Genomic DNA, 51723 nt, shown 5'->3' with positions numbered 1-51723 from the left:
TGCCTGATGACCATAGCGAGTCGGTCCCACCCCTTCCCATCCCGAACAGGACCGTGAAACGACTCTACGCCGATGATAGTGCGGATTCCCGTGTGAAAGTAGGTAATCGTCAGGCTCCCTAAGCCAGGAACCCCCGCCCGAAAGGCGGGGGTTTTTGCATTTGCGCGGCGGAAATGTGCGTGCGTCTGGTGAGCGTCGCAGCTCGTGCTGAAAGGCTACACGGCAGCGGACCTGAGTGACTGGCTCGCTGCAGTTTCAGAACGATCGTCGCTTGTCACAGTTACTAACGGTATGGAGCATCGGGTACCGAGCTTCCAGACGGATAGTGACCGCGACGCTCACCATCGACAATGCGCTGATCACATCGGCGTGATGTTGTCCTCGACAGTAATCCGGACGCGTTCTCCAGCCTCGAATCCCGCGTCCTCAAGCCATACTCCCGCGATTTTGATCCACGGGAAATACGTCGTGTTCAGCTTCCGGTGCGCTCTGATGGCACGGAGAACCCTAGACAAGGAATGATGGCGCGCTGACTCTTGAACAGTGACGAAGCGTTCCGTTGCGACGGGGCGTGACTTATGATTGGCCTTAGCCATTTCCGACTCCTTTGCTGAGTTGGCGGTGGTCAGCGGGTCGTATGGGTGGCAGCCCATGCGGCCCGCGCTTTTTTGCGGTGACGCCGTTTCAGTCTACCTAACTGGGCATCTCGAAATATGGAAAATTCGAGGGATGGCCAAACGGGATAGGTATGGAACGACCCAGTCCGCATTTTTTGTGGGCGCGGAGTTGAACAAACCGCTATCTGCACGCCTAGGCGCTCGCCGGCCAGAATTGCAAACTGATTCACGGCAGCTATCCAGTCGAAGGTGGCGCGCACGGGCTTGGCCAGCACCTGATGGTCGCTTCGTCATTCGGGAAGTGGCGCGAGCCTTGGTGATCTTGCGCAACTGTATGCTCAAGCTTTCGATGGCGTTTGTCGTCTAAACGATCTGCTGGATTTTTGACTGCAACACCAGTAACGGGACGACATGCACCAAGCGTGCTACATCGATTACACGATGGTCGGGTATTTCTCGCTCCAGAGGCGGTCTCACAGCGCCTGTCTCGCCACGTCATAGCATGGCCTCGCATATCGTTCGAAGTGCCTGCGCAACCGCCTTGCGGTTCTTCCATCTGGCATATTCCAGACTGCTGCGGATTCAGGGTACTTGGGGTGCGCCATTCTTGGTCGCGTGCGATCCACGCAGTTCGTAAGGACAAGGGCCCGCCACGTTTCGGTGCATGAATCAACGGTTGTCGCGGGGTGCTTTTTACTGTATATATGAACAGTATTTCTTGGGGGCGCCTACCATTCTGGCGGCTAGCATCGGCTAGGAGCAACCATGTAAAATCAGCGGCCTGTGTCAAATATGGTTTCGTTTCCGGATGGCCCTATCAGGACAACATGACCCCTTTGTTGGCAACCTTGGAGATGCTGAGCAGGTATGCCGTACAGTCTAAAGTCAGGGAAAACCATCCAAGATATGCCCAAGTACAAATTCGTTGACCTCTTCTCGGGCTGTGGTGGCCTATCGCTAGGGCTGTCCATGGCAGGTCTCCAGGGGCGCTTCGTCGCGGAGCGTGACCCCATGGCATTCGAGACCTTCGCCGAGAATTTTCTTGGTGACAGGAAAGTCCCCATAAGTAAGTTTGCATGGCCGTCCTGGTTAGAGCAGCGAGCCTGGGGAATAGACGATCTGTTAGGCAAGCACTACGCGAACCTTGTCAAACTGCAAGGAGACATCCAAGTCCTTGCCGGAGGTCCGCCATGCCAGGGATTCAGCTTTGCCGGTCGGCGGCAAGAGGACGACCCACGCAATCAGCTCTTCGAAAAATACGTACAGACCGTGGGCGCCATCAAGCCGAACATCTTGATTCTCGAGAATGTACCCGGAATGATGGTTGCACACTCGAGCAAGAAGGGAAGCGATGGCGCAAGGGAACAGGCGGCCGAATCGTTTTATGACAAGTTAAAGAAAAGTCTTGAAGATATTGACTACACTGTCTACGGTAAGATTGTCGATGCATCTCTTTTTGGCGTCCCTCAACGTCGTTCCAGGCTAATAGTTTTTGGAATTAAGAAGGATCTAGCATCCCAGCTTGAACGGGAGGGTACGCATGTTTTCGATGTGCTCGAATCCATGCGTGTTGAAATGCTGGTCAAACATGGTTTGCCAAAAACCAAGCTGATTTCCGTAGAAGACGCGATTTCCGACCTGTTAGTTTGCCACACGGTCAAGCAATCATGTACGGATCCCGCTTCTCCTAAGGGATTCGAGGAGGCAGTGTATTGTGGGCCGAAGACAAATTACCAGCGGCTGATGCACAAACATTGCCGAGGCGATACCATGGATAGTATGCGTCTTGCGCGACACCGGGACGACGTAAAGGCGCGCTTCAAGAAGATCATCAAAGAGTGCGCACAAGGCGTTCGGATGAACGAAAAAAGCCGGGCGAAATTCGGACTCAAGAAGCATAGGATCTTTCCGATGTCTCCTTGGGAACCGGCCCCGACGATTACGACATTGCCGGATGACGTGCTTCACTATTTTGAGCCTAGGATATTAACCGTCCGGGAAAGCGCCAGACTTCAAAGCTTCCCAGACTGGTTCCACTTTCGAGGCAAGTTCACGACCGGGGGGAAACGGCGCACAAAAGAATGCCCTCGGTATACGCAGGTAGGCAACGCGGTTCCACCCTTGCTCGCCGAGGCAATTGGTCTCGCAGTCGTTTATATTCTTGACAGGCTAGAACAAGCGTCAACACAAAGTAGTCGATCCTGCGTGGCAAGCCAACAAGAACCGGCGGTCGCTGCTGTATAGGAGTAAGCGGGAATGATTGAGCGACCAGCAATCATTCTTCCATACTCGTGAGTCCCAGAAGGTTTCTGCGAGGGTGACTGGCCTCGCCGAGGAAGCAATGCACAAATATCCTGAAGGATTGTTAGATTGGTCGGGGGACAAGGCAGGTGGCGTCAAAAAGCTCTTCTACGTCGGGAGTGGTCGCCCATCTGGCAGGGTGATCAAAACCCGATTGCTCGAGCGGTTGTCTGACTGGGCGCAAGATATTGCCAGCGGCAGGGAGGGGACGCCAAAGGCCGTGCTCCTAATCGGTGGACCTGGTAACGGTAAGACGGAAGCTATTGAGTACACCATCGAAGAGCTTGATGCTGCGATGCAGCTTGGTGGTGCCTTGCGAGCAGAGTTTGCTGCCAGTTATTCAGGGAAAAACGGATTGCCCGGGCGGCTTGTTCGGGCGAGCAGGACCAACTTTCCGGGGCACTGTAAAATTTCGGAAATAGCCATTGTCCAGGATGGCTCGGAGGGCGAGCGCGATGATAGAACCACTCCTGCCGAACATCTTTGCAATGACATTCGCCGACTCCTAGAAGGTCGCCCAGACTATGTATACATGGCCTGCGTAAACCGTGGGGTGTTGGACGACGCCTTGATCCTGTCCACTGAGCGGGGCGAGTCGGGTGTAGGTGAATTGATCAAGCAAGTGGTCCAATCCGTTTCCCTCGGAGCCAAAGGAATAGATTGCTGGCCGCTGGACGCGTACCCGGGCTTCGCGGTTTGGCCGATGGACGTGGAGTCGCTGGTCGATGAGGTAGACGTCTCAGCATCCGCTGCACGCCAAATTCTAGACGTAGCCATCAACGAGCAGGACTGGCCAGAGTTCGGGCACTGCGAGGCGGGCATCCACTGCCCATTCTGTACAAACAGGAAGCTACTCGCGGGCGAGCCGCACCGCTCTTCGTACATTCGAGTGCTGCGCTGGTTCGAGCTGGCTAGCGGGAAGCGATGGAATTTTCGTGATCTATTTTCTTTGACCGCTTTCCTGCTTGCAGGAAATACTCAATCGACTGCCAGTGGAGGCTACAGGCCATGCAGTTGGGCAGCGTCGTTGTTGTCTCCCAAGGAACGAGACCCGAAAAAGGCGCAAACGAAGCGGATTCGCGGCCTATTCAAACTGGTTGTCATGCAATATCAACATGCGCTTTTCGGGACGTGGCCCGTGGAGAAGGCCACAGCACTCAGAAATGACATCAAGGAGCTGAAACTGGAGGGGCACCCAACGTTTGCCGGATTACTACAGTTCCTGACGCTCGACAAACGGAAGGAGTCCATCTCCACCTTACGCACGCAATTGGTAGGGATGAGCAGCTATCTTGATCCTGCCTTTGCTAGTCCTAATTTAGAAGTCGCCGTTAGTGGCAATACGACGATCAAGTTTGAGGAGATGGACCGCCGATTCAGCCTGTCCGTCAAAGAGGCACGGATTTATCTCCAGAAGTATCAAAGCCTGTCTGCCCTTGAGGTTGATTTGCTCAAGGTGCTTGAGGAAGCGGACAGTCACCTCTCGGATGAATCCATTCGACGGCGAAAATCAGCCGTGGCCGAGCGTATCCAGGCATTTATCAGGCTTATTGCCTGCCGGATCGCACGCCGGTCTATAGGGGTAAGATCTGGCATAACTAAGGACTCGGATGTTCTTGGTGAATTCAGTCAGATTCTCAATGGCAGTATTTCTTCCCTCCAGTTGGCAACACAACAGGTAGAGGGGCTGCTAAACAAGGATCGGCGTTTCCTCGTTAGCTTGAATACGACCTTTGGCGAACCGCTTCCTCCTCCAGAACGTAGAGTGATGTTGACGACCGATATACAAAAAGTCCGACCCATGCCTATGCCACCTGACGGAAATAGGCCAAGATCTCCAGTTCGGTTTTTGAGTGTTGGCACTGGCGCGGCAGCACAACCTATCGCTCTCACCTATGAGCTGTTCAAAGCAACGAAGTCATTGAGAAAGGGAATGGTGCCAGCGTCATTGCCTCGGTCAGTCGTGGCGCTTTTGGATACTACACGTGCAAAGTTGGCTGGCGCTGTTGTGCGTAACGAAGAGACGCTCGAGGGAAGTGAGATTCGCCTCGGAATTCGGGACGACGTTATCGTGCGTAATTTTGGAACGTTCGTCGTTCAAAAGGAGAAGGCTTGATGTCGGCGCAGGAATTCATCGATGCCCCGTGGCAGGAGTCGCACCGTGTATTCGAAAATTCCGTGTTCAATATCCGCCCGGCACCTGAATTTTCGACAGGCGAAGTAGTACTGTCTTCGCTTTACCGGGCATCTGGCTTTAAAGATGTCACGGAGAAACAGGTGAAAGGCCTGGGGGACGAGCTAAGGAAAGCTGCCGACAAGGCGAGTAAGAAGGAAGGCAAGGACGGTGCTATCCAACCAGATACTTGGCGCACTGTCCTGGATCGCCTGGTCCAAAGCCCGAAGGTGTCACAGCAATCTTCGAAACGCTTCATGTCGTTATCCCCCGTGGTGCCGGATACGGCGTTGTATTCGGGTGCTCCGAGGTTGAGTGGCAACCCCTGGAACCCAGGGCAACTCGTCAAGCGAATCATCCAGATAGGCGCATCGTCCAATGAGGCTGCAACGAAGGTGTGGCAGCGTCTTCACGAGGCGCTGTGCGTGGACACCAATGACGATGTTTGGGCATGCTGGCTCCAAGAAGAATTTGAGCTTCGTCGAATTGGCAGTTCCGGTTGGCAATCCAATGCATTGCCTTTTCTCGAGGGATTGCCATCCACGGATCGTACTTTGTTTCAATATCCAGCCAAGCAATTCGTGGCTGATTTGGGCGGCATTATCAGCGCGAAGGCTGCGATGACCCGTCGCCAATGGATTAGTTTGTTGGAGGCGGTGTTAAGGATAGGCACTGTTAGTCACGTACTTTGGCTTTGTGATGTAAGTGACCGAATCTGGAGGGTTGTTCGCGGAGTTATGGAAGGGACCGCTACCAATGTGCCAACCTCCGAGGCGGACGTTGTCTCGCAGATGCTTGCAGTGAAAAGGCGGATGCTTTCGTTTGGTCATCCAGCACACCCGACGCTTAGAGACTATGCGTCCAAGTATCTATCCGCCCGCCTTGGCCTTAATCGGGTACTTTGGGCACTTGAGGACATGGGGGTACCTGTCACCAACCTAAACTCTGTGGCGGAAATCCTTGCATTCCTTGGGACGATCAGGGCGCAAAGGGAGAGACTTACGAATGCAGGGATCATGGACTCATACCATGAACTACATGACCGAGAAATTCGCACTATCGCCTGCAAGAAAGGTGTTGGCGCCAATTTAATGGAATTCGCTCTATACACGCTTGGTCAGCGCCAGACGATGGACGAGACACTTCGCGGATACGATCAGGGGTATTTCCTAAGAAAGCGCGGGCGAGCTCGGAATGCTCCTTGGTTTCTAACGCTCGGACCGGCATCGGTTCTGGCTATGGCTCATTGTTGTTTGCACGAGGTAAATGGGCCTCGCTCAGTGCAGCGACTCGCTATGCATTTGGCTTCGTATGGTATCGAATTCGACCTTCATGGCCTGAACGATAGTGAACTTGGGCGCCAATTAAGAATGCTGAGTTTGGTCCTGGATAGCCCGGACGCAGAAAGCGGCATGTTGTTGGTTCCCCCTTTTGCTAACTGAAATTGGTGGTGTCTTGAGCAAGCTCGCACATGCAATGGCCGCGTGGGTCAAGGAGCGGATGGCCGCGGAAATCATGTCCCTCAGTGGTGCACATAGGGAGTGTCGCGCTGTGTTTTGCGCACCGCCGCCGGCCATGCTCAGGGATATGTTTGAGTTGCTTGCCGGTGATGGCAGGCTACTTACCGCAAAAACCGCTGATGGTACGGAAATTTCTTATCCGGTCGTGCTTCAGGTCGAGAATGTGCCAGAAGACGCCATTGTGGCAAGGGTCAATCGATCAGGACTGAGCTCGTTCCACGAATTGGCAAGCATCCGTAACGCCCATAACTGTGGCGTCTTCCTGACACTGGTCGCCCCGGGTGGGCAGGCCAGCGACACTCATGAATCCACCCGCAAGGCATTTGGCGTCGCCTCGGCTAGTAACGAAGGCGGCAGTCTAATTTCTAACTGGTGGAATGACCCTTTCATCCAAGAAATGGTGAGGGACGGACTGGGTGTTGGCGATCCAGCGCAACTTGAGCACGCAATCCAACTAATCTATGAAGCTGTGTTGGCAGCGGACGCTGTCGACCAGCATGACGTAAGCAAGGCCAGCGCATGGTGTGTCATCGAGCGGCTTTGGGAACTGCGTGACTCGGGCATGTCATTGGACGCCCGCGTCAGTTTGGCAGCGGGATTTCCTCCGTCAGAGGACGAGAAGGTAGATTTCGAGCGTAAAGTCTCCATTATTAAGGCGTTGGTTGACAAATTCGAAAGCGCCGATTTACGCAGTGCCATTCAGCAGCTTAAGGATCGTGCACAGAACGAAGCGGAAGTTAATTATTTAGATGCCTTCCTAAGGCATATGCGCCACAAATGTGAGGTTGTCACCTCGCTAAAGTACTCGATGCCATTTTTCTATGCGCCGGACGAAATCAACCCGGCGCCAGACTGGTGGCGGACGCTGACGCTTCAAAGATGGGAGTCCCTGCTGGAAGAGGCGGTGGCTACCACCGAGATAGAAGTTTCCTGTGTGAACCCGCTGGCGTTTCAGATGAAAGGCTTCGTGCCTGTGGTGCGCGATGTCGCTTGTATTCAGATCCGAGTGCAGGTGCCAGAGGGCACGGGAGACGTGCGAGTCCGCGTAGTCAGAGATGCGCCAGGCGGCGCTGCAAACAGAAAGGAATGGATTCTGGTTGGAAGGGACGTGTTGGAGCTTGCGGACGACGCAATCCCCTCGCACAAGACCCCCGTGAAGTATGTTGTAGAGGCAATTGGCCACGGCGGGGGAAAAACCACTGCCAAGCTGATTTCATTGGCCTCTTGGGAGCCGGGGCTGGTTGTTTGTTCACGTACGGCAAACAAGGCGAAGGTGCCGAAACTTGCCTCTGGAAAGCCCATCGAGACGACGTTGGAGATGTCTGGGGTTGGGCGCCACTATCTGGATATCTATACCCGTCCAGGTGTAGAGATTGTTTCCGAGGAAGCTCAAGGCATCAATGGCGATGACAATATCGAGCCTGCGCGGATTGGGCGTGTGGCCGACGGCGAGTATGGTATGGAGGTGGAGGCCGGCGGCGAGCGAATCTATGAATTCGAGGTACAACGCCCGGGCGTATCCAAGACGGAAAAATTCCGCATCTGCCTGCTAGCCGATGAATCCGACGCGGAGGAGTGCAACAGTTACTTTGAGTTCCATTTGGCGCGCAATTCCAGACGTGATGGTGGGCGTGTACCGCGAGCGGTGCATGCGAACAGTCAGGCGCGCAGCGCGCAATTACAGGGATGGATGCTGGACGAGGCCCGCGTTGGGCGCTCTTACTATCCTTTCGTACTTGCACCAGACTATGCGTCCGAATGGCGTCGGCGCGAATGGTCTTCACCCGAGGACACGATCTTTTCTGCAGGCAGGTTCTTAAACGATCCCCGGCCAGTGCCAGCTGAGATGCAGCCGCCAGAGGCCTTCGTCGCTGCGAGGAAGTTGATTGCCGCCAAGGTACGCGGGAAGGACGGAAATGATCTGGTCGAATCTGCCAACCTCGGTGAATTGCTAGTGACCGATAAGCAGTTTGAGTCTGCGGTAGATGCTTATATCCGGTCCTACCTTGATTGGCTCTCGTCGTCACCAACGGAAGCGTGCTGGTGCGACATCGGCCTAGTGATGCGACTGGAAAGCGATCGTGTAACGCTGGAGCAAATCCCGACCGCGATTATTGTTTCGCCCCTCCACCCGATCCGGTTCGCCTGGCAATGCCTCGCGCAACGTGCGATGTATTTGGCATCTAGAAAGCTGCCCTGCCCGGCGGCCACCATCATGGACTCGGACTGCGTGCCGGACGCCATCGTGCTGCCGCTGCGTGACGCCACCGGGGGTATGCATGATGTCGTGTATTTCTCGGTGGAGTGCAGCTCCGATTACTGGGGAATTCTCTGGAACACGAGCCGATTGGATCGATTGGCCAGGTCGGGAGCATCAGCCCCACTTGACCGCGAGATGGGGCTGTTGGTTGGTGGCATCTCAAGCGGTTTTAGTGTTTCACAGGTTCATCGTGCGATGGATGATATCTGCGAGATGCTGGTTGCCAAGCCGGTCATAGGTGTGTTGGTTTCCAGTGCGGCTGGCCAAAACAACGCTTGTAATGAAGGCATCTTGTCTTGGGGGCGTGCGCATTTTTCAGACGAGAGTAGCAGCCGTCGCAGCGTGCTAAGTATTAGCGCGAGTGAAGTCCATGTGTTCGACGAAAGGGGCGAGGACGCGCGCCCGGACGATGCAGAGGTCGCGAATCTGGCAGAGGACACCTCCAATGCCTTTCAATGGTATTCGGCCCCTGAGTCGACCGATTCGCACGATCTCGCCATCATTGCGCAACTGGAGACCTCGAATGCCGCTGCCTTGCCAACAAAGCTGTCGTCTCCGCTTGGTGTGGGCGGTTTGGTTCGGGCAAGGATCAGAGAACAACAAAAAACCGGTGGTGGCCAATTCCTCTGTGAATCACGCGTCGCAGGCCCGGCATGTATATCCGGCGATGGCATCGCAGACAATACGGCAAAGGCAATTGCTAGGCTAGAAGGCTGGGCATCGAGTCCGATGGGCTATGTCTTTGCGCCCAGCATCAATGCAGTCAAGAAGTCGTTGGAAAAGGCGGAATTTGTGGCTGTTTCCTCCTCGGCGGTGGATCCTGCCTGCTTCCTTGGCAATTGGCTTAAAGGTACTTACCTTTGGGACTATGAGCTGCCGTCGTATTCTGGTAGGTCTGGCGATAGCAACGGCTATTACCTGCTCTCGAGTATCAGTGATTTGGATATCGAGACGATGCGGATAGTGCTAAAGCGCTTGCCAGAATGTGGTGATCTCTCGCGTGAGCAATTGTCAGCCATCGTTCAGGAAGTCGCACGCCGTGGCATCCCAACCGTGCGTGGACTATCAGCTGGCAATTCCGGAGCCGCTGGGGAACTAGGCCTGTTTGTTGCAACCCGATTGTTACAGGATAGCTTCAGGGCGTCCGGCGGGATCGATGGCTTGTTGCATCCATGGGTAGAAAACGATGGTGAGCACCAGATCACCCTGGTGATCCCGGTCGACCCATTCCAGCGCTATCTAGATGATCTTGGGAGGGCCATCAAGAAACCAAGCATGCAGCGACCGGATCTGTTCGTGGTTGGCCTGGTGATCAGCGATTCGTCTGTCAGATGTAAGTTAACCCCGATAGAAGTGAAGAATCGTGGTGGCGATGAGCAGATGACTGTTGGACTGCGCCAGGAAGCGTTAGGACAGGCAAGGTCTCTGTCCAACTTGTTGCATGCATTGCGGCAAGTTTATTCCGATGATCAGGAAATGTTGCTTTGGCGGTTGGCATACCAGAACTTGATTGTTTCGATGATTGGATATGGTTTCCGCGTATACAGCCAGCATTTGGCGGAAAGTGGTCGTGCTAGCGAATGGTCTGGCTTGCAATCCAAGGTCATGGAGGCAATTCTCTCTTCTGAGATGGCTGTGGAAATAGATGACCATGGGCGATTGATCGTAATCGACGGGACCGCTAATAGTGGTCCACGCGACACCGATAACGATGGCTTCTCCGAGACGATTGAGCTGTCGCAGAAAGACGCGAGCCTTATTGTTCGTAGTCGGGCGAGTGCTTTATACCAGTTGATGAGGGACACCTTGTCCGATTGGAGTCTGCTGCCGTCAACGGTGAGTGCTGATGCCGCCACGCTTACACAACGGCCTCCGACGGTAGAGCCCACGAAAGCAGACCTTGCGCCGGAAGATGCGCCGACGATGACACCTGTGACAAGACGTGATGGCGTCACAGGCCAACAGCAGAAATTCAGTGCCACCGAATTGGAAAAGCCTCAGGCGCTTGTACCCAAGGAAATGTCTGTGGCAGCAGCTCAGGACGTAACTGATGGTTCCAGCCAAACGGGGCTGGACTTGATAGTCGGGGCCACTCTAGATGGCTTTCGGCCTCAAGTCCGTCACCTCAATCTAGGTAACACAGCGCTCAACCAAATGAACATGGGCGTCGTAGGCGATCTTGGTACGGGCAAGACCCAGCTGCTGAAGTCACTTGTATATCAAATCGCCAATGGCGAGGGTGGGAATAGGGGCGTTAGACCCAATGTCCTCATTTTCGACTACAAGAAGGACTATAGTGCCAAGGATTTCGTTGTGGCCACTGGCGCACGCGTGATCAAGCCGCATAACTTACCATTAAACTTGTTTGACCTATCTGCGTCATCACAAGCAGTTAGCCCTTGGCTTGAGCGCTATCGTTTCTTTGCAGATGTGTTGGACAAAATCTATCCCGGAATTGGGCCAGTGCAACGCGACAGGCTGAAGAACGCGATCAAGGATGCTTACAAGACGTACGCGGACGGAACGTATCCAACAATCCACGATGTTCATCGTAACTATGTGGCGGCTCTGAAAGGTGGCGTTGATTCTCTTTCAGGCATCCTTGGCGACATCATCGACATGGAGCTGTTCGCCGAGGACCGAGCCACGATTACCAAATCAGACGAATTCCTGAGGGGGGTCGTGGTCATTGCGTTGAACGACCTTGGTCAGGATGATCGTACCAAGAATATGTTGGTTGCAATCATGCTCAACGTCTTCTATGAGCGCATGCTAAAGGTCCCGAAGCGTCCGTTTCTTGGGATGAACGGGGACATGCGAGTTGTGGATTCAATGCTTCTCGTGGACGAAGCGGACAACATCATGCAATACGAGTTTGATGTCTTGCGGAAAGTGTTGCTGCAGGGGCGTGAATTCGGCATGGGCGTTATCCTTGCATCCCAGTACCTTAGTCATTTCAAGGCCGGGGCCACGGACTACCGTGAGATGTTGCTCACATGGTTTCTGCACAAGGTACCGAACCTATCCGGGAAGGATCTCGGGCCGCTTGGTCTGAGCGATACGGCCGCCTTGCAACAGGCTGCTGAGCGTATCAAGGCGCTGGGTCTGCACGAGTGTCTTTATAAGACGCATGACGTCGCTGGGGAATTCATTAGGGGGACGCCATTCTACGAACTGTCGAAGGTTGCCCCCACGAATACATAAGACAATACGATGGTCGATTTCCTTTCTCCCAGAGAGCGCTCGAAAAGGATGTCCCTGATCCGAGGGAGGGACACCCAGCCCGAGCTGGCACTGAGGAGGGCCCTGCACCGACTAGGGTTACGCTTCCGCCTTCACGGTGCCGGTCTTCCAGGAAAACCTGACTTAGTATTTCCACGTTACAAGACTGTTGTATTTGTCCATGGTTGTTTCTGGCATCAACATACTGGGTGCAGTATTGCCACCATTCCCAAGAGCAACACGCAATTCTGGATGGAGAAATTCAAGAAAAATATCGATAGAGACAAGCGTGTTTCTGCACAACTTAACGAGCTAGGGTGGAAGGTTCTCGTTGCGTGGGAGTGTGAACTCTCAACAAGGCAGAAAATCGAGTTAACTGGGAAAAGGATTGCAATCGAAATTAAATCTCAAATTTTACAAATTGATTAGTAGGGTGAATCATCGGTTAAAATTTCCAGGTTGTCACGCTCACGCCATGTTGTGTTCCGAAAAATCTGGCGAAAGTCCGTATTCGATTTTCAACCAGTGCTCATAGGTCGATTTCATGCCGGATTTGAATTCCTCGATCTTAAGGTCTACTTCTTCCAGTGGCGAAGTATCGCAACCAGCGAAACGATAAGCTGCTCTCAGCCGAATATTAAAGCACGTGAGGCAGTCCGAAATAAGACGCATCAAATGCACTGTATGCGCTAAATCACGTCGCTCGGGGGGGCGCACTTCACGATCCATTGCGATAGAGACGCCCACATAGTCAGCGTGATGTATGTGGCTAGCCACCGCATAGGAATAGGATAATCCTCCAGAGAATCCTTGATAGAAAGGATCCCCACTCCTACTTAGGGAATCTAAAAGTCCAGCGTATCCCCAACGGGTATCCATCGCACGGCGAGTGGCTTTGTCGTATCGCATTCGCAGTTCGTCTCGTGTAGCATCCGGAAGAACCATGTCGCGAATGGGTCTCCATTGGTCTGCCTCTGGGTTGCGGAGGTTGGCCAATAAATCTCTTGCCTTTTGATCATCCTTCATGAGTGCAAGTTCGCGTTGATCCTCCGTGTACTCCCTGAATCTTTGCGGAAAATCTTCGCGAGTCTGAACGATAAACGCGAATTTAAGCGATGCCTCAAAAACTGATCGGACAACAACTTCGGCATCCCAAAGTTGCCCATAGGCTATTAGAAAGAACGCACTCTCGCTGGAGCGAGCGGCGGCACTAAGTAGCATGCCCAGGCTGATGCGCTCATGCGCCGCCAACCCACGAGATTGCGCGAATTGCCCCATGAACGGGAGCAATTCGCGCATAAGAAACAGGCCTCGCTCACCCCAAGCATTCTGCTCTGCAGACGTCTGATCCGTGTACATGGTGTTCACCTCAATGTGACGCGTTTTATTCACCTCGAACACTACACTACTTATTTGATCCACGTTTCAACGCGGTTTCATTTGGCTATTGGCATACAAAAAATCGACCAGACACCTAAATATCACAGCTTTACTTGGCCACTCGTGATGGACGCCAGATTTTCACCGAATTTTGGATATCCGCATATCTGGTTGCGAGCGTGACAATGCCGGTACGCCTGAACGAAACCTAACGTGCAATCTATTGGATTCGCGAAATTCGCGATCACGGAAGGCAACAAAAAACCCCGCGGCCTTCGGGGCCGCGGGGTTTCGGAAATACTAGAGCGTTGCCTTTTACGGCCTCAAACATCAATATTCCCCGCCCGCAACGCATTTGACTCGATAAACGCCCGCCGCGGCTCGACATCATCCCCCATGAGGGTAGTAAAGATCCCATCCGCAGCAATCGCATCCTCGATCTGCACACGCAGCAGACGCCGCACGGCCGGATCCATCGTCGTTTCCCACAGCTGCTCGGGGTTCATCTCGCCGAGGCCCTTATAGCGTTGCTTCGACACGTTCCGCTCAGCATCCGCCAGTAGCCACTTCATCGCGCTCTTGAAGTCCGCCACGGCCATGCTGCGCTCACCGCGCTTGATGACCGCACCTTCCCCAATAAGCCCCTTGAACGTATTCGCCGTCGTCACGAGCTGCTGATAATCCGCCGTGTGCTGGAATTCCTGGTCGATGACCGAAACCCGCACGTTGCCGTGATGCGTCCGCTCGACATGCAGCGCCCGCTGTTCGCGAACAGCGTCATACGAAGGCACCACCCGCACTTCGTTCTTCAGCGCTTCATCATGCAACGCCGCGTGCAGCGCCTTCGCCGAAGCCTCGGTCGACTCCTCGCTGGAGAGATCGATCACCACCCCATCCATGACCGCTTCCAGCGCGGCCGGGTCATACAACCGGCTCAACCGCTCGATCACGCTCTGCGACAGCAGATACGACCGCGCCAGCTCCCCAAGCGCATCACCCGAAATCGCCGCCGCATTCTCACCCGGCACCAGCTCCGAGCCTTGCAGCGCCAACCGCAGCATGTGCGCGTTGAGCTCCACGTCGTCCTTCAGATACCGCTCGTCCTTGCCCGCCTTGATCTTGTAAAGCGGCGGCTGCGCGATATACACGTACCCGCGTTCGATCATGTCCGGCATCTGGCGATACAGGAACGTGAGCAGCAGCGTCCGGATGTGCGCACCGTCGACGTCCGCGTCGGTCATGATGATGATGCGGTGATAGCGGAGCTTCTCGAGGTTGTAGTCTTCCTTGCCGATCCCGCACCCAAGCGCGGTCACGAGCGTGACGATCTGCTCCGACGACAGCAGCTTGTCGTAGCGGGCCTTCTCGACGTTCAGCACCTTGCCGCGCAGCGGCAGGATCGCCTGGAACTTGCGATCACGCCCTTGCTTGGCCGACCCACCAGCCGAGTCACCCTCGACGATGTAGATTTCGCACTTCGCCGGATCTTTCTCCTGGCAGTCCGCGAGCTTGCCGGGCAGGCCGACGCCGTCGAGCACACCCTTCCGACGCGTCATCTCACGCGCCTTCCGAGCAGCATCACGAGCCCGAGCCGCTTCGACGATCTTCCCGCAGATGATCTTCGCGTCGATCGGCGTTTCGAGCAGGAACTCTTCCAGCGCCTTCGCCACAACTTCCTCAACCGGCGCACGAACCTCGGAAGAAACCAGCTTGTCCTTCGTCTGCGAGCTGAACTTCGGCTCCGGCACCTTCACGGAGAGCACGCACGACAACCCTTCGCGCATGTCGTCGCCGGTCGTCTCGACCTTCGCCTTCTTCGCGATTTCGTTGTCGGTGATGTACTTGTTGATGACGCGCGTCATCGCGGCCCGCAGGCCGGTCAGGTGCGTGCCGCCGTCGCGCTGCGGAATGTTGTTCGTGAAGCACAGCACGTTCTCGTTGTAGCTGTCGTTCCACTGCATCGCGACTTCGACGCCCACGCCGTCCTTCTCGCCGTTGGCGAAGAACACGGTCGGGTGCAGCGTGCTCTTGGTCTTGTTGATGAACTCGACGAAGCCCTTCACACCGCCGGCGAACGCGAAATCGTCTTCCTTGCCCGAACGCAGGTCGGTGAGGCGAATCCGCACGCCGTTGTTCAGGAACGAAAGCTCGCGCATCCGCTTCGCGAGGATGTCGTAGTGATACTCGACCGTGCCGAAAATGGTCGGGTCGGCCATGAAGTGCACTTCGGTGCCGCGGTTCTCGGTGTCGCCGGTCACGAGCATCGGCGACACTTCCACGCCGTCCACGACCTCGATCACGCGATCCTGCGCGACGCCGCGGTGGAACTCCATGAAACGCTTCTTGCCGTCGCGGCGCACGGTGAGGCGCAGCCAGCTCGACAGCGCGTTCACGCACGACACGCCCACGCCGTGCAGGCCGCCCGACACCTTGTAGCTGTTCTGGTCGAACTTGCCGCCGGCGTGCAGCTCGGTCATCACGATCTCGGCGGCGCTGCGCTTCGGCTCGTGCTTGTCGTTCATCTTCACGTCGGTCGGAATCCCGCGGCCGTTGTCGGTCACGGAAATCGAGTTGTCGGCGTGAATCGTCACGTGGATGTCGTTGCAGTACCCGGCCAACGCTTCGTCGATCGAGTTGTCGAGCACCTCGAACACGAGGTGGTGCAGACCGGTGCCGTCCGACGTGTCGCCGATGTACATCCCGGGGCGCTTGCGCACCGCTTCCAGACCTTCGAGGATCTGGATCGACGAGGCGCCGTAGCTGCTGTTATCGGGTTGCGAATTGTGCTGTTCACTCATGGATATCTTCCGGTTCTGCGGGGCCACTCTCGTGGCGGCGCGGTGCGTTTCAGCGAGAAATCGCCGGGCCGCTCCAGTTTCCTGGCCCGCCCCAGGTGCCGAAAAGGCACCAAAGGGACGGGTTGTCAGTTCGCCATAAAAACGCCAAAGGGGCTTGCCGCCCCCTGGTGTGTGTCGCGATGTCGAGCGCGTCAGATGCGCATCGGCATCACGACATACTTGAACTCGTCGTTCTCGGGCACGGTGATCAGCGCGCTCGAGCTGGCGTCGCCGAGGCTCACCTGCACGGTGTCGACCTTCAGGTTCGCGAGCACGTCGAGCAGATACGTGACGTTGAAGCCGATGTCGACGGTATCGCCCTGGTAGGCGATTTCGAGTTCTTCCTGCGCCTCTTCCTGATCGGCGTTGGTCGACATGATCTTCAGCTGGCCCGGCGCGATGATGCAGCGCACGCCCTTGAACTTGTCCGAGGTCAGGATCGCCGCGCGCTGCAGCGAACGCTGCAGTTCTTCACGGCCGATCTCGAACGTGTTCTTGTGCGCCTTCGGGATCACGCGCTGGAAGTCGGGGAACTTGCCCTCGACGAGTTTCGACACGAGCTCGACCTGGCCGAACGTGAACTTGGCCTGGGTCTGCGCGATGTCGATGGTGACGGTGTCGTCGATGTCCTCGAGCAGGCGCTGCAGCTCGAGAATCGTCTTGCGCGGCACGATGACTTCCTGGCGGCCGAACGTGCCGCCTTCGAGCTTCATCGACGAGAACGCGAGGCGGTGGCCGTCGGTGGCCACGGCCATCAGCTGGTCGCCGTCGACGACGAGCAGCATGCCGTTCAGGTAGTAGCGGATGTCCTGCTGCGCCATCGCGAAGTGCACCATGCCGAGCAGCTGGCGGAACGACTTCTGCGGGACGGTCAGCGTGGCGCCGAAATCCTTCGCCTGCGCGACGGTCGGGAACTCGTCGGCCGCCAGCGTCTGCAGCGCGAAGCGGCTCTTGCCCGATTGGACGGTGAGGCGCTTGTCGGCGAGCGACAGCGTGACCTGGCCGTCAGGCATCGCACGCAGGATGTCGAGCAGCTTGCGGGCCGCGACGGTGGTCGCGATCTGGTCGCCGCCGACGCCGAAATCGGCGCGCGTGGTGATCTGCAGCTCCAGGTCGGTCGACAGGAATGAAACGTCCGGGCCGTTCTTGGTGATCAGCAGGTTGGCGAGGATCGGCAACGTATGGCGGCGTTCGACGATGCCGCTGACCGTTTGCAGCGGCCTGAGGAGGGTGTCTCGTTCGGTCTTGACCAGTTGCATAGAGTTCCTTCGTTGAGTAACGGCCTGCAGCGCAGCAGCCTCGCAGCGCCCCGCCGGCCGGGCTCTTGGCCCGCCACCACCGGGGCGGTCAAACCAGTATTGTGCCTCAAAACCGAACCGCCCCCCTTAAATTGGGGCGGAGGCCGAATTATCAAGCGCGGCGCGCGCGCTCAGCCCTTCAGCGTCTGTTCCAGCACGTGCAGCTCGTGGTTGAGCTGCGCGTCCTTGCTGCGCTCGTCGGCGATCTTGCGCACCGCGTGCAGCACGGTGGTGTGATCGCGCCCGCCGAACAGCTCGCCGATTTCCGGCAGGCTCTTCTGCGTGAGTTCCTTCGCCAGGTACATCGCAATCTGCCGCGGCCGCGCGATGTTCGCGGGACGCTTCTTCGAATACATGTCGGCGACCTTGATGTTGTAGAAGTCGGCGACGGTCTTCTGGATGTTCTCGACCGAAATCTGCCGGTTCTGCACGGTCAGCAGGTCCTTCAGCGCTTCCTTGGTCAGCTCGATCGAGATCTCGCGGCCGTGGAACTTCGAATACGCGAGGATCTTGCGCAGCGCGCCTTCGAGCTCGCGCACGTTCGAGCGCAGGTGCTTCGCGACGAAGAACGCGACGTCCTCCGACAGGTTCACGCCTTCGGACTGCGCCTTGCGCATCAGGATCGCGACGCGCATTTCCAGCTCGGGCGGCTCGATCGCGACGGTGAGGCCGGAGTCGAAGCGCGAGATCAGGCGATCGTCGATGCCCGAGATTTCCTTCGGATACGTGTCGCTGGTGATGATCACCTGCGCCTTGTTCGCGACCAGCGCCTCGAACGCGTAGAAGAATTCCTCTTGCGTGCGCGACTTGCCGGAGAAGAACTGGATATCGTCGATCAACAGCAGGTCGAGCGAATGGTAGTAGCGCTTGAAGTCGTCGAACGCCTTGCGCTGGTACGCCTTCACCACGTCCGACACGTATTGCTCGGCGTGGATGTAGCGGATGCGCGCGCCGGCCTTGTCGAGCAGCAGCTGGTTGCCGATCGCGTGGATCAGGTGGGTCTTGCCGAGGCCGACGCCGCCGTACAGGAACAGCGGGTTGTACGAGATGCCGGGGTTGTCCGCGACCTGGATCGCGGCGGCGCGCGCGAGCTGGTTCGCCTTACCGGTGACGAAGTTGTCGAACGTGAGCACCGGGTTCAGCTTCGAACGTTCGTACATCGAATCGGCTTCGCCGCCGTTCGCGGGCGCGGCGCCCGGGCCCGGACGCCACGTGCGGCGGCCGGCCGCCGCTTCGTGCGCGGGCAGGCTCGGCAGGTCGATGTCGGCGTCGTCGGCGTTCAGGTGGTGCGCGGCGGCCACCGACGGCGTCATCGGCACGTCGGCCGGCGCGGCGGGCGCAGCGGAAGCATTCGCGGTCAGGTTGGCGGCGATCGCGGCGACCGTCGCGGCGGGGCCGCTCGGCGCCAGCGGTGCACGCGGGGCGGCCGGTGCGGCACCCGCGGGGGCGCTGCGCATCCCGGCCTTCGGATCGAGGACGAACTGGACTTCGATCGGCGTGTTCCAGAATTCGCGGGCCAGATCGGCGATCCGGCCCGAAAACTGGCTCTTGACCCAGTCCAGCTTGAAGCGGTTCGGCGCGGCGATGGACAGCGTGTTCGCCGACGCATCGAAGGCCACCGGGGCCAAGGGTTTGATCCACGTCACGTACTGCTGGGGCGTCAGCTCGCGCTCCAGCAGTGCGGAACAGTGTTGCCAGAAATCGTTCATCAAGTAACTGTCGTTTTTTGCGTGCACAGCGCGGCTCGCCGGCGCCCTTGTCGCGGTTGCGCAACAAGGCCCGAAGCGGTCGTGCGAGCGTGCCTCGGACGCCTGCGTCACAGTGTTGGAGGGGCAGGCGCGAGCCGAAGCGGCGTGCGGGATTCTTGGAGATAAGGCGAGATTCTAACGCCAAACGCGGCCACAGCGGGACTTATCCACAGGCCGGTTGTGTGGGTCGCGGGGCCGGATCGGCGCGGGCCGGCACAGGCGGACGACTCGTAAAGTATTGACCGTCAAGAGAAAAACGGTTTAAATAGCGGGTTCCGCGAAAACCAATCCTGTATTCCCGGCGATTGCGTTCGCCCGAATGCCTCCGGTTAAGGGCACGCGGTCCCCTGAAATTTCGACATTCTCGAACAAGTGAGAACATCATGAAACGTACTTACCAACCGTCCGTGACGCGCCGCAAGCGCACCCATGGCTTCCGTGTCCGCATGAAGACGGCAGGTGGCCGCAAGGTCATCAACGCTCGCCGCGCGAAGGGCCGCAAGCGCCTCGCCATCTAAGGCAGGTTGCGCGCTGTGTCCGCCGTCCGCAGTCCTGCGGAAGGTGCCGTCGAGCCGGGTGCGAATCCGTCGCAGACGAAAGCCGCCTTCCCGAAAGCTGCGCGACTTCTGAAAACGGATGAATTTTCATCCGTTTTTCGTTTGCGCCCCTGGCGGCGCTCCGCGCACTTCGTGATTTACGGCAAGCCGACCGGTCAGCCCGCACGCCTGGGGCTCGTCATCGGCAAGAAGTATGCGCCGCGAGCGGTCACCCGTAACCTCGTGAAGCGGCTGGCGCGCGATCAGTTTCGCCTGCGCCGCGCCGAATTCGCCGGTTACGACCTGCTGCTGCGGCAGCACACGCGCTTCGACAAGAAAGCGCTGCCGAGCGCGGCTTCCGCCCCGCTCGCGGCGATGTGCGCGGCCGAGATCCGCGAGCTGCTCGACAGGGCAGTCCGGGAAATCGCCCGCCGTGCGTCGAAGCCCGCGTCCGAGTGACGCATCCGTGCCCCGCGCGGCGTTCGCGCCCGCCCGGCCGGTTTTGACGCGGCGTCGTACGGCGCCGCCCAAGGTATGAAAACGGTATTGATCGCCTTGCTGCGCTTCTACAAGGTTGCCGTGAGCCCGATGCTCGGCAACCGTTGCCGTTTTTATCCTTCCTGTTCGGATTACGCGCGCGAGGCAATCCAGTATCATGGCGCCGCGCGCGGCACGTATCTCGCCGTCAGGCGCGTGTGCCGGTGCCACCCGTTTTCCGCGGGCGGCATCGACCTCGTCCCGCCGCCCAACTCCGACACTCGCGCTCGCGGCGAAGCCGACGCGCGGTCCCATCGACTCTGAGACAACGCATGGATATCAAACGCACCGTCCTATGGGTGATCTTCTTCATGTCAGCTGTCATGCTGTACGACAACTGGCAGCGGGACCATGGACGCCCGTCGATGTTCTTCCCGAGCGCCACGCACACGGCTCCGGCCGCTGCCGGCGGCGCATCGGGCACGGGCGCGACGACGACCGCAGGTGACGTGCCTGCCGCCGCAGCCGGCGCCGCACCGTCGACGACGGCCCCGGCCGCGCAGGCGCAGCTCGTGAAGTTCTCGACCGACGTGTACGACGGCGAAATCGACACGCGCGGCGGCACGCTCGCGAAGCTGACGCTGAAGAAGCAGGGCGACGGCAAGCAGCCCGACCTGTACATCACGCTGTTCGACCACACGGCCGGCCACACGTATCTCGCACGCACGGGCCTGCTCGGCGGCGATTTCCCGAACCACAACGACGTCTACACGCAGCTGAACCCCGGCTCGACGTCGCTGACGGGCGACCAGAACACGCTGAAGCTGTCGTTCGAATCGCCGGTGAAGGGCGGCGTGAAGGTCGTGAAGACCTACACGTTCACGCGCGGCAGCTACGTGATCGGCGTCGACACCAAGATCGACAACGTCGGCACGGCGCCCGTCACGCCGACGGTCTACATGGAACTCGTTCGCGACAACACGGCCGTCGAAACGCCGATGTTCTCGCACACGTTCCTCGGGCCGGCGGTCTACACGGACGCGAAGCACTTCCAGAAGATCGACTTCAGCGACCTCGACAAGAACAAGGCGAACTTCGAGAAGTCCGCGGACAACGGCTGGGTCGCGATGGTGCAGCACTACTTCGCGTCGGCGTGGATCCCGCAGCAGGGCGCGAAGCGCGACATCTACGCTGAAAAGATCGATCCGGCGCTGTACCGCGTCGGCGTGAAGCAGCCGGTCGCCGCGATCGCGCCGGGCCAGTCGGCCGACGTGCAGGCGCGCCTGTTCGCCGGTCCGGAAGAAGAGCGCATGCTCGAAGGCATCGCGCCGGGCCTGGAGCTCGTGAAGGACTACGGCTGGGTGACGATCATCGCGAAGCCGCTGTTCTGGCTGCTCGAGAAGATCCACGGCTATGTCGGCAACTGGGGCTGGGCGATCGTGCTGCTGACGGTGCTGATCAAGGCCGTGTTCTTCCCGCTGTCGGCTGCGAGCTACAAGTCGATGGCGCGGATGAAGGAAATCACGCCGCGCATGCAGGCGCTGCGCGAACGCTTCAAGAGCGATCCGCAGAAGATGAACGCCGCGCTGATGGAGTTGTACAAGACCGAGAAGGTCAATCCGTTCGGCGGCTGCCTGCCGGTCGTGATCCAGATCCCGGTGTTCATCTCGCTGTACTGGGTGCTGCTCGCGTCGGTGGAAATGCGCGGCGCACCGTGGATTCTGTGGATTCACGACCTGTCGCAACGCGATCCGTTCTTCATCCTGCCGGTGCTGATGGCCGTGTCGATGTTCGTGCAGACGAGCCTGAACCCGACGCCGCCGGACCCGGTCCAGGCGAAGATGATGAAGTTCATGCCGATCGCGTTCTCGGTGATGTTCTTCTTCTTCCCGGCGGGTCTCGTGCTGTACTACGTCGTGAACAACGTGCTGTCGATCGCGCAGCAGTACTACATCACGCGCAAGCTCGGCGGCGTCAAGAAGAAGCCGGCCTGACGCGCGTTGCAGCCGCGGGTGGCCCGCCGTCCGCGATGCTCGCAAAAAAAGCCGCATGGTTCGTGACCATGCGGCTTTTTTGTTTCGCGGCGACGACGCCGGCGGCGCGTGCGGCTGCTGCCGTTCAGGCTTTCTTCGCTTCGAGTTTCGGATCGCCGTAGAACTGCTCGACCAGTTCCTGCACGAGGTAGCGCTGATGCGGCGACAAGGCCTCGATCTTCGATGCGAGTTCGATCGTCTCGGGTGTCGGCGGATAACGTTCGTCGCGCGGCAGCGGTTGCGGCGTCGGATGTTCGATTACGCTCGGCGACGGCCCGTAATGCAGCCAGTGCACTTCGACGCGCAACCATTCGGCGAGCGTTTCGAGTTTGTCCGACGTCGGGATCGTGCGGCCCGTCAGCCATTTGTGCGCGGTTTGCGGCGAAACGGGGTGCGTTCCGCGATGACGCAGATTGAATCGGTTCGCCAGTTCCGTCGCGCCCGTGACCTTCTCCGGGCTGCGCCGCAGGGCGAATTTCAGGCGTTCCGAGAACGCGGCTTTTTCTTCGGATGTCGGCATGGGGAGATTGTGCAATTCCATCGCCGCGTCCCAGACAACCATATGGGATAAACGTATCTTGTTCGGACGAATCCCGCCCTTGATCAGGATGGGGAACGAAATTGAGGGACGTAGTGCCAAGCCCCTCGGGCACGCATACTCGTCCGAAATGGTCGGTGTGTCACGACGCCGAACTGATACTCGGCTTATCCCCGGCGGGATAAATTCGGGCGTGTCCGAATCCGGCGGCGCGGCCGGTGGCGTGTGAGCCGGCACGCTACAATGCCGGCGTTCCGGTGCCCGAACTGTTGCGCGGGCGCACCATTGACTCGCTGATTATCCGATTTCTCCGATTCCCATGCTCGCTACCGATTCCGATCCGATCGTCGCCATTGCCACCGCTGCCGGCCGGGGCGGCATCGGGGTCGTCCGCGTGTCGTTCGGGCGTGGCGGCGAGGCGGCCGCGCTGCCGCTGATCGACGCGTTGTGCGGGCAAAAGCTCGCGCCACGCCACGCGAGCTACGTGCCGTTTCTCGACGCGCACGGCGCGCCGCTCGACCGCGGGATCGCGCTGTATTTCCCGGCGCCGCATTCGTACACCGGCGAGCACGTGCTCGAGCTGCAGGGGCATGGCGGGCCGATCGTGATGCAGCTGCTGCTGCAGCGCTGCCTGGATGCGGGGCGCGGCTTCGGGCTACGGCTCGCGGAACCGGGCGAATTCACGCGGCGCGCGTTCCTGAACGACAAGCTCGACCTCGCGCAGGCCGAGGCCGTCGCCGACCTGATCGAGGCGAGCACCGAGGCGGCCGCGCGCTCGGCCGGGCGTTCGCTCGACGGCGCGTTCTCGCGGCAGATCCACGCGCTCGTCGACGACGTGATCACGCTGCGGATGCTGGTCGAGGCGACGCTGGATTTTCCGGAGGAGGAAATCGACTTCCTCGAAGCGGCCGACGCGCGCGGCAAGCTCGCGAAGATCCGCGCGCAACTCGCGCACGTGCTCGGCGATGCGCGTCAGGGCGCGTTGTTGCGTGAAGGGCTGTCGGTCGTGCTCGCGGGGCAGCCGAACGTCGGCAAGTCATCGCTGCTGAATGCGCTGGCGGGCGCCGAGCTGGCGATCGTCACGCCGATCGCCGGCACGACGCGCGACAAGGTGGCGCAGACGATCCAGGTCGAAGGGATTCCGCTGCACATCATCGATACGGCCGGGTTGCGCGAGACGGAGGACGAAGTCGAACGGATCGGCATTGCGCGCACGTGGAGCGAGATCGAGCGCGCGGACGTCGTGCTGCATCTGCTCGATTCGCGCACGGGGATGACGGCGGACGACGAAACGATCGCCGCGCGGTTTCCGGCCGGCGTGCCGGTGGTGCGCGTGCTGAACAAGACGGATCTGACCGGCGTGCCGGCATGCGTCGAGCATCCGGCGGCGGAAGGCGATCTGACCGAGATGCATCTGTCGGCGAAACGCGGCGACGGGATCGACATGCTGCGCGCGGAGCTGTTGCGGATCGCAGGGTGGCAGGCGGGGGCCGAGGGTGTGTATCTCGCGCGCGAGCGGCATCTGATCGCGCTGCGGGCCGCGCAGGAACATCTCGCGCAGGCGGCGGATCATGCGGAGCAGCGTGCGCAGTCGCTCGATCTGTTTGCCGAAGAGCTGCGGCTCGCGCAGGAGCAGCTCAATGCGATTACCGGGGAGTTCACGTCGGATGATCTGCTGGGGGTGATTTTCAGCAGGTTTTGTATTGGGAAATGATCCGAGGGTCGTTGACCTTGTGGGGTGCTGCTTCATCTGCCTGCATCGTATCGGCTCGCCTCGTCATACCTCTGTACGCTCCGACAACTCGACGCAAGCCTCTCGTGACGGCTCTGTCACGACGCTGACTATTTCGCAGCAGATTGTTCGCGTGGATGCTTGGGACTCCATGTTCGGACAATGTTTGGACCGATGTCGTGCTCCATGTTGGCGCGATCGCCAAGCCTGTATCAGCTCGCGCTTCCCATTTTTGTCCTATTTCCTCGTCCGTCTCGCTTGCGATGGATTACCGCCGGCTCAACGAACCCTCGTGTTGTTCGTTCACCACGGATTCATGCTCATGGCAAGCCGTCTGCCTGTTGGTCTCCAGATCTGGTTGGCAATCGAGCACGCGGAATTCGCGCCGAATCGTATCTCGTTGCGCCACGACCAATTGTGCAAAGGGATGTAAGCGCTCGCCTCGTAGCTCAAGTAGCCGACTCGAACGTAATGGGCTGGCGATTTCAGCGGACGGCGTATTTCGTTGACAGATAGACCTTAAGGGTCTAAATTGAATCGCGTTGGGTAACGCTCCGCGTAGCCCGCTACCTCCGAAAGGAACGACATTATGAATAGCATCGTATTTGCGCGAATTCTGCGCGACCACGCTTATGGCCCTCAAATATTTCCCGCCGACGCCGGAAGACCTGCGTGCGCTGAAAGTGCGCCTCGGATTCACCGGCGAGCAGATGGCTCAGATGTTCGGATTGGCTGGCAACAGTCAGTGGCGAAAGTACACGGGGGGAGTCGAGCCGAGACCGATGTCGTTGCCGATGCTGTTCCTAGCGCTAGCGCTGCAGGATCGTTCTGCGACTGTCGACCAAGTGCTCGAGAAGTGTCGGCAGGTCGGCGCAACGATCGAGCTGGACGACGAGTAACCGCCGACGGCGCGCTTGCTGTTACCTTTCCGAATACACTTGCCAAATCTGCCGGTCCGATCGCCCTCATACCCAATGTCTGGCGTAACACTCGGTCGCCGAAGCCCACGATTACTGTCACATCGGAGTTAGTCGAACTTGCCGGCATCCGCGCTGCAGAACACTGGCTGAATGTTCGCCCGACGGCGCGTCCGAGCCGGGGGTATCGTTCGATGTTCGAAAGCCTCTTCGCTGGCTTCGGTCGTATCCCCTACCGCGCTGACGGTTGCGCAGCGTTCAAACGCAGCATCAAGGCCGCAACTTGCACCGACTGTAAAGCCTCAGAGGTGTGCGCAATCTCCGCCACCGAAATCATTCTTCGCTGTTTGCTCGATGCAGTGGAGGCACACGCGCTTCTCGTGATTGCTGATATCTGGCCTCGAATGGGCGAGGCGGCGCGTTGCGTGCAAAATGCGGAGGCGCATCATGGCTCAAAATGATGACGCAACCTTATCTATTGAGGAGGCGCGCCGCGAACTGCTGCAGGCATCGCGTCAACTGAGCGTTCTGTTGCTCGATTTGTCGATGGATCCCGAACGGGTGTTTGAACACTTTGCCGTACGCCGTGACGCCTTCTTCGAACTGTTGTCGGATCTGGGCGTCAAGGTCAATACGCGCCTGGAGGAAATGCTCCGTGAGTGAAAGCGTGAGTCTTCCCGTCGAAAAGCAGCTCGATGCCGCGCAAGGCAAAGTGAACGGCCCACTGGGGTCGTTGTCGCCGTCAACGTCAATTGTCCTAAATATCCTTCGAAGACCTAGATCATGGACGGAATATTTACTGCGATATTCGGCGTGCTTGGCGGCGAGATCGTAGGTACTGTGGCCGGTTTCCGTGCATCAGGGGCAGCGGTCCTAGGGAGAGCCCGCCCGTATTTAAAGTTCGACATAGTCGAACTGTGGGGCGAGCCGTATCGATTCGATGCCCGACGCAATCTGATCAAAGACACGGAAAAGGATCCGCGCGGCGAGCGTTTCCACTACGAAACGCTCGCCGCGCTATAGATCTTTCTTATGCATGCCGAGCTGACGACGCCGGCTTGACTGCGCGACGGACCGGATCGAGGCGTTCGGACCGACGTCTGCCTTAATCCCAATGACGGTGATGATGGTAATACCCACCCCCACCGTAATACCCGCCACCATCAGGCACGACGATACAGCCGCTCAACAACACGGCGACGCCGGCAATCAGCAAAAGGGCCTTCTTCATCGCGTTCACCTGCTCGGGTTCAATATGAACCCAGCATAGCGAGCGGCTCCGGCCCGGGCTGTAAGCGATCGTATCCCCGCGCCGCAATCCGTAACGGCGGATTATTCCGGTCACAATGACCGTAACAATTCGCCAAACAGCAGACGTTTTCAGGCGACGACGACCCGGTTTCGCCCCGCATCCTTCGCGCGATACAGCGCGGCATCCGCAGCTTCGATCAACGCGTCGGGGGTCGACAGATCGTCGGCCGACACGGTCGCGCAGCCGACGCTGACGCTCACGCGGCCGGTCGGCGAGTCGGGCATCGCGAGGTCGAGCCGCAGCACGGCTTCGCGCACTTCGTCGGCCACCATCCGCGCACCGCGCGCGCCGGTGTTCGGCAGCACGATCGCGAACTCCTCGCCGCCGTAGCGCGCGACGATGTCGGCCGGCCGCCGCACCGCGCCGGCCAGTGCATTCGCGACGGCGATCAGGCACGCATCGCCCTTCACGTGACCGAACGCGTCGTTGTACGCCTTGAAGCGATCGACGTCGACCATGAGCAGCGACAGCGGTTCGCCTTGCCGCCGCGCCTGCAGGAACAGCGTATGGAAATGGTCGTTGAAGTGGCTGCGGTTGAACGCGCCCGTGAGACCGTCGCGCGCGGAAGAGCGGATCAGCGTCGCGTGCGCTTCCAACAACTGCTGATACAGCATCGTCACTTCCCACGCGAGCACGCACACGAGCACGCCGGGCGTGAACATGCTGAACACGCGTGCGACATACCAGCCGACCGTGAAGCGGTTGGTGGACAGCAGGTTCAGCGTCGTATCGGTGAGACAGGCGAGCACCGCGATCGCGAGCCACAGGTCGAGCGTCGTGCGCAGCCGGCCCGTGACCAGCACGGCCACGAGCGCGAGCGCGTTGAGGATCCACACGACGAGCGCGATGCCGTTGACGGGCAGCACGGCCGCGTCGCGCGGCGGATGGAACGCGGGCGGCAGCGACACATTCAGCGCGAGCACGCACAGCAGCGCCGCCGCGATGGCCGGCCCACCGACGAGCGCGAGGGTCCAGCGGCGCGTCTCTTTCGCGCCGACCGGGGCGCGCGTCAGCCGTTCGCGTGCGAACAGCGCGGCCATCACGAAGCACGGAAAGCCGGCATGCCAGAAGACCCACATCCATGCGGCGCTTTGCGGGCGCGCGCCGAGCAGGCCATGTGGCGCGAACACGCCGGGAAAGGTGAGCAGTTGCAGCGCGACGGCGAGCGCGGTGAACGCATAGGCGCCGCCGAGCGCACCGAGCACGGGCTGGCGTGTCACGGTGAACTGCGCGCCGAGGAAGAACGCGGCGATGCTCGCGGTCGTGAACACGGTGAGCGCGCACATCGGCATGAAGGGCTCGACGGGCGGCAGCGCGACGTTCGCATGCGGCGCGGCGATCCCGAGCGTGAGCAGGATGACGAGCGCCGTCAGCGCGCCGAACCACAGCTGACGTTGCGTCGTGTGCTGGATCAGGATGCCTTCCATGGAGTCCCCCGGACACGCGTGCGACGCACCCGATCTTGCGCCGGGCGGCACGCCTGCCGATCGCGGCGCGACCGGTGCGGCCCGATCCTATCGCGTTATCGGGCTGCGCTCAAATGCCGAGCCCGGGGCCGAAGTTGCCGGCGACCCAGCGCGTGACGGCATCGACGTCCGCGTAGTCCTGCTCGGGCAGGCCGTCGAGCATCGACAGCACTTCGTTGCTGGCGCCGGCGTCGCGCGCGGCATCGACGATCGCATCCTTGTTCGCCGGATAGCGGACGGCCGCCAGGACATCGGCGATCTGCAGGTCGATCGTTTCGTTCGGGATATCGTGCGGAGGAATGGTGGGCTTGTCGTTCACGTCGGCGTCTCGCGGGTAGGGCGGGAATCGGATCGAAGCGCAAGGGCCGTGCCCGGCATGTTGCGCGGCCCGCGGTGCCCCGGCCGGCGCGCGTTGCGGATGGCGACGATCGACGTCAATGCCCGCGTCGCACGCGGCGCCACGGATGCTTCCAATCGATGTGCGGTGCGTTCTCGTCGCGCGGATGCTGGCGACGGTGCTCCTGCCAGAGTTCGTCGGAAAACAGCGCAGCCACGATGACGAGCGGCAGCACGAGGAAAATTCCGAGGATGACTTGCTCGATCACGATAGCCTCCTTGCGGTGGCAGGAACCCTTGCTCCCATTCTAGGCTCTGAACCTCGCCCGCGTTCAATTTCTTACAGTGCGAAACGGGCCCGAACGCGGCCGCGCCGCGCGGGCGTTCCGCACGTGCGCCGGCCTCAAAAAGGACACGAACATGCAACTCCAGAACGATACCAACACGCTCGCGCTGCGGCCGCTGGAGCGCCAGGACCTGCGCTTCGTCCACGAGCTGAACAACGACGCGAAGATCATGCGCTACTGGTTCGAGGAGCCGTACGAAACCTTCTCGGAACTGTCGCAACTGTACGACCGCCACGTACACGACCAGCGCGAGCGCCGTTTCGTCGCGGTCGATGCGCAAGATGAACTCGTCGGCCTCGTCGAGCTGATCGAGCTCGACTACATCCACCGCCGCGGCGAGTTCCAGATCATCATCGCGCCGCAGTGCCAGGGGCGCGGCTATGCGGGCCAGGCGACGCGCCTCGCGATCGAGTACGCGTTCAAGGTGCTGAACATGCGCAAGCTGTACCTGATCGTCGATACGTCGAATGCGGCGGCGATTCACGTGTACGAGAAATGCGGATTCCAGCACGAGGCCGAATTGAAGGAAGAATTTTTCGGGAATGGCGCGTATCACAACGCTTATCGGATGTGCATCTTCCAGCGCGATTATTTCGAGCGGCAGCGGGTCGGTGTGAATAATGCAGGGTAAACGCCATCGGTGAAAGGCGCTTGCGACGGGGCTTCGCGGGCGCCGAATAGACGCGGGGAACTACGGATAAATACGGATCCGCTTATACCTGGCATTTTTCTTGTATCAGGTAAATGCGATTGCGCGCTGCGGTAAAGTGGAATCGTTTCGGATGACTTTATGTGCGGCGCATCAAAATGATCCGGATATCGAAATGGATTATCCAAACCGTTCAATCGCTGCAATGTAACTGGGATGAAAGCCTTGCCGGATAACGCTTTCCGCCCGGCATGACGAGGCTGTCCGCCGGGCAGCCCGCTTTTACCCGTCGCGCACACTGCGCGAAAACAGGCTGCGCACGGGGTGCGACAATCCGCCGCTATTGCGGTCGCACAACAAATGTGCTTGCTATCGTTTACCGGTCTTCTAAAGTGAAAAACGCGGGTTCACGATCACCTTTAAACACATAGCTAACCCAGCCTGGTGCCCGCAAGCCTGGAGACAGAACATGATGAAGCGTACCGGTGTCCTCTTTGCCCTTGTCGGCGCATTTTGCGCTGTGTCGATTGCGCAGGCCGGCGGCGATTCGGCCGTCAAGCCGAAGCAGGAAATCCAGCTGACGAAGAACGCATGGGGCTGTCTGTCGAAAGACAATCTGGACTCCGTATTGAGTCACGAGCGTGACGGCAAGTCGCAGGCGAAGCAGCAGTATTTCGACGACTTCCGCTGCCTGTCGGTGCCGGAAGGCCAGCGCTTCCGCGTGGTGTCGGTCGATCAGGGCGACGTGCAGTTCGTCAGCGCCGACAACAGCGACCAGCAAGGCCTCTGGACCGATTCGCGCTTCGTCAAGCAATAACCGTCCATTCCCGCGCAGTCGCACGACGCGCGAGCGCGCCGGCTCGAGGAGCCGGCGGCGCGAACCGATCACGGCCCGGCGCATGCCGGGCCGTTGCGCTGTGGATCGCGCATCACGCACGCCGGACGGCGCGCATTCGGTATCATCACGGCCCGACCGAACCGAATGCCCGCCCGGGCCGCATCCGCATGGCGCTGAAATCCACGATCTACAAAGCCGAGCTGCAAATCGCCGACATGGATCGGCATTACTACGCCGATCACGCGCTGACGGTGGCGCGCCATCCGTCGGAAACCGACGACCGGATGATGGTGCGCATCGTCGCGTTCGCGCTGTTCGCGCACGAGCGGCTCGAGTTCTGCAAGGGGCTGTCGGACGTCGACGAGCCCGACCTGTGGCAGAAGGATCTGACGGGCGCGATCGACGTGTGGATCGAGGCCGGCCAGCCGGACGAACGACGCATCTCGAAGGCGGCCGGCCGCGCCGGACAGGTCACGGTGATCGCGTACGGCGGCAAGACGTCGGATATCTGGTGGCAGGGCGTGCGCAGCAAGGTCGAACGGCTGCGCAACGTGCAGGTGCTGTCGCTCGCCGACGGCGTCGCGGCCGCGCTCGGGCGGCTCGCCGAGCGCACGATGCGCCTGCAGTGCACGGTGCAGGACGGCGCCGCGTGGATCTCGAGCGCCGATCACGATCCGGTCGCGGTCGAATGGACGGTGCTGAAGGCGCGCGCGGACGCGTAACGGCCCGCGCGCCGGCCGCATTCAGCCGAGCGCGGCCGGCGGCCCCTTGAATTCGACCATGTTCCCTTCGGGATCGAACAGGTAGATCGACGGCCCGTAGCCGCCGGCGCCGTAGCGTTCGGCCGGCGCGCCGGGGCGCGCGCCATGCGTGGCGAAATGGGCGATCAATGCGTCGGGATCGAACGGCTCGACGCGCAGGCACAGGTGATCGAGGTTGCGCCCGGTGCCGGGCGGCCCGCTGTCGGGCCGGTCGATCGGGCCGCCGACCGTCAGCAGGTCGATCAGCGCGTCGCCGGCGCGCAGTTGCACGAGGCCCAGATCGGGCTGTTCCTTCTCCACATGGCAACCGACGGCGTCGCAGTAAAAGCGCGTCATCGCCGCCATGTCGGTCACGCGCAGCACGATGTGATCGATTCCGCGGATGGTGGGTTTCATGAGCGGGGGACTCCTTCGCAGTCGACGAGCATCGAGTGTAGACGCATCGCGCCTGCGCCGCCGGCCGGAACGCGGCACAATCGACGGACGAAAAAAAGCCCGTTCACGCAGTGCGGAACGGGCTTAATCCATATCAGGAGGAGACATGGAGGAGACAGTTCCAACTATACACACGGCGATGGTGCGACGCAATATTCCGATTGCAAAAAAACGTCAGGACGGCGATTTGTCGCATCTGCACTGCAGCAAAATGGTGACGGGACGATGACGAAAACCGCGCTGGAGCGGCCGCCGGGCGGGTTTCGTCGGATTTATCTCGATCGATGCGGCCCCGATTCGTCGGCACGAATCACAGAGCAAGATTCAGGGCGCGACGGCATGTGCCGATGGCTAGAGTAGGCACCATCTACACTAGAGAGTGCGAGGTTCAAATGAAAACCGCCTATCCGACCGATGATGCCCGCTGGGGCGCCGTGACCGAGCGCGATCCGCATGCGGACGGCGCGTTCTTCTATGGTGTCCGCACGACCGGCGTGTTTTGTCGCCCGACCTGCGCGTCGCGGCAGCCACGCCGCGAGAACGTGTCCTTTTTCACCGATCCGGCGGCCGCGCGCGCGGCCGGCTTCCGGCCCTGCAAGCGCTGCCAGCCGGAAGGGTTGCCGCGCGAACTGGACATCGTCAATCGCGCATGCGCGGTGCTCGACGCGCAGGCCGAGCGGCTCACGCTGCAGCAGTTGAGCGACGCCGTGCACGTGAGCCCGTTCCACCTGCAGCGGCTCTTCAAGCGCGTGGTCGGCGTGTCGCCGCGGCAGTACCAGGCCGCGCAGCGCGGCGCGGCGTTGCGGCAGGCGCTGCAAAGCGGGCAGCCGGTCACGCAGGCGGCTGTCGACGCCGGGTTCAACTCGCCGTCGCGACTCTATGCGTCGGTGCCGCGCGAGCTGGGGATGGCGCCGTCCGCGTTCCGCCGTCAGGGCGCGGGCCTGCGGATCGACTATGCGACCGCGTCGACGTCGCTCGGCACGGTGCTGGTCGCCGCCACCGAACAGGGCATCTGCCGGATCGCGTTCGGCGACGACCCGGCGTCGCTCGTCGGCGAACTGAAGGACACGTTCGCGCGTGCCGAACTGGTCGAATCGTCCGCGCGGCTCGCGCCGTTCGTCACGCAGATCCGCGCGTATCTCGACGGTACGCGGCACGCATTCGACCTGCCGCTCGACATCGCGCCGACCGCGTTCCAGCAGCGCGTATGGGAAGCGCTGACGCACATCCCGTACGGCGAGACGCGCAGCTATTCGGAGATCGCGGAGGCGCTCGGCTCGCCGCGCGCGGTGCGGGCGGTCGCGTCCGCGTGCGCGTCGAATCCGGTCGCGCTCGCGATCCCGTGCCACCGCGTCGTGCAGAAGGGCGGCGCACTCGCCGGCTATCGCTGGGGCGTGCGCCGCAAGGCGACGCTGCTCGCGGCCGAGGCGCGCCACGTTCATGACGATGAAGCCGAAGCCGAGACGGAGGGCAGTGCGGTTTGAGCATCGAGACGACAACGATCAAGTCCCTCGCGAACGGCGGCCCGGTGCCGCCGTCCGCGCAGATGGAGCTGCGCTACAAGGCGCCGTACGACTGGGCGCGCGTGCTGCGCTTCTTCAGCGGGCGCGCGATTCCGGGTGTCGAGCAGGTCGCCGACGGTGTATATCGCCGCATCGTCGATCTGCACGGCGATGCGGGCCGGCTCACCGTCACGAAACACCCGCGCAAGCATTGCCTGATCGCGACCGTCGAAGGGGCGGTCGCGCGTCACGTCGACGATGCATTCGCCGCGCGCGTCGCGACGATGTTCGACCTCGGCGCCGATCCGGCCGCGATCGGCGACGGGCTCGCGCGCGATCCGTGGTTCGCGCCGCTCGTCGACGCCGCGCCGGGGCTGCGCGTGCCGGGCGCGTGGTCGGGGTTCGAACTGGCCGTGCGCGCGATCGTCGGCCAGCAGGTGAGCGTGAAGGCCGCGACGACGATCGTCGGCCGGCTCGTCGAACGGGCCGGCGAACGCGTGATGCAGGACGACGACGGCGCGCCCGCGTGGCGGTTTCCGACACCCGACGCGCTGGCCGCGTGCGATCTCGACAAGATCGGGATGCCCGGCAAGCGGGTGGCCGCGCTGACCGGCGTGGCGCGCGCGGTGGCGGCCGGCGACGTGCCGGTCGATCGCGCGCATGCCGATCTCGCGACGCTGCGCAGCGCGTGGCTCGACCTGCCCGGCATCGGCCCGTGGACGGTCGAATACATCGCGATGCGTGCATGGCGCGACCCGGACGCGTGGCCGGCATCCGATCTCGTGCTGATGCAGTCGATCGCCGCGCGCGACCCGGCGCTCGACCGGCTCGCCAGCCAGAAGCGCCGCACCGAAGGCTGGCGGCCGTGGCGTGCGTATGCGGCGCTGCATCTGTGGAACGAAGTGGCCGACCGGGCAGGCGGCGCGCGCGGCGGGTAAGCGCGGCGGCCCGCGGCCGGGTGCGACCGCCGGACGGCGGGGCTGCAACCCGGTGCGCAGGCGGCGCCGGCATGCGACAAGTGCCGGCGTGACGTGGCCCGTCATGGCGATGCCACGCCTCCGGCACCGGCCGGATGCCGCGCGTGCGACGTCTTCGGATGCGTCGTTTCCCGATCCATTCCGCGACGTGGTTGCACCTGCCGCCCCCGTTCGCCGCTCCCGTTCCATCCGACGAATTCCGCTGGCCGGCGTGCCGATCGGCCTCGTCCCGACCCGGCGATCGGGGCCGGCGCTGCCGCGCCCGGCCCGTCCGATCGCCCGCTCAGGCCCGTGCGCCATGCCCGGAGCCACCTCAAGCGCGGGTTCCGGCGAGATGTTAAAGTGCCCGCTACCAACGAAGCGACCAACAATCCAGCCGGCCGCGCGCGGCGTTCTGCGCGCGGCGCGTCACGCACTTGCGTCTCCATGTCGAACACCATGACTCACCGCCAGTCCGAACTGCTGCTGAATCGCCTCGACGCGCTGAGCTCGGGCCCGACGCGGCAGCATCTGCCCGACGGCCTGCGCGGCATCGAAAAGGAAAGCCTGCGCGTGACGCGCGACGGGATGATCGCGTTCACGCCGCATCCGCGCGCGCTCGGTTCGGCGCTCACGCATCCGGCGCTGACGACCGACTATTCCGAAGCGCTGATCGAACTGATCACGCCCGCCGAGCGCGACGCCGCGCTCACGCTCGAGCGCCTCGACGATCTGCATCGCTACGTCTATGCATCGCTCGGCGACGAGATGCTGTGGAACGACTCGATGCCGGGCCTGCTGCCGGCCGACGACCAGATCCCGATCGCCGATTACGGCACGTCGAACATCGGCCGCCTGAAGACGGTGTACCGGCGCGGCCTCGCGTATCGCTACGGCCGCACGATGCAGTGCATCGCCGGCATCCACTACAACTACTCGCTGCACGAGGAAGTGTGGCGGCGCCTGCATGCGGAAGAAGGGTCCACGGCGACGCTCGTCGATTACCAGTCGGAACGCTATCTCGCGCAGATCCGCAACTTCCGCCGCCGCAGCTGGCTGCTGATGTACCTGTTCGGCGCGTCGCCGGTGCTCGATACCAGGTTCCTGCGCGGCAAGCCGCACAAACTCGATACGTTCGACGCCGATACGCTGTACCGGCCGTATGCGACCAGCCTGCGGATGAGCGATCTCGGCTACTCGAACACGACGGCCCAGGCCGCGCTGCACGTCGACTACAACACGCTGCCCGGTTATCTCGACGCGCTGTCGAAGGCCGTGAGCGAGCCGTATCCGGCGTACGAGGCGATCGGCACGCATCGCGACGGCGAGTGGATCCAGATCAACACGAACGTGCTGCAGATCGAGAACGAGTTCTACTCGACGATCCGGCCGAAGCGCGTCACGTATTCGGGCGAGCGGCCGCTGCATGCGCTCGCGTCGCGCGGCGTCCAGTACATCGAAGTGCGCTGCCTCGACATCGATCCGTTCGAGCCGACCGGCATCGCGCTGGAGACCGCGCGCTTCATCGACGCGTTCCTGCTCGCGTGCGCACTCGACGAAAGCGCGCCGCTCGACTGCGACGCGTACAAGGAAGCGAACGCGAACTTCGGCAGCGTGACGATGGACGGCCGCAAGCCGGGGCTCACGCTGACGCGCGACGGCCGATCGATCACGCTGCAGCAGTGGGCCGACGAACTGATGGCCGATATCGAGATCGTCGGTCGCCGGCTCGACGAAATCCGCGGCGGCGACGAGCATGCGCGCGCGATCGCCGCGCAGCGCGACAAGCTCGCCGATCCCGAACGCACGCCTTCCGCGCGCGTGCTGCGCACGATGCGCGAGAACGGCCAGTCGTTCCTCGCGTTCGCGCTCGCGCAGAGCGAAGCGCATGCCGCGCATTTCCGCGCGCATCCGCCGTCGGCCGAGACGCTGCGCACCGAGCAGGCGCTCGCCGCGAAGTCGCTGGCCGAGCAGGCCGAGCTCGAAGCGAAGGAGGCCGGATCGTTCGACGCATTCGTCGCCGCCTATCGCGCCTATACGCTGAACCGCTTCAGCGTGTGACGCTCGCGCATGCGGCCGGCGCAGGGTGCGCCGCGCCGCTGCCGCGCGATCCGTCCGATTCCGTCGGTGATCGGGTCGGTGATCCGGTCAGTGATGCGCGTACGTGCCGCGATCGGCCGCGTGCGGCAGCATCGGCTTGCCCGATTCCGTGTGGGACCGGCCGTCGCTGCCGTAACCGGCCGCGTGGCCGTCACCACGCGCCTGCGCCGCGCGCTGCATGACCGCCTGCATGTTTTCCGGAAAGTCCGGACTGCTTGCGAGGCTCGTCCGGTAGCCGGCGGCCTGCAGCTCCACGAGCTCCTGGCGGACCTGCGCGCGCGTGAGCGTCGACGCGGCTTGCGCGTGAGCGGCGAACGCCGCGCCGATCAGCACGAACGCGCATGCCGCGTGTTTCATCGTCTTCATCGTGTGTGCTCCGTGAGGTTCCGGTGCCGCGCCGTTGCTGGCGCGGGCGGAAACGATGCAGCCAGTCTAGGCTTCGGAGGCCAAACGAAACATCCTCGTGGCTGGCAGTCACCTTTTCCGGTCGCGCAACATTGCGCGCGCACCGGTGAGCCGGCCGCGACGGGTTGCCTGTCGAACGCGACAGCTGCGCGCCATCTGCCGGTCATCGTGCGGCGGACGGTCCGCATCGGCTCGCCCGCATCGGGCTTCTCCCCCCTTGTACAAGCGCGTCGCGCCTCCTAACCTCTTTTAAGCGACCGATCGGTTGGCCGCGCAACGTCGTTGCGTACGCAAGCGCCCGATCGTGGTCGTGACTGCAGGACATCGCCTTGACCCGAACCCGGCACATCGACTTGCGCGCCCGGGTCGACTCTGGAGACACGATGAATCCCACCGACGCCCTACCGCCCGGCATCGTCTTCGCGCAACCGTTGACGCCCGTCGCCCACTCGCTGCTCCTGTCGTTCCTCGTCGCCGCGATCCCGATCGCGGTCGCGCTGATCGCGCTCGGCGTGCTGCGTCGCCCCGCGTGGCAGGCGTCGCTGGCCGGGCTCGTCGCGGGCCTCGCGGTCGCGATCGGCGCGTGGGGGATGCCGGCCGGGCTCGCGTTCAACGCGGTCGGCGCCGGCATGGCGCTCGCGGTCGTGCCGGTGATGTGGATCGTCTTCAACGCGCTGCTGCTCTACAACATCGCGGTGAAGTCGGGCCGCTTCGACCAGTTCCGGCAGTGGATGCTCGACAACCTGCCCGACGATCGCCGCCTCGTGCTGCTCGTCGTCGCGTTCTCGTTCGGTTGTCTGCTCGAAGGGATCTCCGGATTCGGCACGCCGGTCGCGATCACGAGCGCGCTCTTGATCGCGCTCGGCTTCCCCGCGCTCGAAGCGCTCACCTATACGCTGCTGTTCAACACGGCGCCGGTCGCGTTCGGCGCGCTCGGCGTGCCGATCACCGTGCTCGGCGCGGTCACGTCGCTGCCGCCCGCGACGCTCGCGCAGATGGTCGGCCGCCAGTTGCCGTTCTTCGCGCTGCTGCTGCCGTTCTACGTGGTCGGCGCATACGGCGGGCTGCGCTCGATCGCGAAGCTGTGGCCCGCGCTGCTCGTGTCGGGCGGCAGCTTCGCGCTCGCGCAGTTCGTCACGTCGAACTTCCTCGGCTACCAGCTCACCGACGTGCTGTCGTCGCTCACGTCGCTGATCGTGACGATCGGCTTCCTGCAGGTGTGGAAGCCGCAGCCCGATCCGCAATACGCGCTCGCGCGCAGCGTGCCGGCCACCGCCGGCGCCGCGCGCGCGGGCTTCGGCGGCTGGTTGCCGTGGCTCGTCGTGTCGGTGGTCGTGATCGTGTGGGTACACGCGAACGTCGCGGCGATCGGCGACGTGAAGATCAAGTGGCCGGGCCTGCACAACGCCGTGTACGTGTCGCTGTACCACAAGCCGTATGCGGCGATCTGGGATTTCCAGCCGCTCGGCACGGGCACCGCGATCCTGCTGTCGGCGATCGTCACGGCCGCGCTGACGCGTACCGGCCCCGGCGCGTTCGTCGAATGCGTGGTGAAGACGTGGCGGCAGACGTGGATCGCGATCGTCACGGTGATGATGATCGTCGGGCTCGCGTACCTGCTGAACTACTCGGGCATCAGCTATACGCTCGGCACCGGCGTCGCGTCGACCGGTGCGCTGTTCCCGCTGGTGTCCGCGTCGCTCGGCTGGATCGCCGTGTTCCTGTCCGGCAGCGACACGTCGGGCAACGCGCTGTTCGGCAACCTGCAGGTCGTCGCCGCGCGCCAGCTCGGCCTCGATCCGGTGCTGATGGCCGCCACCAACTCGTCGGGCGGCGTGATGGGCAAGATGATCTCGCCGCAGAACATCGCGACGGGCGTATCGACGACGGACCTGAAAGGGCAGGAGGGCGTCGTGTTCGCGCGCACCTTCTGGCACAGCGTGATCCTCACGCTGTTGCTCGGCGTGCTGGTGTTCCTGCAGCAGCACGTGCTGACCTGGATGATTCCGGCGCTGCCGAAGTGACGCGGCGCCGCGACAGAAGAAGGCACGAGGAAAGCAACGAGGGAAGGCGCGGGAAAAGCGCCACGTAGTGTGCGGAAGCGGTGAACGCGCGGCGGCTCAGCGCGCGTTCACCCGCCGCATCGTTCGTCCGGTTTCAACCGTGTCGGCCGCATCGATCGCATCGGCCGCTTCGCCGTCGCCCGGCAGGATGCACGCGAGGAACGCGTCGATCGCGGGGCTCTGGCGGCGCGCCTTCAGGTAGTACACGTATTCGTCGATCGTCGTGTCGACGCCGCGCAGCGCGATCACGCGCAGGTCCGGATGGCGCTCGGCCTCGCCGAGCGGAAACAGGCTGCCGCCTACGCCATGCAGGATCGCCTCGCGAATCGCTTCGCGGCTGCCGATCTCGGCGACCGATGGGGCCGCGACGCCGGCCGCGGCGAGGATCGTCTCCGTGCAGCGGCGCGTGACCGACCCTTCCTCGCGGATCAGCAGCCGCACGTCGGCGAGCTGCGCCGGGTCGATCGAATCGAACCGCGCGAGCGGATGATGGCGATGCACGACGAGCACCAGCGGATCGGTCGAGATCACCTTGCGTTCGAGGCCGTCGGCGTCGTTGCGCTGCGACGAGACCGCGAGATCGATGCGGAATTCCTGCAGCGCCTGCAGGATTTCCTCGGAGTTGCCGATCCGGCACGTGAGCGCGATCGACGGGTGCGCGCTCGAGAAGCGGCCGACCGCGTCCATGATGTAGTACGGGCCCGTCGCGCCGATCCGCAGGTTGCCTTCGAACAGGCCGCCGACGTTGCGCAGCATGATGTCGGCCTGCGCCTCGAGCGCGATCATCTGCTCGACGAGCGGCAGCAGCTCGATGCCCGTGTCGGTCACCTCGAGCTTGCGGCCGCTGCGGTAGAACAGCTCGACGCCGTACACCTGCTCGACCTGCCGGATCTGCGCGGCAATCGTCGGCTGGCTCACGCCGAGGTGGCGCGCGGCGCGCGTGATGCTGCCCTGCCGGACGGTCGCGTGGAACGCCTTCAGCTGATCGAACACGACTCGGCTTCTCCCCCCTCTTCATCGCGCGTCAGCGTAGCGCACGCATATGTCGGCCGCATGAAAGGCGCGCCGTGCGCCGCTTCCAAAAAAATCCTGTGGGTCACCCAAAGAAACCTGCGGGAACCGGTCACGGCCGGGACATGCCGGTGCGGGGTAATAACGGCGACGCAGATCGCCGGCCCGCTCGTCCGGCGACCCCACTCCCACCGACCACAGGGTGCTTTTCATGTCCTCGAACAATCGACGCGATTTCCTGCGCCTCGCCGCGCAGTCGGCCGGCGCGATGGCCGCCTACGCGGGCTTTCCGCCCGCGATCCGCAATGCGCTGGCGATGCCGGCCGCCTATCGCACCGGCACGATCCGTGACGTCGAGCACGTCGTGATCTTCATGCAGGAAAACCGTTCGTTCGACCATTACTTCGGCGGGCTGCGCGGCGTGCGCGGCTTCGACGACCCGCGTCCGCACCTGCTGCCGAACGGCGCACCGGTGTGGCAGCAGCCGCCGGCATCGGTGTTCACGAAGAATTACCACTCGCGCGGGCTCGATCCGTCCGCGCCGTACGTGCTGCCGTTCTACCTCGATCCGAAGCAGACGACCGAATTCCAGCCGGGCACCAATCACGGCTGGAGCAGCGGCCACCTGTCCTGGAACAACGGCCAGTGGGACCAGTGGGTGAACCAGAAGCAGGACGTGCTGACGATGGGCTACCTGAAGCGCCAGGATCTCACGTACCACTACGCGCTGGCCGACGCGTTCACGATCTGCGATTCGTACTTCTGCTCCGCGCACGCCGACACGGCGCCGAACCGCATCTACCTGTGGACCGGCACGATCGATTCGCGCAACGTCTGCGGCAGCGCGCCGAACGGCCCGGGCATCGGCGAGCGCAACGACGTGAACGGCTACACGTGGACGACCTACGCCGAACGCCTCGAGAACGCGAAGATCAGCTGGAAGGTGTACCAGGGCGGCACCGGCATCCCGGGCGACCCGACCGACAACTACACCGACAACTCGCTGATGTTCTTCAAGCGCTTCCAGGTGAAGGAAGGCGCGAGCGGCCCGCTGGTCGACAAGGGCGCATCGAACCACACGCTCGCGGAGCTGAAGGCCGACGTGCAGGCGAACCGGCTGCCGCAGGTGTCGTGGATCGTGTCGCCGTACAAGTACAGCGAGCACCCGCAGGCGTCGCCGACCGACGGGGCGTTCTACATCAACATGGTGCTCGAGGCGCTGACGTCGAACCCGGAAGTGTGGGCGAAGACGGTGTTCATCCTGAACTACGACGAGAACGACGGACTGTTCGATCACGTCGTGCCGCCGGTGCCGCCGGTCACGAGTGGCGTGGGCGGGCAGGGGATCGTGTCGTCGAACCTGCTGTCGACCCTCGGCGACGAGTTGCTCGACCTGAACAAGTATCCGGGCGAAATGAGCCCGCTCGTGCCGGGCGCCGACCCGGGCGGCATCCAGCCGATCGGCCTCGGGCCCCGCGTGCCGCTGATCATCATCTCGCCGTGGACGAAGGGCGGCTGGGTCTGCTCGGAGACGTTCGACCATACGTCGGTGCTGCGTTTCCTCGAAGCGCGTTTCGGCGTGAAGGAACCGAACATCAGCGCGTGGCGCCGGTCGATCTGCGGCGACCTCACGTCGGCGTTCGACTTCTCCGCGCGCCCCGACACGCGCACGGTGAGCTTCACGGTGCCGCAGCACCTCGCGACGGCCGGCCAGGCGTACCAGGTGCCCGCGCAACAGTCGATGCCGGCGCAGGAGCCGGGCACGCGGCCGGCGCGTGCGTTGCCGTACGAGCTGTTCGTGCACAGCCGCGTGGGCGCGCATGACGACACCGTGTCGCTCGACTTCGCGAACACCGGCGACGCGGGCGCCGCGTTCTACGTGTACGACCGCCGCAACCCGGCGACGCCGCCGCGCCGCTACGCGGTGTCCGCGCGCGACCGCTTCGTCGACACGTGGAGCACGTCGGCCGCGCGCGGCGACTACCATCTCGCGGCCTACGGCCCGAACGGCTATCTGTGCGAGTTCCAGGGCAACACGCGGCTCGCCGCGGACGGCCGCCACGCGAACCCCGAAGCCAAGATCGGCTACGACGTGCGCAATCGCCACGTGTACCTGCAACTGCGCAACAGCGGGCGCGCGAGCTGCCGCGTGACGGTCGACAACGCGTACAGCCATGCGCATGCACGCACCTACACGCTGGCGCCGGGCGAGCGCATCGAGGCGCACTTCGAGCTGTCGTCGAGCCACGGCTGGTACGATCTGACGATCACCGCGACCACGCTGCGCGGCGGCGACGACAAGGTCGTGCGCCGCTTCGCGGGCCACGTCGAGACGGGCCGGCCGAGCCACAGCGATCCGGGGCCGGTGAAGCACACGGCCTGACGGTTGCGCAGGGTTGCGCGAAGCGGGGCGGTTCGCCCGCCGCGCGCGACCCTCGCGTGCCGGCCGCATTCCGGCACGCCGGGTTGGATTTTGGAAACTGAAAACTGTTGACAATATGCCGGGCCGAGGGTATACAAGGATCATTCGCCGATATGACGCCCTCGTTTTCATCCATAGCCCGCTGCCTGCCCGACCATGACTGCCCCGAACGCGCTCAGCGCCATCGAACTCCTGCAAAGCCAGTCGCTCGCGATGATCGTCCAGGACATGCTCGAGCGCGCGATCGTCTCCGGCGAATACGCGCCGGGCGAAAAGCTCAACGAAGTCGAGATCGCGACCCGGCTGAACGTGTCGCGCGGCCCGGTGCGCGAAGCGTTCCGCGCGCTCGAACAGGCCGGCCTGCTGCGCAACGAGAAGAACCGCGGCGTGACCGTGCGCGTCGTGCCGCTGCGCGAGGCCGAGGAAATCTACGAAGTGCGCGCGATGCTCGACGAGTCGGTCGCGCGCGCGCTCGCGAAGCGCATCTCGCCCGAGACGCTGAAGGTGCTGAAGGGCATCATCCAGTCGATGAAGGACGCCGCGAAGACGCACGACGTCACGCGCTATACCGAGCTGAACGTGCAGTTCCACGACGCGATGGTCGTCGGCGTCGGCAATACCCATCTCACCGATACCTACCGGCGGCTCGTGCGCCAGCTCGGCCTGCTGCGCCAGGCGGCGATCGAGGCCGAGGAGGATGCGATCGCGGTGTCGGCGGCCGAGCACGACAAGATCGTGCAGGCGCTCGCGGCCGGCGACGAGGACAAGGCCGTCGCGCTCGTGCGCGAGCACGTCGCGCACGGCCTCGCGCGGATGCGCCGTACGCACGAGCAGGGGCTGCCTGCGACGGGCAAGGCGGCGCGGGAGAAGGCCGGCGCATAAAAGCCCGGCAACGCCCGCGGGAGCTGTCGCGCACAGGTAAAGGGACGCGTCGCCGCGTCCCTTTTTCGTTGCGCTTCGGTTCAGCGGATCAACCCGTCGTCATGCCTTGTCGGCCTTCCCCGCCGCGCTCGCAAACTTCGCGAGCCACGTATCGACCACCGACGGCCGCCGGCTCTCGTCCTCCGCGCGCTCCTTGCGGCGGATCGCGTTGCGCACGACGTGCGCGCCGACATAGCGGATCGGCTCCGGCGGGAAATGGCCGAGCGGGCCGCGCACGATCGGGCTGCGCGTCCACGCGTTGTCGAGGCCGAGCACCAGCGACGACAGGATCTGCCCGCCCATGTAGGTCGGCCCGACGCCGTTGCCCGAATAGCCGAAGCCGTAGAATACGTTCGGCGCGTCGTCGAGGCGGCCGAAGAACGGGAAGCCCGTCACCGAACGATCGGACGGCCCGTTCCAGCTCGCGGTGACCGGCACGCCCGCGAGCGACGGGAAGAACTCGCGCAGGCTGTGCGTGAGCTGCGCCTCGTACGGCGAGCGGCGGTCGAACACCGGCGCGATGCGGCTGCGCCACGAGAACGTGTTGCCGCCCTTGCCGAGCATCAGCCGCCCGTCGGCGGTCGTGCGGTAGTAGTAGACGAAGATCCGCGAATCGAGCACCGACACGCCGTCCACGAGCCCGGTCCGCTCGAGCAGCTCCGGGCATTTCTCGGTGATCACCATGTCGCTCGACACGACCGCGATCGTCCGCTCGAACAGCGGGAAGCGGCTCGCCATCCACGCGTTGATCGCGAATACGAGCTTGCCCGCCGTGACGCTGCCGGACGGCGTGCGCACGACGGCCGGCTGGCCGGGCGTGAAGTCGAGCATCGGCGTGCGCTCGTAGATCCGGATGCCCATCGCGCGCGCGACGCGGCGCAGCCCGCGCACGAGCTTGCCCGGATGCACGGTCGCGGCGATCGGCGAGTAGACGCCGTCGAGATTGCGCGCGGAGCCCGAGCGGCGCGCGACTTCGGCGGGCGGCAGCGGCTCGTAGCTGTGGATGCCGCACGCGGCAAGCGCATCGAGCACCGGCGCGAGCGTGCCGACCTGCGCGCGCGACGTCGCGGTGTACAGCGTGCCGTCGAGCCGCAGTTCCGCATCGATGTCGTGCGCGCGGCAGAAATCGGCGATGTGCTGCACGGCCGCTTCCGACGCCTTCACGAGCCGGATTGCCTCGGCTTCGCCGAACAGGCGCCGCAGCGTCAGGAACTTCGCGGACCACGTGAGCAGGCAGCCGCCGTTGCGGCCGCTCGCGCCGGCGCCGCACAGGTCGGCTTCGAGGATCGCGATGTCGAGCGCGGGATGCTGCTGCTTGGCCTGGATCGCGGTCCAGAGGCCCGTGAAGCCGCCGCCGACGATGCACACGTCGGCCTGCGTCGCGCCTTGCAGCGCGGGGGCGAGATCGCCGTCGTTGAACAGCGCTTGTTCGATCCAGAAGGGTCGCATCGGAGAGTCGTCGATAAGGGGCCGTGCGGCGCACGGCCGGGAAAACGGGCGGCCGCCTGCGCCTGCGCACGCGGCCGGGGCATCGCGTCACATCGTCATGCCGCCGCTTCGGCCGACACGCGGCGTACGCCCATCGCGCGCAGCGTGTCGGCGATCGCGGCGACGGCGCCCGGAATCCCGGCCTCGCCGAAATGGCCGATGCAGCCGACGCGGAACGTCTCCACTTCGGTCAGCTTGCCCGGATACAGAATGTAGCCGCGCTTTTTGACCTCCTGATAAAACCGCTTGAAGTCGTAGTTCGGATCGTCCGGCGCATGGAACGTGACGATGATCGGCGCCTGGATCGCCGGATCGAGGAACGGCCGGAAGCCGAGCGCGCACATCCCGTCGAGCAGCGCGCGGGTGTTGCGCTGGTAGCGGCCGCCGCGCGCGGCGAGCCCGCCTTCGTCGATGTATTGCGCGACGGCCGCGTCGAGCGCGGCGACCACGTGCGTCGGCGGCGTGAAGCGCCACTGCGTCGTGCGCTGCATGTAGACCCACTGGTCGTACAGGTCCATCGCGAGCGAGTGGCTGTTGCCTTCGCAGCGTTCGAGCGCGCTGCGCTTGGCGATCACGAAGCCGAGCCCCGGCACGCCCTCGAGGCATTTGCCGGACGCGGCGATCACCGCGTCGAACGGCGTCGTGCGCGCGTCGATGTCGATCGCGCCGAACGAGCTCATCGCGTCGACGATCAGCGCGCGCCCGTGCTTCGCGACGGCCTGTGCGACGTCGTGCAGCGGGTTCAGCACGCCGGCGCCGGTTTCGCAGTGCACGAGCGCGACGTGCGTGATCGACGGATCGGCGGCGAGCGCGCGCTCGACGTCGGCCGGATCGACGCGGCGATCCTCGCGGTAGTCGATCGTCGTGAGCCGGCGGCCGAGCACGCGGCAGATCTTCGCGAGGCGCTGGCAATACGCGCCGTTGTTCGGCACCAGCACGTGGCCGTCGCGCGGCACCAGCGTGCCGATCGCCGCTTCGACCGAGAACGTGCCGCTGCCTTGCAGCGGTACGCATTCGTGCGTGCCTTCGCCGTGCACGATCTGCAGCAGGCGTTCGCGCAGCCGCGCGGTGATCGCGTTGAAATCGCCGTCCCACGAGCCCCAGTCGCGCAGCATCGCGTCGCGCGTGCGCTCGGAGGTCGTCAGGGGGCCGGGGGTCAGCAGGATGGGCTGGGCAGCGAGCGTCATGGTGTCTCCTCGATGAAGTCGGGACGTCACGTGAATGCGGCAGGGAATCAACGGCGATGCGGGTTGCGCCATGCCTGCGTACGGCGCAGCAGGCGGTGCGAGATGCAGGCGAACAGTACGCACGCGAACGACGAGGTCGCGAGCACGAGCGTGGCCATCGCGGCGGCCGGGCCCATCTGGCCCGCGTCGTCGAGGTTCAGGATCGCGACCGACGCGGGCTGCGTGTCCGGCGAGTACAGGAACGCGACGGCCGACACCGTCGTCATCCCGTTGACGAACAGGTAGCGCGCGATCAGCAGGATCGCGGGCAGGCACACGGGCACCGTCACGCGCAGGAAGGTCTTGTAGAACGGCACCTTCAGCGACGCGGATACCGCCTCGAACTCGCTGTCGATCTGCCGGAGCGCGGTGACGGCGGTGAGGTGGCTCGACGCGTAGTAGTGGACGACCGTGACGATCGCGAGCAGCCACAGCGATCCGTACAGCCCGTTCAGCGGATTGCCGGGCGCGTTGAACAGGAAGATGTAGCTGATGCCGAGCACGAGCCCCGGCACGCCCATCGGCAGGATCGCGCACAGGCTGATGAAGCCGCGCAGCCAGCGTGCGCCGCGGGTCTTCTCGATCAGGTAGGCGCCGCCGAACACGACGATCGTGCCGCCGAGCGCCACCGTCGCGGCCATCCGCAGGCTGTTCTTGTACGCGTCGAAGATGCCGGCCGCGATCAACCCCATCTCGTAATGCTGCAGCCCGAGCGTCATCTGGTACGGCCAGAACTTGACGAACGACGCGAACACCGAGATGCCGACCACCGCGATGAAGAACGCGCACACGAGCGCGCAGTACGCGAGCATCGCGGCGTCGAAGCCGCGCGACGGCTTCGGCTGGTACGGCGTCGAGCGCGCGCCGAGCTGCGACTGCTGGCGGCGGCGGATGAAGTAGTCGACGCCGAACGCGACGAGCGCCGGGCACAGCAGCATCAGGCTCACGACCGCGCTGCGGTTGAAATCCTGCAGCCCGATGATCAGCTTGTAGATGTCGGTCGACAGCACGTTGTACGCGCCGCCGATCACGACCGGCACGCCGAAGTCGTTGATGCACATCGTGAACGCGACCATCGTCGCGCTGATCAGCCCGTACTTCGCGCCGGGCAGCGTGATCGTGAAGAACTTGCGCAGGCGGCCCGTGCCCATCGCGTCGGCGGCTTCGTAGAGCCGGCCGTCCGCGAGCGACAGCGCGGTGACGAGGATCATCAGCACGTGCGGGAACGACGCGTACACCATGCTCAGCACGATGCCCGGCAGCCCGTAGATCGAATGGCCGTGCAGCAGCGGCTTCAGCAGCCCCGCATTGCCGAACCAGTAGATGAACGACACGGCCGACAGCAGCGTCGGCGCGAGCAGCGGCAGCAGCGCGATCGTGCGTGCCGCGTTCTTCAGCGGCATGCACGAGCGTGTCAGCGCATACGCGAACGTGAACGCCATCGGCACGACGATCGTCGTGACGAGCGCGCCGACCGTCAGCGAATGCAGCATCGAGCGCAGCACGCCGCTGTCCTCCAGATACTCGACGAAGTTGTGCGCGCCGACGAAGCGCCCGTCCGCGTCGACGAAGCATTTCTGCACGACGAGCGCGAGCGGCAGCAGCAGGAACAGCGACATCAGCGCGGCCATCGCGACCAGCGCGAGCTGCGCGAGGCGATCGTGCCAGTGCGTGAGCTGCCGGACGTCGGCGGGGGCGGACGCGCCGCGGCGGCGCTCGGTCAGGACGGTGCTCATTGGAGTCGCTCCTTCGCGCACGGGAACACGCGGACATGCTCGCGATCGAGCGCGAGGTCGATGCGCGCGCCGGCCTGCACGCCGGTGCGGTCGACGTCGTGATACGACAGGTCGGCGACGATCTCCTGGCCGTCGAGCCCGTCGATCCGGAAGCTCACGCGGCAGAACGCGCCGAGGAATTCGAGCTTCTCGACGCGGCCGGCCAGCACGTTGTCGGCCGTCTCGCCCGGCACGCGGATGCGCAGGTCCTCGGGCCGCACGTAGACCGACACCGCCGCGCCTTGCGCGGTGCCGTGGCGGCAGTCGAAGCCGATGCCGCCCGCGCGCAGCGTGCCGTCCTGCGCGACCTCGGCGGGAATCGTGTTGACGCGGCCGATGAAGTCCGCGACGAACGGCGATGCCGGTTGCCGGTAGATTTCGAGCGGCGTGCCGATCTGCTCGATCACGCCGTGGTTCATCACGACGATGCGATCGGCCATCGACAGCGCTTCTTCCTGATCGTGCGTGACCATGATCGTCGTCACGCCGAGCCGCTGCTGCAGCGCGCGGATCTCCTGGCGCAGCCGCACGCGCACGCGCGCGTCGAGCGCCGACAGCGGCTCGTCGAGCAGCAGCAGGCCGGGCGAGGTGGCGAGCGCGCGCGCCAGCGCGATGCGTTGCTGCTGGCCGCCGGACAACTGGCCCGGATGCTTGCGATGGCTGTCGGGCAAACCGACCAGCGCCAGCAGCGTATGCACGCGCTCGTGGATCGCGTCGCGCTTCATCTTGCGGTTCACGAGCCCGTACGCGACGTTGTCGTACACGGTGAGGTTCGGGAACAGCGCATACGACTGGAACACGATCCCGTAGTCGCGCAGTTGCGGCGGCAGCCGCGAGATGTCGCGGCCGTCCTGCATGATGTGGCCGGCGTTCTGTGTCTCGAGCCCCGCGATGATCCGCAGCAGCGTGGTCTTCCCGCAGCCGGACGGCCCGAGGAAACAGATCATCTCGCCCTTCATCACGCTCAGGTTGATGTCGGTGAGGACCTGCGTGTCGTTGTACCGCTTCTCGATGCGTTCTACGCTCAGATAAGGTGCCATGCGCGCCTCCATGGAGGGGCGGCCCGGGGGCCGGATTCGACGACGGAAAGGGTGACGCGGGGCGGCGCGCGGCGCGGCCCCGCAGCCGGTCGCGGCGTTACTGCTGCGCTTTCGCGCCGTAGCGCTTCTGCCACGTATCGAGGATCGACTGGCGGTTCTTCGCGGACCACACGAAGTCGTTCTTCACGAGCAGGTCCGAGTAGTTGTCGGGGATGCCGGCCAGCTTCCGCGCGACGCCCGGATACGCGACGATCGCCCACCAGCGCGCGGTGATCTGGTTCGCTTCCTTGCTCGCCATGAAGTCGGCGAGCTTCTTCGCGGCGTCGGGCTGTTTCGTCGTCTTCATGATCGCCGTGCCTTCCATGTCCCAGCCGAGCCCTTCCTTCGGGAACACGAGATCGATCGGCGCGCCCTGCGCCTGCAGTTCGTGGCCGCGGAACTCGAACGAGATGCCGATCGGGAATTCGCCGGTGCCGGCGAGCGTGCACGGCTTCGAGCCCGAGTGCACGTACTGCGCGACGTTCTTGTCGAGCGCGTCCATGAATTTCCAGCCGCGATCGTCGCCGAAGGTCTGCAGCCAAGCGGTCACGTCGAGATAGCCGGTGCCCGACGAAACGGGGCTCGGCATCACGATCGCGCCCTTGTAGACGGGCTTCGTCAGGTCTTCCCACGACGTCGGCTTCGGGATGTTCTTCGCCTGCGCGGCGACGCGGTTGTAGCAGATCGTCGCGCCCCACACGTCCATGCCGACCCAGTGCGGCGGCGTGTTCGCGTCGCTGTACTTGCGCGTGAGCTGGTCGAAGCCCTTCGGCGTGTACGGCATCAGCATGCCCTGCAGGTCGAGCAGCGTGAGGCTCGACGCGGCGAGGCCGAGCACGACGTCCGCGCGCGGATTGTTCTTCTCCGCGAGCAGCTTCGCGGTGACCGAGCCGGTCGAGTCGCGCACCCAGCGGATCTCGAGATCGGGGTTCGCCTTCTCGAACGCGTCCTTGTAGGGCTTCATCGCCTCGTCTTCCAGCGCGGTGTAGACCAGCAGCGACGTCTTCGCGTGCGCCGCGTGCGCGGCGCCGAGCGCCACCGCGGCAGCCAGCGCGACGCGGGCCGCGCCCGCCGCCCATGCGTTCAAACGCTTGTTTACCGGCACTTCGTTCATCTTCAGACCCCTTGACTGTGGCGCCGCGGCACACGGCGGATGAGTGGAGACCAGCCCTCTTGCTGCTTCGTTGTTTTGCTTTCTGTTCTCTGCATGTTGTTGACAATCTACAAATCATCAATTTTAATGTCAAGCATGGAAAACACCTCCCTTCGGCGCGGCGCGGGCGCCGACGGCTCACACCCTTCGACCTGAAAGGAATGAACGTCATGACTGAAACGCCTGTATCCGTGGAAGTGAACGGCCGCCGCTACAACTGGATGAGCCGGCCCGTGGTGGTCGTGTGCGTCGATGGCTGCGCATACGAATATCTGGAGGAAGCCGCCGAGGCCGGCGTCGCGCCGTTCCTGCGCACGCTGCTGAAGCCGGGCACCGCGCTCAAGGGCGAGTGCGTGGTGCCGAGCTTCACGAACCCGAACAACCTGTCGATCGTCACCGGCGTGCCGCCGGCGATCCACGGGATAAGCGGCAACTACTTCTACGATCGCGACACCGGCGCCGAAGTGCTGATGAACGATCCGAAGTACCTGGTCGCGCCCACCGTGCTCGCGACCTTCGCCGAACGAGGGGCGCGCGTCGCGGTCGTCACCGCGAAGGACAAGCTGCGCCGTCTGCTCGGCAAGGGGCTGAAGGGCATCTGCTTCTCGTCGGAAAAGGCCGACGAGGCGAGCGTCGAGGAAAACGGCATCGACAACGTGCTCGAGCTGGTCGGCAAGCCGGTGCCGAGCGTGTACAGCGCGGACCTGTCGGAATTCGTGTTCGCGGCCGGCGTGCGCCTGCTCGAGACGCGCCCGATCGACCTGATGTACCTGTCGACCACCGATTACGTGCAGCACAAGTGCGCGCCCGGCACCGAAGGCGCGAACGCGTTCTACGCGATGATGGACACGTACCTGCAGCGTCTCGACGCACTCGGCGCGATCGTCGCGATCACGGCCGATCACGGGATGAACGCGAAGCACGACGACGCGACCGGCGAGCCGAACGTGATCTACCTGCAGGAGCTGTTCGACGAATGGCTCGGCCACGATGCGGCGCGCGTGATCCTGCCGATCACCGATCCGTACGTCGTGCACCACGGTGCGCTCGGCTCGTTCGCGACCGTCTATGTGCCGGCCACCGCCGATGCCGACGCGCTGCGCGCGCGGCTCGCGGCGGTCGACGGCATCGAGGTCGTGCTGACGGGCGCCGAAGGCTGCGCGCGCTTCGAGTTGCCGCCCGCGCGGATGGGCGACCTGATCGTGATCTCGAAGCAGGACGTCGTGCTCGGCACGCGCCGCATCAAGCACGACCTGTCGGGCCTCGACGTGCCGCTGCGTTCGCACGGCGGGATCTCCGAGCAGATCGTGCCGCTGATCTTCAGCAAGCCGGTCGCGACCGACGTCACCGGCCGCGCGCGGCTGCGCAACTTCGACATCATCGACATCGCGCTCAACCATCTGCAGTGATGCACGCGCATCCTTGGGGGGATACAGTCATGAACGCCATTGCAGCATCGACGGCCGTCCGCGAGATTCGTCGCGAAGCACTGCGAATCGACGGCGAACGGATTCACCGCGACGCGGTGATCGACGTGCGCAACCCGTACGACGGCGCGCTGGTCGGCACCGTGCCGAAGGCGACGCTCGACGACGTGCGCCGTGCCTTCGCGGTCGCGCGTGCGTACCGGCCGGCGCTCACGCGCCACGATCGCGCGGCGATCCTGCGCCGTGCGGCCGACATCGTGCGCTCGCGCACCGCGGAGATCGCGGCGCTGATCACGGCCGAGGCCGGCTTGTGCATCAAGGATTCGACTTACGAGGCCGGCCGCGTGGCCGACGTGCTCACGTTCGGCGCCGGCGAAGTGCTGAAGGACGACGGGCAGATCTTCTCGTGCGATCTGACGCCGCACGGCAAGAAGCGCCGCGTGTACACGCAGCGCGATCCGC

General features: G+C 63.0%; 43 protein-coding genes, 1 rRNA gene and 1 pseudogene. 26 read left to right on the top strand and 19 right to left on the bottom strand.

All coding sequences use genetic code 11. From position 1 onward, the window contains the following. The first annotated feature begins 2 nt into the window (after window positions 1-2). Window positions 3-115, top strand: a 5S ribosomal RNA gene (rrf, locus tag MMB92_RS27320). A 244-nt stretch (window positions 116-359) separates the two neighbouring features. Here the strand turns inward: rrf and MMB92_RS27315 are convergent. After that, entirely contained in the window at window positions 360-596 is a 237-nt protein-coding gene (locus tag MMB92_RS27315; RefSeq protein ID WP_277563065.1) for a SymE family type I addiction module toxin, read from the bottom strand. Between the two features lie 218 nt (window positions 597-814). Then, window positions 815-1199: pseudogene (locus tag MMB92_RS27310) on the bottom strand (transposase); the annotation flags it as partial. A 285-nt stretch (window positions 1200-1484) separates the two neighbouring features. Between MMB92_RS27310 and MMB92_RS27305 the strand changes: the two are divergent. From MMB92_RS27305 to vsr, 5 genes are read left to right on the top strand one after another with little or no spacing between them, the layout of a single operon-like run. Beyond that, the gene (locus MMB92_RS27305) at window positions 1485-2861 is read left to right on the top strand and encodes a DNA cytosine methyltransferase (RefSeq protein WP_346828946.1); all 1377 of its coding nucleotides are present in this window, start codon (window positions 1485-1487) and stop codon (window positions 2859-2861) included. Between the two features lie 16 nt (window positions 2862-2877). Then, the gene (locus tag MMB92_RS27300; protein ID WP_277563063.1) at window positions 2878-5034 is read left to right on the top strand and encodes a hypothetical protein; all 2157 of its coding nucleotides are present in this window, start codon (window positions 2878-2880) and stop codon (window positions 5032-5034) included. After that, on the top strand, window positions 5034-6533 hold the full coding sequence (locus MMB92_RS27295; protein ID WP_277563062.1) for a hypothetical protein: 1500 nt from the start codon (window positions 5034-5036) through the stop codon (window positions 6531-6533). The genes MMB92_RS27300 and MMB92_RS27295 overlap by 1 nt, the downstream gene beginning before the upstream one ends. A 13-nt stretch (window positions 6534-6546) precedes the next feature. Next, a complete protein-coding gene (locus MMB92_RS27290) occupies window positions 6547-12075 on the top strand; it encodes an ATP-binding protein (protein ID WP_277563061.1) in 5529 nt (1842 codons plus the stop codon). 9 nt (window positions 12076-12084) lie between these two features. Then, window positions 12085-12522: a DNA mismatch endonuclease Vsr gene (gene vsr / locus MMB92_RS27285; protein WP_277563060.1), complete on the top strand. Its 438-nt coding sequence runs from the start codon at window positions 12085-12087 to the stop codon at window positions 12520-12522. Between the two features lie 39 nt (window positions 12523-12561). Here the strand turns inward: vsr and MMB92_RS27280 are convergent, their stop codons facing one another. The 4 genes from MMB92_RS27280 to dnaA all read right to left on the bottom strand — a co-directional run bounded on the left by MMB92_RS27280 (window position 12562) and on the right by dnaA (window position 19317). After that, window positions 12562-13452, bottom strand: a complete 891-nt coding sequence (locus MMB92_RS27280) for a DUF5677 domain-containing protein (protein ID WP_277563059.1) — start codon at window positions 13450-13452, stop codon at window positions 12562-12564. Window positions 13453-13796: 344 nt separating this feature from the next. Beyond that, a complete protein-coding gene (gyrB, locus tag MMB92_RS27275; RefSeq protein WP_077190210.1) occupies window positions 13797-16271 on the bottom strand; it encodes a DNA topoisomerase (ATP-hydrolyzing) subunit B in 2475 nt (824 codons plus the stop codon). 191 nt (window positions 16272-16462) lie between these two features. Then, the gene (dnaN, locus tag MMB92_RS27270) at window positions 16463-17569 is read right to left on the bottom strand and encodes a DNA polymerase III subunit beta (RefSeq protein ID WP_006490996.1); all 1107 of its coding nucleotides are present in this window, start codon (window positions 17567-17569) and stop codon (window positions 16463-16465) included. A 170-nt stretch (window positions 17570-17739) separates the two neighbouring features. After that, window positions 17740-19317, bottom strand: a complete 1578-nt coding sequence (dnaA, locus tag MMB92_RS27265) for a chromosomal replication initiator protein DnaA (RefSeq protein WP_277563058.1) — start codon at window positions 19315-19317, stop codon at window positions 17740-17742. 422 nt (window positions 19318-19739) lie between these two features. Here dnaA and rpmH point away from each other — a divergent pair, with 422 nt between their 5' ends. From rpmH to yidC, 4 genes are all read left to right on the top strand, one after another. Then, the gene (rpmH, locus tag MMB92_RS27260; RefSeq protein ID WP_004198824.1) at window positions 19740-19874 is read left to right on the top strand and encodes a 50S ribosomal protein L34; all 135 of its coding nucleotides are present in this window, start codon (window positions 19740-19742) and stop codon (window positions 19872-19874) included. Window positions 19875-19889: 15 nt separating this feature from the next. Beyond that, window positions 19890-20351 (top strand): ribonuclease P protein component, encoded by a 462-nt coding sequence (rnpA, locus tag MMB92_RS27255; protein ID WP_006489941.1) that lies wholly within the window; start codon window positions 19890-19892, stop codon window positions 20349-20351. 75 nt (window positions 20352-20426) lie between these two features. Beyond that, on the top strand, window positions 20427-20693 hold the full coding sequence (gene yidD, locus MMB92_RS27250) for a membrane protein insertion efficiency factor YidD (RefSeq protein WP_006489939.1): 267 nt from the start codon (window positions 20427-20429) through the stop codon (window positions 20691-20693). Window positions 20694-20701: 8 nt separating this feature from the next. After that, complete coding sequence (gene yidC, locus MMB92_RS27245) at window positions 20702-22363, top strand: membrane protein insertase YidC (protein WP_012329458.1); 1662 nt, start codon at window positions 20702-20704, stop codon at window positions 22361-22363. A gap of 124 nt (window positions 22364-22487) precedes the next feature. On the opposite strand, the gene MMB92_RS27240 is transcribed toward yidC, so the two are convergent. After that, window positions 22488-22922, bottom strand: a complete 435-nt coding sequence (locus MMB92_RS27240) for a transcriptional regulator (protein ID WP_006489946.1) — start codon at window positions 22920-22922, stop codon at window positions 22488-22490. Window positions 22923-23259: 337 nt separating this feature from the next. Between MMB92_RS27240 and mnmE the strand changes: the two genes are divergently transcribed. The 5 genes from mnmE (at window position 23260) to MMB92_RS27215 (ending at window position 26612) form a co-directional block, all read left to right on the top strand. Continuing rightward, window positions 23260-24654, top strand: a complete 1395-nt coding sequence (gene mnmE, locus MMB92_RS27235; RefSeq protein ID WP_277563057.1) for a tRNA uridine-5-carboxymethylaminomethyl(34) synthesis GTPase MnmE — start codon at window positions 23260-23262, stop codon at window positions 24652-24654. A gap of 650 nt (window positions 24655-25304) precedes the next feature. Beyond that, entirely contained in the window at window positions 25305-25571 is a 267-nt protein-coding gene (locus MMB92_RS27230) for a hypothetical protein (protein WP_034201889.1), read from the top strand. 212 nt (window positions 25572-25783) lie between these two features. Then, on the top strand, window positions 25784-26050 hold the full coding sequence (locus MMB92_RS27225) for a hypothetical protein (protein ID WP_124551046.1): 267 nt from the start codon (window positions 25784-25786) through the stop codon (window positions 26048-26050). Next, window positions 26037-26252, top strand: a complete 216-nt coding sequence (locus MMB92_RS27220; RefSeq protein ID WP_034201201.1) for a hypothetical protein — start codon at window positions 26037-26039, stop codon at window positions 26250-26252. Before MMB92_RS27225 ends, MMB92_RS27220 begins: the two co-directional genes overlap by 14 nt. A gap of 120 nt (window positions 26253-26372) precedes the next feature. After that, complete coding sequence (locus MMB92_RS27215; protein WP_134163189.1) at window positions 26373-26612, top strand: hypothetical protein; 240 nt, start codon at window positions 26373-26375, stop codon at window positions 26610-26612. Between the two features lie 82 nt (window positions 26613-26694). Here MMB92_RS27215 and MMB92_RS27210 read toward each other — a convergent pair whose 3' ends face one another. From MMB92_RS27210 to MMB92_RS27195, 4 genes are all read right to left on the bottom strand, one after another. Further along, a complete protein-coding gene (locus tag MMB92_RS27210) occupies window positions 26695-26820 on the bottom strand; it encodes a hypothetical protein (RefSeq protein WP_256097665.1) in 126 nt (41 codons plus the stop codon). Window positions 26821-26969: 149 nt separating this feature from the next. Next, on the bottom strand, window positions 26970-28328 hold the full coding sequence (locus MMB92_RS27205) for a sensor domain-containing diguanylate cyclase (RefSeq protein ID WP_277563056.1): 1359 nt from the start codon (window positions 28326-28328) through the stop codon (window positions 26970-26972). A gap of 109 nt (window positions 28329-28437) precedes the next feature. Continuing rightward, window positions 28438-28686 carry a DUF2795 domain-containing protein gene (locus MMB92_RS27200; RefSeq protein WP_006489924.1) on the bottom strand — a complete coding sequence of 83 codons (249 nt, stop codon included), beginning with the start codon at window positions 28684-28686 and terminating at the stop codon, window positions 28438-28440. A gap of 115 nt (window positions 28687-28801) precedes the next feature. Next, window positions 28802-28972, bottom strand: a complete 171-nt coding sequence (locus tag MMB92_RS27195) for a hypothetical protein (protein WP_006489933.1) — start codon at window positions 28970-28972, stop codon at window positions 28802-28804. Between the two features lie 151 nt (window positions 28973-29123). Here MMB92_RS27195 and speG point away from each other — a divergent pair, with 151 nt between their 5' ends. The 3 genes from speG (at window position 29124) to MMB92_RS27180 (ending at window position 31259) form a co-directional block, all read left to right on the top strand. Beyond that, on the top strand, window positions 29124-29681 hold the full coding sequence (gene speG, locus MMB92_RS27190; RefSeq protein ID WP_043206073.1) for a spermidine N1-acetyltransferase: 558 nt from the start codon (window positions 29124-29126) through the stop codon (window positions 29679-29681). 487 nt (window positions 29682-30168) lie between these two features. Beyond that, window positions 30169-30516 carry a hypothetical protein gene (locus MMB92_RS27185; protein WP_006489950.1) on the top strand — a complete coding sequence of 116 codons (348 nt, stop codon included), beginning with the start codon at window positions 30169-30171 and terminating at the stop codon, window positions 30514-30516. Window positions 30517-30704: 188 nt separating this feature from the next. Further along, on the top strand, window positions 30705-31259 hold the full coding sequence (locus MMB92_RS27180) for a YaeQ family protein (protein ID WP_006498691.1): 555 nt from the start codon (window positions 30705-30707) through the stop codon (window positions 31257-31259). Between the two features lie 21 nt (window positions 31260-31280). Here MMB92_RS27180 and MMB92_RS27175 read toward each other — a convergent pair whose 3' ends face one another. Beyond that, the gene (locus MMB92_RS27175) at window positions 31281-31694 is read right to left on the bottom strand and encodes a VOC family protein (protein ID WP_048989078.1); all 414 of its coding nucleotides are present in this window, start codon (window positions 31692-31694) and stop codon (window positions 31281-31283) included. A 431-nt stretch (window positions 31695-32125) separates the two neighbouring features. Here MMB92_RS27175 and ada point away from each other — a divergent pair, with 431 nt between their 5' ends. The 3 genes from ada (at window position 32126) to gshA (ending at window position 36252) form a co-directional block, all read left to right on the top strand. Then, entirely contained in the window at window positions 32126-33217 is a 1092-nt protein-coding gene (gene ada / locus MMB92_RS27170; RefSeq protein WP_006489944.1) for a bifunctional DNA-binding transcriptional regulator/O6-methylguanine-DNA methyltransferase Ada, read from the top strand. Further along, window positions 33214-34173, top strand: coding sequence for an AlkA N-terminal domain-containing protein (locus tag MMB92_RS27165; protein WP_006492382.1), 960 nt, complete (start codon window positions 33214-33216; stop codon window positions 34171-34173). Before ada ends, MMB92_RS27165 begins: the two co-directional genes overlap by 4 nt. Before the next feature lie 465 nt (window positions 34174-34638). Continuing rightward, window positions 34639-36252, top strand: a complete 1614-nt coding sequence (gene gshA, locus MMB92_RS27160) for a glutamate--cysteine ligase (RefSeq protein ID WP_062911117.1) — start codon at window positions 34639-34641, stop codon at window positions 36250-36252. An 87-nt stretch (window positions 36253-36339) separates the two neighbouring features. On the opposite strand, the gene MMB92_RS27155 is transcribed toward gshA, so the two are convergent. Next, complete coding sequence (locus tag MMB92_RS27155; RefSeq protein WP_277563055.1) at window positions 36340-36657, bottom strand: DUF4148 domain-containing protein; 318 nt, start codon at window positions 36655-36657, stop codon at window positions 36340-36342. Between the two features lie 422 nt (window positions 36658-37079). On the opposite strand from MMB92_RS27155, the gene MMB92_RS27150 reads away from it, so the two are divergent. Further along, window positions 37080-38720, top strand: a complete 1641-nt coding sequence (locus MMB92_RS27150) for an L-lactate permease (protein ID WP_060263592.1) — start codon at window positions 37080-37082, stop codon at window positions 38718-38720. Window positions 38721-38816: 96 nt separating this feature from the next. On the opposite strand, the gene MMB92_RS27145 is transcribed toward MMB92_RS27150, so the two are convergent. After that, window positions 38817-39752, bottom strand: a complete 936-nt coding sequence (locus tag MMB92_RS27145) for a LysR family transcriptional regulator (RefSeq protein WP_034201207.1) — start codon at window positions 39750-39752, stop codon at window positions 38817-38819. Window positions 39753-39981: 229 nt separating this feature from the next. On the opposite strand from MMB92_RS27145, the gene MMB92_RS27140 reads away from it, so the two are divergent. Further along, window positions 39982-42153: a phospholipase C, phosphocholine-specific gene (locus tag MMB92_RS27140; protein WP_277563054.1), complete on the top strand. Its 2172-nt coding sequence runs from the start codon at window positions 39982-39984 to the stop codon at window positions 42151-42153. A gap of 195 nt (window positions 42154-42348) precedes the next feature. Beyond that, window positions 42349-43074, top strand: coding sequence for a phosphonate utilization associated transcriptional regulator (locus MMB92_RS27135; RefSeq protein WP_006485791.1), 726 nt, complete (start codon window positions 42349-42351; stop codon window positions 43072-43074). Between the two features lie 99 nt (window positions 43075-43173). Here MMB92_RS27135 and MMB92_RS27130 read toward each other — a convergent pair whose 3' ends face one another. From MMB92_RS27130 to MMB92_RS27110, 5 genes are all read right to left on the bottom strand, one after another. Next, window positions 43174-44562 (bottom strand): FAD-dependent oxidoreductase, encoded by a 1389-nt coding sequence (locus tag MMB92_RS27130; protein ID WP_277563053.1) that lies wholly within the window; start codon window positions 44560-44562, stop codon window positions 43174-43176. A gap of 95 nt (window positions 44563-44657) precedes the next feature. Further along, window positions 44658-45788 (bottom strand): 2-aminoethylphosphonate--pyruvate transaminase, encoded by a 1131-nt coding sequence (locus MMB92_RS27125; protein ID WP_048989086.1) that lies wholly within the window; start codon window positions 45786-45788, stop codon window positions 44658-44660. Between the two features lie 47 nt (window positions 45789-45835). Next, complete coding sequence (locus MMB92_RS27120) at window positions 45836-47563, bottom strand: putative 2-aminoethylphosphonate ABC transporter permease subunit (protein WP_006498682.1); 1728 nt, start codon at window positions 47561-47563, stop codon at window positions 45836-45838. Next, on the bottom strand, window positions 47560-48642 hold the full coding sequence (locus MMB92_RS27115) for a putative 2-aminoethylphosphonate ABC transporter ATP-binding protein (RefSeq protein WP_006485771.1): 1083 nt from the start codon (window positions 48640-48642) through the stop codon (window positions 47560-47562). Before MMB92_RS27115 ends, MMB92_RS27120 begins: the two co-directional genes overlap by 4 nt. A 97-nt stretch (window positions 48643-48739) precedes the next feature. Beyond that, complete coding sequence (locus tag MMB92_RS27110) at window positions 48740-49795, bottom strand: putative 2-aminoethylphosphonate ABC transporter substrate-binding protein (protein ID WP_077055863.1); 1056 nt, start codon at window positions 49793-49795, stop codon at window positions 48740-48742. Window positions 49796-50004: 209 nt separating this feature from the next. On the opposite strand from MMB92_RS27110, the gene phnA reads away from it, so the two are divergent. After that, entirely contained in the window at window positions 50005-51243 is a 1239-nt protein-coding gene (gene phnA, locus MMB92_RS27105) for a phosphonoacetate hydrolase (RefSeq protein WP_006485766.1), read from the top strand. A 29-nt stretch (window positions 51244-51272) separates the two neighbouring features. After that, the coding region (locus MMB92_RS27100) for an aldehyde dehydrogenase family protein (RefSeq protein WP_277563052.1) at window positions 51273-51723 on the top strand (451 nt) is incomplete at its 3' end.

Origin of the sequence: Burkholderia sp. IO2, assembly GCF_029522185.1 — a bacterium.
In the GTDB taxonomy this organism is placed as follows: Bacteria; Pseudomonadota; Gammaproteobacteria; order Burkholderiales; family Burkholderiaceae; genus Burkholderia; species Burkholderia cenocepacia.
This window is presented reverse-complemented; position numbering and strand designations above follow the sequence as displayed.

Coding starts and splice junctions, on each gene's coding strand:
- MMB92_RS27315 (WP_277563065.1), bottom strand. CDS start 596: ATGGCTAAGGCCAATCATAAGTCACGCCCCGTCGCAACGGAACGCTTC.
- MMB92_RS27305 (WP_346828946.1), top strand. CDS start 1,485: ATGCCGTACAGTCTAAAGTCAGGGAAAACCATCCAAGATATGCCCAAG.
- MMB92_RS27295 (WP_277563062.1), top strand. CDS start 5,034: ATGTCGGCGCAGGAATTCATCGATGCCCCGTGGCAGGAGTCGCACCGT.
- vsr (WP_277563060.1), top strand. CDS start 12,085: ATGGTCGATTTCCTTTCTCCCAGAGAGCGCTCGAAAAGGATGTCCCTG.
- MMB92_RS27280 (WP_277563059.1), bottom strand. CDS start 13,452: ATGTACACGGATCAGACGTCTGCAGAGCAGAATGCTTGGGGTGAGCGA.
- gyrB (WP_077190210.1), bottom strand. CDS start 16,271: ATGAGTGAACAGCACAATTCGCAACCCGATAACAGCAGCTACGGCGCC.
- dnaN (WP_006490996.1), bottom strand. CDS start 17,569: ATGCAACTGGTCAAGACCGAACGAGACACCCTCCTCAGGCCGCTGCAA.
- dnaA (WP_277563058.1), bottom strand. CDS start 19,317: ATGAACGATTTCTGGCAACACTGTTCCGCACTGCTGGAGCGCGAGCTG.
- rpmH (WP_004198824.1), top strand. CDS start 19,740: ATGAAACGTACTTACCAACCGTCCGTGACGCGCCGCAAGCGCACCCAT.
- yidD (WP_006489939.1), top strand. CDS start 20,427: ATGAAAACGGTATTGATCGCCTTGCTGCGCTTCTACAAGGTTGCCGTG.
- yidC (WP_012329458.1), top strand. CDS start 20,702: ATGGATATCAAACGCACCGTCCTATGGGTGATCTTCTTCATGTCAGCT.
- MMB92_RS27240 (WP_006489946.1), bottom strand. CDS start 22,922: ATGCCGACATCCGAAGAAAAAGCCGCGTTCTCGGAACGCCTGAAATTC.
- mnmE (WP_277563057.1), top strand. CDS start 23,260: ATGCTCGCTACCGATTCCGATCCGATCGTCGCCATTGCCACCGCTGCC.
- MMB92_RS27230 (WP_034201889.1), top strand. CDS start 25,305: ATGGCCCTCAAATATTTCCCGCCGACGCCGGAAGACCTGCGTGCGCTG.
- MMB92_RS27225 (WP_124551046.1), top strand. CDS start 25,784: ATGTTCGAAAGCCTCTTCGCTGGCTTCGGTCGTATCCCCTACCGCGCT.
- MMB92_RS27220 (WP_034201201.1), top strand. CDS start 26,037: ATGGCTCAAAATGATGACGCAACCTTATCTATTGAGGAGGCGCGCCGC.
- MMB92_RS27215 (WP_134163189.1), top strand. CDS start 26,373: ATGGACGGAATATTTACTGCGATATTCGGCGTGCTTGGCGGCGAGATC.
- MMB92_RS27210 (WP_256097665.1), bottom strand. CDS start 26,820: ATGAAGAAGGCCCTTTTGCTGATTGCCGGCGTCGCCGTGTTGTTGAGC.
- MMB92_RS27205 (WP_277563056.1), bottom strand. CDS start 28,328: ATGGAAGGCATCCTGATCCAGCACACGACGCAACGTCAGCTGTGGTTC.
- speG (WP_043206073.1), top strand. CDS start 29,124: ATGCAACTCCAGAACGATACCAACACGCTCGCGCTGCGGCCGCTGGAG.
- MMB92_RS27185 (WP_006489950.1), top strand. CDS start 30,169: ATGATGAAGCGTACCGGTGTCCTCTTTGCCCTTGTCGGCGCATTTTGC.
- MMB92_RS27180 (WP_006498691.1), top strand. CDS start 30,705: ATGGCGCTGAAATCCACGATCTACAAAGCCGAGCTGCAAATCGCCGAC.
- MMB92_RS27175 (WP_048989078.1), bottom strand. CDS start 31,694: ATGAAACCCACCATCCGCGGAATCGATCACATCGTGCTGCGCGTGACC.
- ada (WP_006489944.1), top strand. CDS start 32,126: ATGAAAACCGCCTATCCGACCGATGATGCCCGCTGGGGCGCCGTGACC.
- gshA (WP_062911117.1), top strand. CDS start 34,639: ATGTCGAACACCATGACTCACCGCCAGTCCGAACTGCTGCTGAATCGC.
- MMB92_RS27155 (WP_277563055.1), bottom strand. CDS start 36,657: ATGAAGACGATGAAACACGCGGCATGCGCGTTCGTGCTGATCGGCGCG.
- MMB92_RS27150 (WP_060263592.1), top strand. CDS start 37,080: ATGAATCCCACCGACGCCCTACCGCCCGGCATCGTCTTCGCGCAACCG.
- MMB92_RS27140 (WP_277563054.1), top strand. CDS start 39,982: ATGTCCTCGAACAATCGACGCGATTTCCTGCGCCTCGCCGCGCAGTCG.
- MMB92_RS27135 (WP_006485791.1), top strand. CDS start 42,349: ATGACTGCCCCGAACGCGCTCAGCGCCATCGAACTCCTGCAAAGCCAG.
- MMB92_RS27130 (WP_277563053.1), bottom strand. CDS start 44,562: ATGCGACCCTTCTGGATCGAACAAGCGCTGTTCAACGACGGCGATCTC.
- MMB92_RS27125 (WP_048989086.1), bottom strand. CDS start 45,788: ATGACGCTCGCTGCCCAGCCCATCCTGCTGACCCCCGGCCCCCTGACG.
- MMB92_RS27120 (WP_006498682.1), bottom strand. CDS start 47,563: ATGAGCACCGTCCTGACCGAGCGCCGCCGCGGCGCGTCCGCCCCCGCC.
- MMB92_RS27115 (WP_006485771.1), bottom strand. CDS start 48,642: ATGGCACCTTATCTGAGCGTAGAACGCATCGAGAAGCGGTACAACGAC.
- MMB92_RS27110 (WP_077055863.1), bottom strand. CDS start 49,795: ATGAACGAAGTGCCGGTAAACAAGCGTTTGAACGCATGGGCGGCGGGC.
- phnA (WP_006485766.1), top strand. CDS start 50,005: ATGACTGAAACGCCTGTATCCGTGGAAGTGAACGGCCGCCGCTACAAC.